Source organism: Treponema sp. R6D11, from assembly GCF_054786075.1.
On the sequence record NZ_BDHD01000004.1, the window covers coordinates 1 to 51,693 of the forward strand.

A 51,693-nucleotide genomic window follows, 5' to 3' on the forward strand; every position below is an offset into this window, starting at 1 on the left:
GACGCGCCGCCAGCGTTCGTTCTGAGCCAGGATCAAACTCTCCATGATATTGATTCTATCCGACCGAAGTCGGGTAGATAATTCCATTTTGAGTCCCTAGCAAAATTGCTCAGGGTAGAAGCTTTACTATTGTAAACAGTAAAACTTCCCAAGCTAAATCTCTAAGCCGTTTCCGGCTTTGGTTTAGCAATACGCTTGCTGCATAGATTCAGTTTATTGCAACAATCAACTGAATCTCCTTCTTTCTCCGACCACTTTTGGTGGTCGAACTCTCCCCTTCCCTAATGCCTGCTTTTTTTCAAAAGCAGACTTGTTGCCAAATAACATGGAACTTAAAGTTCCGAACAAAAGTTACATAACTTTAGTTCCAGCCCATAATTGGGCAATCTTGCGTAAACGCAAAAATGCAATTGCGCAAGTTTTTAGAAAATACTATTTTCGCAAGCACTTTGTCAAGTGCTTTTTGAAAAAAATTTTCTTTTTTTCGTTTGTACAGCGTTTGGAAACGCGTCTTCGTTTTACTTTGGCAATGCCTTGTAAAACTCCCAGACGCACGCTTTTTCAAAGAAAGACTCTTTGAAGAATCCGAACTAATCCCGGTTGGCGAACCCTAAAGTTCCACCCCTTTGATATCCTGTAAACAATAATAGCAAAATAATTTTTTTTTGTCAAGCGTTTTCGCCAAAAAAATCACTTTTTTTTACGAATTTTTTTGACGCTTTTTACAGCGTTATTGACGCAAATTGGACGACCAATCCAACGGTTATGGGGATTACGATATTGTCATAATCTTCCATAGGAAGGGCTTCCACAACCATTGCCGTTAAAGCCGCCACAAAGGCGATTTGGGTATTGCCGCAAACCGCATAGGCACTGATCAAAACTGCGGCGAAACAGGCTAATGAGCCTTCTACGCTTTTCCCACAAAGGAACGCAGGTCGCCATTTTCCAGTGAATTTGCCCACCAAACTGGCTATTCCGTCTCCAAAAGCAAGGGCATAAATCCCGATTGCCGCCGCATTTGAAGGATACAAAAGCAGGGCAAGGAGAGCACCTAATCCCAAGGTAACGGGTCCCATTACAAAATGCCCAATATCACGCTGTCTGGAAGCCATGCTTGTTATAGAAGAAACAACAGGGATTTTTACGCCTGAAAGACGCAAATATTCCATCAACGTATAGCCCAAAGTTCCAACTATTAAAATAGCCACTGTTGCCGTCTTGTTTATAGCCGCCAAGCTTGGAGTAAGGGCGATAAGAAAATGGATAGCTTTTCTGATGATTTCTGTTCTTAACTCGCCTGAATCTTTCCAAATTGTAACTTTGGGTGTAAGATTGGAGAAAATCGGCTGTAATAATGTTCTTGCTCTATCCATACCATATACATAGCAATAATCGTGCCAAGTTCGATATTTAGACATCGATATTATGTAAGTCCTTATCCTGTATAGAATTACGCAAATGTAAAAATATCGATTTTATACAATTATCTTAAAAATAAGCCCAAAAACGTATAAAAAATTATACATCGTGTATATAAAATTACTATTGTCGTGGTATTTATTATAGTTTTTACCACGAATTTTTTATCCCAAAAATTTTACGGAACCTATTTGAAGTGCGATAACTGCGAAAACACGACAGGCTGTTCTTGATATGGGCTTATGCTGATTTGTTAAGTATCTTCATAACAAATTCTTGAATGCTTTTTGCGTGATTTAAGGCAGTTCTCATATCATCATTTGTAATGTTAAGTTCGTTTGGATAACGTGGTAATACGGCATATCCGGTTAAAATAAAGGCTTTAGATCTTAATTCATCTTTTCCTTTATCAAGCCATTGTTGTAATATATCCTCTTTATTATCCATAAAGTTTTATACCATCCATGGCTATTTTACGTTCCAGTGTAGCATATTGTTTCCGAACATGAAAACGATTATGTTTTAAACCTAATAAATCGACAGATTTATTTTTTACAGAATCAATGGCTATGCGAATAGCTGTAAGTGCTTCTATTTCCCTCATGGGCAGATCATCTTTAAAAACGATATATAAATCCAAATCTGAATCTTTGTCCGGCGTTCCGTATGCATAGGAGCCGAATAGATAAATTGATTCTACAGGTACTGTTTGGGCAATTATTTGTGAAATTTCGTTTAAATTTTGTTTTATATCTGATATATTATTCTGCATTTATATAACCTCATTTATATTATACTATAGAATATTCTTTATTTGTCAATAATAATATTGGACCGTTTTAAGTTGTTATATCAATAAATCTTTCATTATCTCCACGTTATAGCAAAGTGAAATCTTCAATTTTTATTGGTTGCTTCTGTCAATATTTATTGCTAATATATACCTATGAAAACTACAACAGGACATTGGGCGGACGAAGCCGCTGCGAAAATTATTTTTGATAAGGGCGAAAAGGAACTCTATACTTGTGCGTCGGGGATTACTCCGTCGGGGACTGTGCATATTGGAAACTTTAGGGAAATTATTTCTGTCGATTTGGTGGCACAGGCTTTGCGTGATATGGGGAAAAAGGTGCGGTTTATTTATTCTTGGGACGATTATGATGTGTTCCGTAAAGTGCCTAAAAATATGCCTAAGCAGGATGAGCTTGAAAGTTATCTGCGTTTTCCCATAACTATGGTTCCTGATCCGTGGGAGCGTGATTCAAGTTATGCTCGTCATCATGAAGTCGATGTTGAAAGTATTCTGCCTAAAGTTGGGATTTTTCCCGAATATATTTATCAGGCGGAACGTTATCGATCTTCTCTTTACGCTCAAGGTATACGAAAAGCACTTGAGAAGCGTGGCGTGCTCAAAGAAATTTTGGACAAGTTCCGTGATGACGACCACAAGATTCAGGGCGAATGGTGGCCTGTGAGCGTTTTTTGCGAAAAATGCAATAAGGACGAAACCGAGATTGTAGGTTGGGACGGCGATTGGGGTTTGAGTTACAAATGTAACAAGTGCGGCAATAAGGAGACGTTGGATATACGAAAAGCAAAGGGTATCAAGTTGTCGTGGCGTATCGACTGGCCTATGCGTTGGGAATACGAAAAAGTTGATTTTGAGCCGGCGGGTAAGGATCATCATAGTCAGGGGGGAAGTTTTGACACGGCTCGTCATGTGTGCAAGGACGTGTACGATTGGGACGCTCCGATTACTTTCCGCTACGATTTTATCGGCACTAAGGGGCTTCCGGGAAAGATGTCGTCATCGTCGGGTAACGTAATTACTCTTGATGACGTGCTTAATGTTTACACGCCGGAAGTAGCCCGTTATCTGTTTGCAGGAACAAGACCTAATACCGAATTTACAATTTCTTTTGATCTTGACGTGATAAAAATTTACGAGGACTACGACAAGACCGAGCGTATCGCTTGGAAGATTGAGGCTGCAAAAGATGATACAACGTATCAAAAAGAATTGCGTATTTATGAGCTTTCACAAGTTAGCGAGGACGGAAAAACAAAGCGGTTGGAAGACAGGGTTAAGCCGTATCAAGTTCCATTCCGCCACTTATGCAGTTTGATTCAGATAGCGGACGGCGACATTGAAAAAACACTTGCCGATATTTCAGCTAACGACGGCAATCTAAAAAAAGAACAGCTTCCTGCATTAAAAACACGTTCTGAACGGGCGAAGTACTGGGTGGAAAATTGCGCTCCTGAAGAATTCCGTTTTAAGTTACTGTCTGAAGGGAGTGCTGTAAATTCTTCTTTCTCTGAAACTGAAAAAAACGCTGTGCGTATTCTTCGTGACGATGTTATCAGTAATATAGAATCATTCCCTGACGACAAAACTTGCTCCTCGGCGATTTATTCTGCGGCGGAAAAAGCGGGGGTTGACGGTAAGGCTCTTTTTACCGCAGCTTATCAGGCGTTGATTGGGAAAGATCAGGGTCCTCGGCTGGCTAGTTTTTTGAGAGCGATAGATAGGCAGAGGTTATTGGGGATACTGAAGAATTATTAATGGTGTATGCCTAAAGAATTTTCTCCTTTGTCAATTCCCTTTTTACTGATTAATATCTTTAGTGTGGTCTGGGGGTAACGCCTTCTGAGCCTCGGGAAGAAACTCGGCACATAAGGCGTTACCCCCAGACCACACTGACAATTTTTTTCAGTAATAATAGAAATTAGCACAAATGAGGCATTTGCCATGACTGTGTAATATTTATTGGGCATACATCTTTACCGCTAATTAAAATAAAAATCATGCTATAGATAGTGTCGCCTTTTTATCAGCGACACTACCGAAATTCGGTGTCTGACACTCTGCATTTAACTTTTCTGTGCTAGTGTCAGACACTGTTGCGTTTAACTTGCGTGTCCATATTTCCAACCCGTCGATTTGCAAAAAGATATAACATCATCTTTTTCAACATTCATACTATTTAAGTAAGTATCAGTAATTTCGAGTTGCCTCTTCGAAGGGTTATTAATACTAAAGCATTTTGAAAGCCAAAACTTTACAGCACTTTCCCATAATTCTTCATCCATTTTCTTTCCTCCTATCATATTTGCGGTCTCATACGAGACCGCTTTGTTACTGCTTCAATTAAAAACTCCACTTACCCTTATAGCCCAATTCCTGAAGTCTCTGGCGCGTCTTGATGGGTAGCTTGCCACAACCCCCGAAAGCATTGTTGCTGTCAGAATCATCACCTGTAAATTTCAAACTGGTAAGCGATTCTGGGATAGTAAGTTCCGTTAGATTACCGCAATTCCAAAAAGCTGTGCCACCTATTTCCTTGAGGTTTTTGGGCAGGTTTACTTTATAGAGTGTTTTACTGTCCTTAAACATTTGATTTGGAATAACGGTGAGATTGTCTGAAAGTCGCACTTCCGTCAAATATATACAATTCCCGAATACGCCGCCCCAGTTATCACCTACTATTTTTGTTACGCTGTCGGGCATGTATATGCTCTTTAGATTAGTGCCGCTGAACGCAATACTCCCTATTTCAGTTACGCCATCGGGTATGTTCACGCTCTGAATAGAGGAGCCCATAAACGCACTGTCCCCGATTTTTGTAACTGTGCTAGGGATGGTAACAGAAGGAACGAATTTTTTATTACGAAAAGGCTCCTTCCCTATTTCAACTACCGGCATATCCTCGATTTTCGCCGAATAACTACTGGTAACGGATTATCCACAGTATAATCGGTTATCACGATGCCCTTGCCGTCCTTCGACAGGTCGTATTTAAAGAATTTCACATCGGTTTCCTGAACCTTTGTTTTTGCTGAACCGCTACTTTTTGAACAGCCTGCAAAGGCAACCACTAATACCAATGCCAATACTGCAATACTATTCCTTTTCATGTTTTACTCCTTGCAGTTTTAAGTCCTGCCGACTTGATATAAAAAAGCAGGTGTTTCCGCATACACGGAAATCCTGCGTTTTTCCAAAGAGAAAATAAATTTTAACTATTTTCAAAAAAAGCGTTGTTAAGCGGTTGTTTAGAGAACGAAAATCACGGGGGGGGGGATATTGTTATCCGTTCATTGTTTTTTCGCAAAAACAGATTATTTGGAAATGTTTTACTTAACATAGCGGTTTTTTCGCTCATGGTAATATTTTAACTTTTTCAGAGAGTTTGTCAAGCAAAAATTATCCATTGCCTCATAGTTAAATCATTCGCTAATTAATGAATAAATTACACAAGCGTGTGAAGGAAACAAAGTAGATAGTGGTTTCACAAAGCCGTGAAAAATGGTATAATAACCTATGGAACCGGAATTCATCTTTCGTGATACAGCTTTTATACACGGTCTTACTGAGAAAAACCATGACAGATATTGAAAAACGAACAGGAATGACCGATGCCGAATGTGAGTATTGGGACAAACACATTATTGATAACACTGTTGAGCCAGGACCAAATCTATTAAAACTAGGTTTAAAACCCGGGTTTATCAATAAATCCCTGCAATTAAGCGAACTGGATAAAGATGTGTTTTCATATTTGTGCGTACAGGCGGAGAAATTTCATAAAAGCCACACACAGGTAATCAGCGATCTAGTCCATGAAAAACTAGCTGTCGGTGCATAGTTTATGAAGATGTGTTCATCTATTTGTGTTCTAGTTTCTTCTTTGTGTCCTTCTCTTCCTTCGTGTCCTTTGTGAGAGTCTTCTTTGAGAACTACTCATCTCTCTCTTTATACATAATTGGCGGCTGCCCTTCAAATTGCCGCCATTTAATCTGCTCTTCTACTGACGGCACTTTGTAAACTTTTACGTTGTTTTTTTGTAAATCGGCTTCGGCGGCTTTGGGAATGCCGTCATCGGTGAAAATGCCTGTCAGTTTGTCGAGCGTAATTAAATTGTACGCTCCTTGGCGTTTAAATTTTTCGGCTTCTGTCAGTATGTAAATCTTTTTTGCTCGTTGCGAAAGTTTTAACGCTGTTTCAACACGAAGATGATCCCCTCCGGTGAACCCCTGCCCTGCTACAAATCCGTCAGCGCCTAAAAAGAATTTGTCTATAAAAAATGATTCGGCGCAATTTGTCGTTATTGTTCCGACCAAAACTTGAGATTCAGGCTGAAAATATCCGCCAAGAATGATGATTTTTATATTTTGCATTTTACAAACATAATTGGCAATGAAAATAGAATTCGTAATTATCGTAACATTTTTTTTGGCAATGGCAAGTTCTTCGGCGAATAACGCGCAACATGAACCAGATTCAAGCATAATTGTTTCGCCCTCATCAACTAATTGTGCCGCAGCTTTGGCGATTCTTCGCTTGATTGAATGGTTAAACGCCATTCGTTTGCCTGTATCATCAGCACCGTCAAGACTTGCGTAGCCGTGCTTTTTGCGAATGATACCACGTTTTTCAAGGTTATCCAAATCTTTACGCAACGTAACATTTGAGACATCAAGTATTTCGGCAAGAAGGGAAATTTTTACAGTTTTGTTAGTTGATAAAAAATTTAATATCTTAACAAGCCTGTCCATTACTGTCTTTTCACAACTCCAAAGATTTGCTTTCTATTTTTCCATGAACGTATTTGGCAAAATCTTCTATTTTCATCGCTTCCAGTTGTTTTCCGTCACGCAGGCGGATTGATACTGTTCCTTCATCGGCTTCACGCTGACCTACAACAAGCATATAGGGAATTTTTCGAGTTTGGCAATCACGGATTTTTGCGTTCATGCGTTCATCGCCTAACTCAGCCGTTACACGCAAATCATGCGATTTAAGGGCGGCGGCGGCTTTTTGAGCGTATTCGTTAAACACTTCCGATACGGGAATAACAGCCGCCTGTTCGGGGGCAATCCAAACGGGAAACGCTCCGCCAAAGTGTTCGATAAGTACGCCGAAAAATCTTTCGATACTGCCGAAAAGCGCTCGGTGTATCATGTATGGGCGTTTGTGCTGTCCGTCGGTATCTACAAATGTCATGTCAAAGCGTTCAGGTTCGTTAAAATCAAATTGAATTGTGGACATTTGCCATTCTCTGCCGAGAGCGTCTTTAATTTTTATATCGATTTTTGGTCCGTAAAACGCTCCGCCGCCTTCGTCAATTTGGTAGGGAAGTCCTTCGGCGTTGATTGCGTTACGCAAACTTTCCAAAGCTGCGTCCCACTTGCTCTGCTCGCCGACTGATTCTTTGGGCTTTGTGGCAAGGTACGCCTTTATTTCCTTAAAGCCGAAAACATTCCAAATCATCAAACTGAAACGCAAAACTTCACGTATCTCGCTTTCCATTTGTTGCGGCGTACAGATGATGTGTGCGTCGTCTTGCGTGAAACCTCGCACACGAAGAAGTCCATGCAAAACGCCTGAACGTTCATAGCGGTAGACTGTTCCAAGTTCCGCCCAACGCAAGGGCAGGTCACGGTAAGAGTGTCCCTTATTATTGTAAATTAAAATATGGAACGGACAGTTCATCGGTTTTATAAAATAATCCTGATAGTCAATTTCCATGGGGCTGTACATGTTTCCCTTGTAAAAACCAAGATGCCCAGATTTTTCCCATAGCCAACTTTTGCCGATGTGCGGCGTGTAAAGTATTTCGTAACCGTTACGGTAATGTTCCTGCCGCCAAAAATCCTCAAGGGCGACTCTCATTCTGCCGCCGTGCGGATGCCAATAGATAAGTCCCGCTCCGGCTTCCTCATGTGTTGAGTAAAGATCCATCTCTTTGCCTATTCTGCGGTGATCCCTTTTTTCAACTTCTTCAAGGAACGCAAGATGTGCTTTTAAGTCTTTGGGATTTTCCCAAACCGTTCCGTAAATGCGTGTAAGCATGGGGCGTTTTTCATCGCCTCGCCAGTAAGCACCGGCTATATTCAACAGTTTGAATGCGGCGGAATTTATCTCTCTTGTGTTAGCGACATGGGGACCGCTACATAAATCGATCCATTGGACTTTGCCGTCCGCATCACGATTTTCGTAAATAGAAATTTCTTCGCCTTCCGACAATTCATTGATAAGCTCTGTTTTAAATTCTTCGGCGGCAAATTGGTCAAGTGCGTCTTTTCTGCTAACAATAACTTTAACAAAATCATGACGACTGTCGATAATTTTTTTCATCTCCGCTTCGATGGCGAGGAGATCTTCGGCGGTAATTTGCCGAGGCAGGAGGAAATCGTAATAAAAACCGTTTTCGATTGCAGGACCAATTGCGGTTTTTGTTCCGGGAAAAAGTTTTACCACAGCTTGAGCCATAACGTGGCTTACAGAGTGGCGGATAGTTGCTAATTTTTCATTTTGCTTGCTTTCTGACATGGGGATAGATTAGCATTTTTAAAAGATTGCGTCTATTGTAACAAACAGCTATTTCTTGAAAGTTTGCGTTAATTTTAGGATTGCTTTACATTGGTCTTGATTAAGGGTTCCGATAAGACGGATTAATTCTTGCGCTTCACGGCTATAATTTGATTTCTTTAACCCTAATGCGGTGTCTTCACCGGTAACAAGGTACTCAACCGAGACTTTTAATTCACGGGCAATTTTGACGGCGTTTTCTACGGAAGGGACAGTCGCTCGTGTCCCAAGATAACAATCAAGCGAAGCTATTGGAATACCTGTTCGGGAGCTTAATTCCTTTACAATTACCCCTTGATAATTGAGTTCATTTCTCAAATTTTCCCTGAAATTGTAGCCCATTTAATGTTGAATTATAGTGAAATATCACTGAGTTCTTATTGACAAACTATGATATTTCATGTATATATTACGATAATTATTGATATTTCAAAGATTGATAATATCAAAATAATGAAATTTGAGGAGGAAAAAATGGTACACAAAAAGAACTGGTTTGGAGTATTGGGATTTATTCTGGTAATCGGGTTGTTTCTTTCCGGATGCGCTACGAAAATATCAACGGCTAAAGCAACAGATTTTGATAAAAGACGTTTAAAATGGGAGCAAAACGGTACTCCAAAATATACCATTTTAGGTTCAATCGTTTTAGAAAAAAAATGGTTTGGAATACTTGGATTTAGTACACCTACAGTTCCATTTGTACCTAGTATAGATTTATACATCTATCAGTATGGCGGAGTAACATACGCTGACTTACTTAATGAAGCAAAGAAAAAATATCCGGAGGCTGACGCAGTAGTAGACATAAGGGTTGAATATACAGGAGATCTTTATTGGATATTTTATGCAAGTCGGAAAAATATATTTTCCGGTATTGCTATAAAATACTCACGAAGCGAGGTTGATTATCCCCCGGAAAAAGAAAAAAATGATCTCATTGATTTTTTAAAGAAATAAGGAAAAATGGAAGAGCTATTTTCACAAAAAATATGATAGGCTCTTTTATCCTTCGTAATATTTACGGATAAGGCAAGTGAAAATATCTCCGTACTATTCCAACTTTACGCTCCCTACCCCATTAACGTCAGCAAATTGAGCCATTGAGAGCGGCTTTTTGCGGCACATGTCCCGCAGGCTTGCGTCAGAAAAAACTATGTACGCCGGAACAGATTCCTTTGCGGCGATTTCTCTCCGTAACTTTTTCAATTTGTCCAGCAAGTCTTCATCAATATCCTCAGATATAATTTGCGTAACAACAAATTCTACGCCGCTTTGCCGCGGTGTTTTTTCATCTGACGTTTTTTGTATATCTAAAAGTTTTTCGCCTTTTTTCTTTGACTTTTTCTCATCAGTGGCTTTTTCACGCTCTTGCGGCAGCTTCATTAAAACTCGCTCTTCCCCATTAAGTAACCCTTCAGCATAACCGAGAGTTACAACGGGATACTCTCCTTCTTCTACAAATAAAAAATTTTTGTCTATTAGGTGATCTAGTATTTGCCGAATCCTGTGCGTTTTTATATCTGACATTATGGCGAAAGTGCTGAGGGTGTCAAAGCCGAAGCGGAGAACTTTTTCGTTTCTACTGCCTCGCAAAATGTCGATTATCATTGTCTTGCCAAAAGTTCTGCCACGTTGTTTCAGACGGAATACGCAAGAGACAATTTTTTTGGCTTCTACGGTAACATCGGTCTCCTCAAATTCCGTTAAACAGTTTGAACAGTTGCCGCAGTTAGCTGACATTTGTTCGCCAAAGTAGGCAAGTAAGCGTCTGCGTAGGCAGTCGTGTCCTGCGGCGTAAAATGTCATCTGTTTAAGCAATTCCAAGTTGTGGGCTTGCAACTCATAGTCTGCGGTTTCTTCATCTTCGTCATGGGTTATAAGGTACTGATTTATTCTCACGTCCTGACCATTGTACAAAAGAATGCAATCCGCAGGAGAACCGTCCCGTCCCGCCCTGCCAGCTTCCTGATAATAGCTTTCTATATTTTTTGGCATATTGTAATGAATAACATAGGACACATTTGACTTATCTATACCCATGCCGAAAGCGTTAGTTGCAACCATTATTGTTTTGCGGTCGTAAATAAAATCGTCCTGATTTTTTCTGCGTTCTTCATCGTTAAGACCTGCGTGATAACGAGTTGCGTTAAAACCGTGCTTAATTAAAAAATCACAAGTTTCTTCTACAGTTTTTCTGGTAGCGCAATAAATTATACCGCTTGCTTCTTTTCGTTTTTCAAGACATTCCAAAAGGGCGATTTTTTTGTCTTTCGGTTTTTGCACTTCAAAGTAAAGATTGGGTCTGTCAAAACCTGTGTTTACGGAGAGAGGTTTGCGTAACGCCAGTAATCTGCAAATATCCTCTCTTACATTAACTGTTGCGGTAGCGGTAAAAGCGGCTACTACAGGGCGAGGTTTAATATTTTTTATAAATTTCGCTATTTGCAGATAACTTGTTCTAAAATCATGTCCCCACTGTGACACGCAATGCGCCTCGTCAACTACAACAAGCGGAATATTGTCCATCGCAAATTCGGACATATCCGCTCTTTGCAGACGTTCAGGAGCGATGTAGAGCAATTTAATCATACCGTTTGTTATTTCGTCCATTGTATCAAAATATTCTCTGCCGCTTAAAGAACTGTTTAGAAATGCCGCACCGTATCCCGCTTCTTTTAATGCGCTGACTTGATCCTTCATTAAAGAAATAAGCGGCGAGATAACGATTGTCATGCCGTCAAGCATGAGGGCAGGTATTTGGTAGCACAGAGATTTTCCAGCTCCTGTGGGCATTACCGCAAGAGCATCCGTCCCTGCAAGAATGGCGTCTATCACTTCTTCCTGCCCGGGACGAAAAGATGAGTAGCCAAATTTTTCTCTGAGGATCGTCAGCTTGTCCATAAAATCTTGTTACCGCACCGGAATCATACGTTGAACTTGAAGAAAATAATGTCTCCGTCTTGGACGATATAATCTCTTCCTTCAACTCGGTATTTTCCGGCTTCCTTTATTTTTGCTTCTGTTCCGTAATTAAAAATATCATCGCATGTATAAACTTCCGCTTTTATAAAACCTTTTTCAAAATCCGTGTGAATAACGCCTGCCGCTTTTGGCGCGGAATCTCCTGCGTGAATTGTCCACGCTCTGCACTCATCTTCTCCAGCCGTAAAAAAAGTTCGCAGGTTAAGCAGTTGGTACGCCGAGCGGATAAGAGAAGAAAGACCCGGCTCTTTTAGCCCAAGCTCCTCAAGGAAGGCAAGTTTTTCTTCTATATTGGTTATGTCCGAAAGCTCCGCCTCGAACTTACCGCAAATACAAATTGCGGTAGAACCTTCCGCCGCCGCTCTTTTTTTCACGGCTTGCACATGAACGTTTCCATCGCCGCCTGCGGCAATGGAGCGGATTCCTTCTTCATCAACATTGCACACATAAAGTTGAGGTTTGGCGGTGATAAAATGGCAATCGTAAATCGCCGCTTTTTCATCATCGTTTAAGTTGGCTAATCGGATAGGCTTGCCGTCCTCAAGCATCGGGCTTATTTTATCCAGTACGGCAAGAACCGCCTCGGCGTTTTTTTTCTCGTTCTGCACTTTTAACATTTTTTCCGCACGTTCTCTGCGTTTGGCAACTCCCTGCAAATCGGCAAGGGCAAGCTCAATGTCGATGGTTTCCATATCGGAAACAGGATCAACTTTATTATTTACATGGATAACATCGGCGTTTTCAAAACAGCGGACAACGTGGGCGTAAACTGCAACCTCGCGGATATGCGAAAGAAACTGATTGCCTAGCCCTTCACCTTTTGACGCACCTTTAACAAGCCCTGCAATATCGACAAATTCCACAGTAGCCGGAATTGTTTTTTTGGGCTTAAAAAGAGCCGAGAGTTTATCAAGACGGGAATCGGGAACGCTTGCGATCCCGACATTGGGGTTAATTGTGCAGAAAGGATAATTAGCCGCCTCAGCCGGAGCGGAACTTAAAGCTGAAAAGATTGTAGACTTTCCCACATTGGGAAGCCCAACAATACCGCAGTTCAATGCCATGCGGAATTGTAACATAAGGAGGTGAAATGTTCAAGAAAAATGTAAATCAATAATTAAAATCTCTGTATTATTACAAACATAAAAAGCAGTTATAAAATTGTACCCTAAAGCATATTGATGCGGAAAAAGCGAAAGATTAACAGACTGTTTTAAAAAAGGAACAGATTTCCCTTTTACAGAAAGAAAAGAATCAGGAAGTCCTTTTTCAGGATGTTTTTCGATCATGTCTTTAAGTTTTTCAATAAACAACTTCATCTCAGGATATTTGGAAACTTGCTCAAGTTCCCATTGGGACACAGAACTGAGAAAGATCAATTTCGCCATTGGCTTCCGCTTCCTCCAGTATTTCTTTAGCTTTCTTTCTTTCTTCATCAGTCCAAGGATGGTCGGCAGAGGTTACTTCAATACGCTCTGTAAAATATTTTGACAGAGCTTCATAAGAAATAACGGTTGAAGTCTGGGTATCTTTCCACGGACCTTCTTCATGGGTAATTTTGCGAAGCCCCATAGCGGAATATTGACCATAAGTATCATATATCATTCTAATAAGTTGTTTTTCTTTATCATTCAGAGATATTTTATCAGGCTCGATAGAGGCTGTTATAGGCAATGAACCATAGCCTTTCAACATATGATAAAGTTTTGGGCAAACAGGTCCATGCATCCACGCCTCAATAGCGTCATTAAAAAGCGGTTTATTGAAAAACGCAAATGAATAACCTTGGCAAAAGTAAATCAATTTTTGAAGTTTCAAATTAGAAATAAGCTCACATTCTTCGTCTTCAGATTCTTCACGGGAAATTTCAAGAATATAATTAGCAACATCAATTACATTAGCCATATGTAACTCCTAATAAAAATATAACCTAAAACAGACATAAAAACTAGCCTTATATTCCAGCGATTATACCCCATATTCATCATTTTTCTTACTTTAAGTTAAGGCAAAAACAGCTTACTACGCCTTAAAATTTCCAGATCTGCCTGAATTTCCTTCGAAAATTAAGGTTTTCGACGCTTGACACGTTTTTTATCATTTGATATGGTAGAAAAAGCGCGGGAATAGCTCAGTGGTAGAGCGCGACCTTGCCAAGGTCGATGTCGCGGGTCCGACTCCCGTTTCCCGCTATAAAATCTTAAATAACTGATTAATTCATTATTTACGATTTGTTAGGGAATAGAGAGTAAACGTGGGAGGCGGATCATAAAATCCATTCCTTACGACAAGCGACCCAAAGGGGCGCATGGCGCGGGTCCGACTCCCGTTTCCCGCTAAAAATCCAACCGTGCTTTTATTTAGCGTTTTTTGGAGGTTACTCTATGCAGTATGAGGGGCAAGTGCGGATACCTTCCGGCTGTGCCATATCAGGCATTATTGACAGAACGGGGCGGCGTATGAGCGGCGAGGCGATTATTAAATCGATCAGCGTCATGCATGACCGATCTAATGGTCTGGGCGGCGGTTTTGCCGCGTATGGAATCTACCCTGAATATAAGGATTATTACGCCTTGCATTTATTCTACGAATCCTCGTCCGCAAAAAGAGAGTGCGAGGAATTTCTTGAGAGGCATTTTGATATTATCAACCTTTCAAAAATCCCGACCAGAAAAATAAAAGAAATTACCGATGAGCCGCTGATCTGGCGGTACTTTGTAACTCCATTGCCGACAAAACTTGCCGACAGTCAGCTTGACGAGTATGAATTTACCGCCAAATGCGTGTTCCGCGTCAATACAAAAATTGAGGGCGCTTATGTTTTCTCCAGCGGAAAAAATATGGGCGTGTTTAAGGCTGTCGGGTTTCCCGAAGATGTAGGGCGTTTTTACAAGCTGGAAGAATATGAAGGTTGGTGCTTTACGGCGCACGGGCGTTACCCGACAAATACTCCCGGCTGGTGGGGCGGCGCTCACCCTTTCGCCCTTCTTGATTATTCAGTTGTGCATAACGGCGAAATATCTTCCTACGATACTAACCGCCGCGCTATCGAAATGTACGGCTACAAATGTACGCTTCAAACCGATACCGAAGTTATTACCTACATTATTGATTATCTGCACAGAAAACAAAAACTTTCTTTTGAAGAAATCGCCTCGGTAATTGCCGCTTCATTTTGGCAGACCATTGAAAAACAACCCGCGAAGGAGCGTGAAATACATGAGTATTTACGCGTAATGTTCAGCGCGCAGCTTATAACGGGTCCGTTCTCTATCCTTGTGGGCTTTGACGGCGGATTGATGGCGTTAAACGACAGACTTAAATTGCGCAGTATGGTCGTTGGTGAAAAAGATGATGTTACCTACATCGCCAGCGAAGAAGCGGCTATCCGTATCATTGAGCCGAACCTTGACAGCGTATGGGCTCCAAGAGGCGGTCAGCCGGTAATCGTCAACATAAACAGAGGTAAAGCATAATGGCATTAAATTTAATATATCCCGAATATGAAATGATAAGGAATTACGACAGATGCATAGTCTGCCGCGCCTGTGAACGTCAGTGCGCCAACGAAGCGCACGAGTTTCTTGAAGATGAAAACAAAATGATATGCGATGATTCAAAATGCGTTAACTGTCATCGTTGTGTTTCACTCTGCCCTACCCGCGCCCTTAAAGTTATAAAAAGCGGCAACACCTACAAACAGAACATGAATTGGAACGGCAAAACGATAGACGAAATCTACAAACAGGCAAATTCAGGCGGCGTATTGTTGTCAAGCATGGGTAACCCGGAAGATTATCCTGTTTACTTTGATAAAATACTTTTAAACGCATCACAGGTTACAAACCCATCTATCGACCCGTTACGCGAACCTATGGAGACAAGAATATCTTTGGGCGCGAAGCCTGAAAAAATAGAACGAGACAACAAGGGCAGAATTATCAACAACCTGCCGCCACAGTTGCACTTGTCTATGCCTATTATGTTCTCCGCTATGAGTTACGGCTCCATAAGTTACAACGCGCATGAAAGTTTGGCGCGCGCCGCCGAAGAACTTGGCATTCTTTACAACACCGGCGAAGGCGGTCTGCATGAAGATTTTTATAAATATGGAAAAAATACAATCGTACAAGTAGCATCGGGACGTTTCGGCGTTCATCACGAATATTTAAATTCAGGCGCGGCGGTTGAAATTAAAATGGGTCAGGGAGCAAAGCCCGGTATCGGCGGACATCTGCCGGGAACAAAAATAGTAGGCGACATTTCCCGTACCAGAATGATTCCCGAAGGAACCGACGCAATTTCTCCCGCGCCGCATCACGACATCTACTCTATCGAAGATTTGCGTCAGCTTGTTTTCTCTTTAAAAGAAGCTACCGATTATCAAAAACCGATAATCGTAAAAATTGCCGCAGTGCATAACGTTACCGCTATCGCAAGCGGCATCGCAAGAAGCGGCGCGGACATAATCGCCATTGACGGCTTCCGAGGCGGAACAGGAGCCGCGCCTACTCGCATACGCGACCATGTCGGCATTCCCATAGAGCTTGCCCTTGCCGGCGTAGACAAAAGGTTACGCGATGAGGGAATCCGCGATAACGTGTCAATTGTCGTAGGCGGAAGTATTCGCTCAAGCGCCGACATTGTAAAAGCGCTCGCTCTTGGCGCGGATTGCGTATACATCGCGTCATCAGCGTTAATCGCTCTTGGCTGCCACCTTTGCAGAAGTTGTCACGGCGGCAAATGCAATTGGGGTATAGCTACGCAGGTTCCAGAGCTTGTTAAACGCCTTAACCCTGACATCGGATACAAGCGCCTTATCAACTTATTGACGGCGTGGCAGCATGAAATAAAAGAAATGATGGGCGGCATGGGAATTAACTCGATTGACGGACTTAAAGGAAACAGGCTTATGCTTCGCGGAGTCGGGTTAAACGAAAAAGAGTTGGAAATTTTAGGAATTAAACACGCCGGAGAATAGGAGCGTAAAAATGAAAAAATTAATTAGCGGAAAAGTAAGGGAAGTATACGACATTTCTGACGAAAAACCATCAGGCGTTTCGGACGACAGACTTGTCATTGTTACAACGGACAGAATTTCAGCATTTGACGTTATCTTGTCAAAGCCTGTGCTCAACAAAGGAAAAGTTTTAAACGCCGTTTCTTTGTTTTGGTTTGATTATACAAAAAACATTATTCCCAATCATATTATTTCAAGTGACTTAAAAGATATGCCCGAATTTTTTCAGAAAAGCGAATTTGAGGGACGCACGGTTTTAGTTAAAAAACTTAAAATATTGCCGTTTGAATTTATCGTTAGGGGATATGTGTTTGGGAATATGTGGGAAGCGTATTCCAAAGGAAAAGAATTTTGCGGTCAAAAGATTGAAGGCAATTATAAACTTGCCGAAAAACTTGCCACTCCTCTTTTTACCCCCTCAACAAAAGCACACGTAGGGCATGACGAATATATTTCCGTTAAGCATGTAGCGGATTCTATCGGAGCCGACTTAGCGAAAAAAATAGAAAAAATCTGTTTTGATATTTACAACATTTGTTATGAGCACGCTTACAAAAAAAACATTATTATTGCCGATACTAAATTTGAATTCGGTCTTGATGAAAACAACAACCTTTTTATTGCCGATGAAGTGCTTACTCCCGACTCAAGCAGATTCTGGAGTCTTTCCGATTACCAAGTGGGAACTTCGCCGAAAAGTTACGACAAACAATTTGTACGCGACTGGCTGCTTAACAACAAAAAAGACGGAGAAATGCAATTTGACAATGTGCCTGACGAGGTGTTAAGCAAAACATCGGAAATTTACGCCGAATGTCTGCGGAGGCTGGTTAATGCCTGACCGTTACGAGAACCCTCTCTGTAAAAGATACGCAAGCACGCAAATGCAGTATATATTCTCGGACGACAATAAATTCTCGACATGGCGAAAACTGTGGATCGCTCTTGCCGAAAGCCAAAAAGAGTTGGGGCTTGATATAAGTACGGATCAAATTGAAGAAATGAAAGCTCAACAAACAAACATCAATTACGAGACGGCTGCAAAAATTGAAGCGGAGACAAGGCACGATGTTATGGCACATATTCGAGCGTTCGGCGAACAATGCCCAAAGGCAAAACCGATTATCCACCTTGGAGCTACTTCATGCTATGTGGGCGACAATACCGACATCATTCAGCAACGAGCCGCTCTTTTGCAAATAAAAAAACTGCTTGTAAACACAATAGCCAAACTCTATGACTTTGCAGACAAATATAAAGCGTTGCCATGCCTTGCCTTTACGCATTTTCAGGCGGCACAGCCGACTACGACCGGAAAACGGGCAACGCTTTGGATACAAGATTTATTATCAGACCTTGAACAGCTTGACTTTACTCTTAACGGCTTAAAATTGCTCGGCTGTAAAGGCACAACCGGAACAGGTGCGAGCTTCCTTTCCCTTTTTGAAGGCGATCATGAAAAAGTAAAATCTCTTGAAAAAAAAATTGCCCAAAAAATGGGCTTTGACAAAGTATACTCCGTAAGCGGACAAACCTATTCAAGAAAAGTTGATTATTACACATTGTCGGTTCTTTCCGGTATCGCTCAAAGCGCGTATAAATTTTCTAACGATGTCCGCCTGCTTTCTCATCTTAAAGAAGTTGACGAGCCGTTTGAGGACTCTCAAGTAGGCTCTTCCGCAATGGCGTACAAAAGAAACCCAATGAGAAGCGAGCGAATCGCTTCCCTTGCCCGTTATGTGACAGTTGACGCTCTTAATCCCGCTCTTACCGCCAGTTCTCAATGGCTTGAACGCACTCTCGATGATTCCGCTAACAGGCGAATATCAATTCCTGAGGCGTTTCTTGCCACAGACGCTATACTTTCGCTTTACATCAATATAGTAAGCGGTCTTAATGTTTATCAAAAAGTAATAGAAAAACATTTAAACGAAGAATTGCCTTTTATGGCAACGGAAAATATTTTAATGCACTGCGTAAAAAAAGGCGGCGACAGGCAGGCTCTCCACGAAAGGATAAGGATTCACTCCGTGGAAGCGGCAAAAGAAATAAAATTGCACGGCAAAGACAACGATTTAATCGCCCGCATTTTAGCGGATTCAGCTTTTGGATTGACCGAAAAAGAAATGAATAATTTGCTGTCAGCGGAACAATTTACAGGCAGAGCGAAAGAGCAAACAGAAGAATTTTTATCTGAAGTAAAAAAAGTTCTTAATTTGAATAAAGAATATTTAGGCGTTGATGTTAAGATAACGGTATAAGGAGGAATGATATGCTTACTGCGATAGTCGGTATAAATTGGGGAGATGAGGGCAAGGGACGCATGGTCGATTTGCTTTCGGAAAAGTACGAAATAATCTGCCGTTATCAGGGCGGCAATAATGCAGGACATACTGTCATAAATGATAAGGGGAAATTTATTCTTAACCTTTTGCCGTCCGGTATTTTACGGGACGGAACCGTAAATGTTATGGGAAACGGCATGGTTATCGACATAGAACATTTGTGCGGTGAAATTGACAAGCTAAAAGAAAAAGGCATTAAGGTTACTCCCGACAGCTTAAAAATCAGCGACAAGGCTTTTATCTGCCTGCCGTACCACAAAGAACAGGACATACTCGAAGAAAATCGTTTAGGCGATAAAAAATACGGCTCTACACGCCGAGGCATAGCCCCCGTGTACGGCGACAAATACATGAAAAAAGGCGTAAGGATAGGCGACCTTCTTGACGGCGGAACCTTAAAACAAAAACTTGTAGATATTATCGAATGGAAAAATATGATTTTTAAGGCTTACGGATCAGGGGTAAAGTTAGACGAAATCATGGCTTGGCTGACTGATTTTGGAGCGAAAATAAAACCCTACATCACCGATACGACTGATTTTTTATCCGCTTCCATAAAAGCAGGAAAAGACATTTTGTTTGAGGCGCAGTTGGGTGCGTTACGTGACATTGATTACGGTATTTACCCGTACACCACATCGTCCCAGACGCTTGCAGCTTACGCTCCCATTGGAGCGGGAATACCCGGCGTTAAACTTGATTGCGTTATCGGCATTATGAAAGCCTTTTCCAGTTGCGTAGGCGAAGGACCCTTTGCCGTTGAAATGTCAGGCGATGAAGCCAACGCCCTGCGTGAAGCGGGAGCCGAATACGGAGCCGCAACCGGCAGACCTCGCAGAGTCGGCGCATTTGACGTACCTGCAAGCCGTTACGGAGTACAAGCACAGGGAGCGAATGAGCTTGCACTGACAAAACTTGACGTTCTTTCTTACCTTGACAAGATTCCAATTTGCACGGAATATGAAGTTGACGGAGTAAAGACCACTCGTTTCCCGTCAGGCACTGCCCTTGAAAAAGCGAAACCTGTATTTCAATATTTGGAAGGCTTCAAAACAGACGTATCAAAATGCCGAAAACCGGAAGACTTACCGGATGCGGCAATTAAATACATTCGTTTTATCGAAAAAGTCGTAGACTGCCCGATAAAATATGTGTCCGTCGGAGCCGGACGCGATGATTACTTGGTGTTGAGGTAAAATCGTGAAAAGAGTATATGTAAACGAAAAATGGTGTTTGGGATGCCACTTGTGCGAATATTATTGCGCTTTCGCCGGAACAAACGAGAGCGATATGGCTCGCGCATTGAAAGGCATAAAAATTAACCCGAAAATTCGCATAGAGGAAAAAGACGGTATTAGTTTTGCCGTCTCTTGCCGTCATTGCAAGGAGCCGTTATGTGTTAAGGGGTGCATTACAGGCGCTTTAACAATTAAGGACGGAGTAATTACGATTGACAGCGACAGATGCGTTAGCTGTTTTACATGTATATTGAGTTGTCCTTACGGAGCGGTGTCTCCTTCGGACGAGGGTGCGGTGCAAAAATGCGAACTGTGCGTTAAAACAGCTTCGGGTACTCCGGCTTGCGTAAAGGGCTGCCCGAATAACGCTATTGTTTTTGAGGAAAGAGGGTGATCATGAAATATGTTATTATCGGGAATTCCGCCGCAGGGATTGGTGCGGTTGAGGGAATCCGGCAAGTCGATAAATCAGGCGAAATTACAATTATCACAAATGAGCCGTACCATACCTATTCACGTCCGTTAATTTCCTATCTTCTGCTTGGTAAGACTACCGAGGAGAAAATGAAGTATCGCGGCGGAAGTTTTTACACTGACAATAAATGCTCTTTGCTCTCCAATGTCTCAGTAACAAAAATTGACTCGGCGGCAAAAAATGTTGTTTTATCAAATAACAAAAAAATTGATTATGACAAACTGCTTGTAGCGACTGGTTCCTCGGCGTTTGTGCCGCCTTTTGACGGGCTAGATTCCGTAAAAGACAAATGCACTTTTATGAGTCTTGACGACGCTAAAAAATTGGAAACCATGCTTGGAAAAGACAAACGAGTACTGATTATAGGAGCGGGTCTTATCGGGTTAAAGTGCGCCGAAGGTATTCACGAGCGTGTAAAGCACATAACGGTAGTTGATCTTGCGTCCCGCATTTTGTCCAGTATCCTTGACGATGACGGCGCGAAAATTATTCAAAATCATCTTGAAAGCAAGGGCGTTGAATTTAAATTGTCCTCAAGCGTAAAAAAGTTTGAAAATAAAAAAGCTGTTTTTGAAAACGGTGGAACTGCGGAATTTGACGTTTTGGTTCTCGCAGTCGGCGTACGCCCCAATACCGCTCTACTGGACGGAATTGCGAAAATTGAACGCGGTATCGTTATAAATGAAAAATCTGAAACTTCGGCTAAAGACATTTATGCCGCAGGCGATTGTACTCAGACAAATGACATATCAAGCGGACAAAATAAAATTATGGCGCTTTTGCCTAACGCTTATATGCAGGGCGAATGCGCTGGGTTAAATATGGCGGGTAAAACCGACGGCGCGAGTTTTGATAAGGCAATCCCCATGAATGCAATCGGGTTTTTCGGACTGCATGTTATCACGGCGGGCAATTACACAGGTGATGTATATACGCAAAACAGCAAGGGCGATTTTAAACGTCTGTTCTACAGCGATAATAAATTAAACGGCTATATATTAATCGGCAATGTGGAAAAAGCGGGTATCTATACTTCTCTTATCCGCGAACGCACACCGCTTGATAAAATCGACTTCAAACTTGTCTGTGAAAAGCCGGGGCTTATGGCGTTTACAAAAGAAGACCGAATGGCAAAATTAGGAGGAATGGCATCATGATTTCAGCGCAAAATTTTCACTTTAGAGAATTAAACAGACGGATAAAAACCGCCAAAGAAACTATCTACTACATAGAAGATTGTTACGGGCAAAGGTATATCGGCAGCGGCATGAGCGGTAAACACATAACGATAAAAGGAACTCCGGGCAACGCTCTTGGAGCGTATCTTGACGGCGGAGTTATCGAGGTTCACGGCAACGCTCAAGACGCCGTAGGCGACACAATGAACGACGGAAAAATTATCGTCCACGGAAACGCTGGAGACGCTCTTGGTTACGCCATGCGAGGCGGCTGTATTTTTATTAAGGGCGATACAGGATACAGAACTGGTATCCACATGAAAGAATACAAAGAAAAAAAACCTGTAATCGTCATCGGCGGAAAAGCAGGAAGTTTTTTAGGCGAATATCTTGCGGGCGGATTGATTATCGTTCTTGGCATCGGCTGTCAGGACATTCCAGTGTGGTATTTTACAGGAACAGGCATGCACGGCGGAAAAATCTTCGTCAGAACAGACCATGAACTTTCCGGGTTACCGGCGCAGGTTACCGAAAAAGTCGCGGACAGCGACGAGTTAAAAGAGATTGCCCCATATGTTACCGAATTTGCGGGACATTTTAACATGGACGCTAAAAAGATTTTAAAAGATCGTTTTTATGTGTTAAAACCTAACGCTAAAAATCCGTATAAACAGCTTTATACCGCAAATTAGTACTAAATTAACAAAAAATATACTAAATTTAAAAAACAAAATTTAGTATAAAAATGTATAATTTTCTCTTGACACTATATAAAAAAGTGTTAAAATCGAAATTGGCGTTTTATTCAAATTTTGTATGAAACGCCCTGCCCTTTGGACAGAACTGTCAAATCTTTTCAACAAAATTGGAGGAAAAAATGAAAAAAATTACTTTCATCGCGTTGGGTCTTGCGCTATGCGCAACGACATTCTTTGTAGCAGGGTGCAAAAAGGGAGCTTCCGGCGACGGTAATGGAATTACCGTAATAAGCAACAAAATTGAAATTGACGAAGCCTTAAAAGGCTACGCCGCCGTATATCAAAAACAAACAGGCGTAAAAGTTACTATAAAAAGCTTTGGCGGCGAGACTCCTTACGCTCCCAATCTTGCGGCAATGTTTAATTCAGGCACGGAGCCTGAAATATTTGTTATCGAAGGTAAAGCCGGATACGAAGATGCAAAAAGATCGGGCAGGCTTAGCGATCTTTCAGGCGAACCTTGGGTAAAAGACACAGATGTCGCTTATATCGATCCCGCTGACGGCAAAGTAATCGGCTTCCCTGTCGCCGTTGAGGGCTGGGGGCTTGGTTACAACAAGGCGCTTCTTGCCAAAGCGGGAATAGACCCCAAAACTTTGACAAATGTCGCCGCCATTAAAGCCGCTTTTGAAAAAATCGAATCACAGAAAAGTCAGCTTGGCATTGAAGCCGTTGTTTCAATGGTTGCCGGTCCCGGTATGACTTGGGTAACGGGGCTTCACGGCTTTAACGCCTACCTTACACTCGGGCTTCCCTACAATCAATCAAGCAAATATATTGATATGCTTCTGAATGGTCAGGTTGACAGCGCCCGTCTTACAAAATTCGCCGAATACTATAATTTGTTATTTAAATACGCTAACAGAAACACCCTTCTTACAGGCGGCTATGATCAGCAGTTAGGTGATTACGCCGTAGGAAAAACAGTGTTTATTCATCAGGGTAACTGGACTGACCCAACATTTAAAGACTTGGGCATCAATTTTGAGATGGGCTATGTTCCGCACGCGTTTCTCGATGAAAATACAGACGGCATTTTTGTCGGCGCTCCATCATGGTATCTTGTAAACCCAAAATCAAAAAATCCTGAAGCGGCTAAAAAATTCCTTATCGCAATGGCAAGCACTCAGGAAGGTCAAGATTACATGGTCAACAAGGCGGGAATGGTTCCGGCGTTTAAGTCATGTAAACTAAGTCCGGCGGGACAGCTTTCCAAGGCTGTTCAGGAGTGGTCAAATCAGGGCAAGATTTACGCGTGGCAGCAGAATGAAATGCCCGACGGCTTTGGCATGAACACACTTGGTCCGATTTTCCACCAGATGGCATCAGGACAAATTGATCCGCAGGGGTTTGTAAAATTAGCTACAGACGCTATTAAAACAATAAAGCAATAGACTGGAGGCTTTATGATTAAAGCAAAATCCAGAGACATAAGCACTAGAAACAGCGCTTTGTTCTTTTTGTTTTTGCTGCCGGCTGTTTTCGCTTTCTGTATGGTCATTGTCGTTCCCTTCATCATGGGGATTTATTATTCATTCACAAATTGGAACGCGATAACAGGCACGGCGGTGGAATGGGTGGGGCTTGATAATTACTTTGCGATAAAATCAGACATTACATTCCTTCACGCGTTCATTATCACTGTAGTTTACGCGGTTATGAATATTATTGTGCTTAACGTTTGTTCATTCTTCATGGCTCTTTTGGTAACAAATAATTTAAAATTTAAAGGAGTTTATCGGGCGGGATTTTTTCTTCCTAATCTGATAGGCGGACTTATTTTAGGTTATATCTGGCAATTCATCTTTAACAACGCCATACCCTCTTTGGGTAAGTCTATCGGCTTTACATGGCTGAATGATCATCTGTTCTTGGCGGATCAGAATACGGCGTTATTGGCGATTGTAATTGTCGGCACATGGCAGTATGCCGGTTATATCATGATGATATATGTGGCGTCGATTCAGGGAATTCCCGATTCATTGTTGGAAGCGGCGGAAATTGACGGCGCGAATTATTTTCAAAAATTAAGAGCGATAATATTTCCGCTTGTGGCTCCGGCGTTTACGGTTTCAATGTTCCTGACTCTTATCAATTCTTTTAAACAGTTCGATGTAAACTATTCGCTTACATTCGGAGGACCTTCGGGTATGTTTATGGGCAAGGCAATCATGACCAACGAGTTCCTTGCGCTGAACATTTACCAGACGGCGTTTGCCTACAATCAGCTTGCGCAAGGGCAGGCAAAGGCGATTATTTTCTTTATTGTAATTGCCGCAATTTCTATGATTCAGGTGCGCGCCAACAAAAAGAGGGAGATAGAGATGTGAAAAAGCTAAATAATATTCTTGAATCTGCCGTGGCTCTACTGAAAAAACCAAAAAAGATTTATATTCTTGAAGCCGTCGCTATTATTGTATTTATAATTTATATGCTTCCGTTCTTATTGGTAATTATAAATTCATCAAAGCCGTCTCTTAAAATCATTATGGATCCGCTTGCGTTTCCGGATAATCCGTCCCAGCTTATAACAAATATTAAAACAGTTCTTGAAAGCCCCAATGTCCGTTATGTGTCATCGTTCTTTTCCACGCTGATTATTACGGTGGTTTCCGTCAGTCTTCTTGTGCTGATTTCTTCAATGGCGGCATGGGTGCTTGTCCGCACCAAAACAAAATTGTCCAGCGCGATTTTTATGGTGTTTGTGGCGGCTATGGTAATTCCGTTTCAGGTTGTAATGTTCCCGCTTATCAGTTGGTTTCATTTTCTGGAAGTAAACCTGGGGCTGTTTGAAACTCCATTCAGGCTTCTGCAAAATTATCCGGGTATTATTTTCGCATACCTTGGATTCGGTTCATCGCTTTCCATATTCCTATTTCACGGGTTTATAAAATCCGTACCCCTTGAGCTTGAAGAAGCGGCTACCATTGACGGCTGTACAAAACCGGAAACTTTTTTCAAAATTGTCTTTCCGATACTTACACCAATTGCCGTTACTGTGATAATATTAAACGGTATGTGGATTTGGAATGATTATCTTTTACCCTTGCTTATACTCGGTTCGGGAAACGAGGTGCGTACTCTGCCATTGGCTGTGGCAGGCTTTGTCGGCTCATTTGTAAAAAAATGGGATTTAATCCTTACCGCGACATTAATGACAATGTTGCCAATCGTTATCGTTTTCCTTATATTACAAAAACACATCATCAAAGGAATGGTAGACGGATCGGTTAAAGGATAACCGTCAATGAGGTCGCAGTGGTGGAAGAAATCGGTTGTATATCAAATTTACCCGCGCAGTTTTTGCGACTCCAACGGAGACGGCATTGGCGATATAAACGGCATTATTTTTAAACTTGACTACATAAAAAAATTGGGGGCTGATGTAATTTGGATTTCTCCGATTTACAAAAGCCCCATGTTCGACAACGGCTACGACATAAGCGATTACACCGCCATCAATCCAGAATTCGGGACGATGGCGGATTTTGATCGCCTTTTAAAAGAAGCGCACGATCTTGGTTTAAAAATTGTAATGGACTTGGTTGTTAACCACACTTCCAATCAGCACCCGTGGTTTCTGGAAAGCCGCAGCAGCAAAGAAAACCCCAAACGAGATTATTATATTTGGCGGGACGGCAGAGACGGCAGACCGCCCAATAACTGGCAGGCATGGTTCGGCGGTTCAGCGTGGACATTAGATGAAACAACAGGGCAATATTTTCTTAACACTTTTTCTCCATATCAGCCCGACTTAAACTGGGAAAACCCGGCTTTGCGAGCCGCCATTTACGACATGATGCGCTGGTGGTTGGACAAGGGCATTGACGGCTTTCGCATGGACGCAATCAGTCTTATTTCCAAACCCAAAGAATTTATTGACGGCGATATAAGAAAAATTATTCCCAATGGTCCGCGCGTACATGAATTTTTGCAGGAGATGAGGCGGGAAGTATTATCAAAATATGACATTATGACCGTAGGCGAAACAGGCGGAGTAACCATTGACGAGGCGATAAAATACGCTAACGCCGACGGCACTGAACTTGACATGGTGATTCAATTTGAACAAATAGAATTGGACGGAGGAGAAACTTTTAAATGGAATGATCGCAAAATCAATCTGGTAGAATTAAAAGCATTGTTTTCCCAATGGCAGACAAGGTTGTATGACCGCGCATGGAACAGCCTGTACTGGAGCAACCACGACCAGCCACGAGTTGTTTCGCGGCTTGGAAACGACAAAAAGTACCGCGAAAAATCCGCAAAAATGATCGCTACATATCTGCACTTTTTACAAGGTACTCCGTATGTTTATCAGGGCGAAGAAATCGGCATGACCAACGCACCCTTTGCCGACATAAGCGACTACCGCGACCTTGAAAGTATCAATGCATACAACGAACTTGTGGAGCAAAAAAAACTTATTCCAAAAGAGGATATGCTTCGCTTTTTGCGAAACAGAAGCAGGGACAATTCCCGCACGCCGATGCAATGGAACACAAGCGCCAACGCCGGGTTTTCATCTGGGAAACCGTGGATTATGGTAAACCCCAACTATATCGAAATAAATGTCGAAAAACAGATGCGGCGCAAAGATTCTGTTTTCGCATATTATCAAAATCTTATTCAATTGCGCAAACAACTCGATATTATCACTTTTGGCAATTATGAGTTGTTACTGCCCGATGACCCCGATTTGTATGTTTATACCAGAAATTACCAAAATGAGGCATTGCTAGTAGTTTGTAATTTTTCACCAAAAGGGAAAATATTCCCCCTACCACAGCGATTTATCGGCTCAAAACTGCTTATATCAAACGAGAAAACATTGGATTTTAAGTTTTCAGCGATTTTAGGACCCTTTGGAACTGCCGTTTTTTACACTTGACAAAAATTTGTATACTTATTACAGTTAATATAATTATATATAATATAGAAAAGAATAAAAAAATGGAACAAAAACAAAGTACAGTTCTTTCTCCTGCCGAAGAGGTAGACGCGCTGGTTGCCAAAGCTCAAACAGCTCTGGCGCAGTACATGGAAATGAACCAAGAACAAATTGATGAAATTGTCCATGCCATGACGTTGGCAGGGCTTGCCAACCACATGCCATTAGCCAAACTTGCCGTGGAAGAAACCAAACGCGGTATTGTCGAAGACAAGGTAATAAAAAATATTTTTGCCACTGAATATATTTGGCATAGTATAAAAAACCTTAAAACTGTCGGCGTAGTCGAAGAAAACGATCTTGAAGGCTATATCGAAGTAGCAGAGCCTGTAGGCATTGTTGCAGGCGTAACTCCCGTAACAAACCCGACTTCCACTACCCTCTTTAAATCGTTAATTTGCACTAAAACCCGCAACCCTGTAATTTTTGCGTTTCACCCGTCCGCGCAAAAATCTTCTATACAAGCGGCGCGGATTGTTCTGGACGCAGCCATTGACCACGGAGCGCCTGAGCATTGCATACAGTGGATAGAAAATCCTTCTATGGAAGCGACTACTTATCTTATGAACCACCAAGGCGTTTCGCTGATTCTTGCGACAGGCGGCGCGGGCATGGTAAAGTCCGCTTACAGCGCCGGAAAACCGGCGTTGGGCGTAGGACCGGGTAACGTACCCTGTTATATCAACAAAAATGTTAATGTTATTCGCGCTTGCACAGATCTGATGATTTCAAAAACTTTTGATCACGGAATGATATGCGCTTCAGAGCAAGCGGTAATTGTTGATGCTGAGATTTCTCAAGAGTTTGAACGCATTATGACCGAAAATAATTGTTACTTCCTTAATGAGAATGAAATAAAAAAAGTTACGGATTTTGTAATTAAAAAAGGAGAAAGACCGAGTTCCAATCCCGCCGCCGTAGGACAGAGTGCCGATTGGATAGCGGAACAATCAGGGGTGAAGGTTCCGCCGCAAACAAAAATTCTGCTTGCTAAATTGCCTGAGCCTTCGTTTAATTATCCGTTGTCGATAGAGACATTAATGCCCGTTTTGGCATACTTCGTTGTTAAGGACGAAGAACAGGGTTTTACTTACGCGAAAAAAATGCTTGAGCTTGGCGGTTTGGGACATTCGGCGGTAATTCACTGCGACAATAAAGAGCTATGCGTACGTTACGGGCAGGAAATGAAAGTTGGGCGCGTAATCATTAATTCTCCGTCTTCTCAAGGAGCTATCGGAGATATTTACAATACTAATACTCCTTCTTTGACATTGGGTTGCGGTTCATTCGGACGCAACTCTACAACATCAAATGTATCCAGCGTAAATTTATTTAATAAAAAACGAATCGCCCAAAGGAGGAATAATATGCAATGGTTTAAAATACCGCCTCGTATTTATTTTGAAAAAGGGTCGATTCAATATTTGGAAAAAATGCCGAACATTAAACGCGCGTTTATAGTTACCGATCCCGTCATGGTTAAATTGGGTTATGTAGACAAAGCTCTTTACTTTTTGCGAAAACGAAGCGACAGAGTGCATTGCGAAGTATTTGCCGATGTAGAACCGGATCCGTCAGTTGAAACAATTCACAGAGGCGTAAGAGCCATGAACTCATTCGCTCCTGACGTGATTATCGGTATTGGCGGCGGCTCCGCTATTGACGCTGCAAAAGGTATGTGGCTATTCTACGAAAATCCCGATACGGACTTTGACGGTCTTCGTTTAAGATTTCTTGACATTCGCAAACGCGCGTTTCATTTTCCAAATCTGGGTAAAAAAGCGCAGATGGTCGCCGTCCCGACAACTTCCGGCACTGGCAGTGAAGTAACATCTTTCTCGGTTATCACAGACAAAGAACATGGCAACATTAAATACCCGCTCGCCGATTATGAGTTGACTCCCGATGTAGCAATAATCGACCCGCAGTTTGTTTCAACCATGCCGAAATCCATTGTAGCTGATACGGGCATGGACGTACTTACCCACGGCATAGAGGCGTATGTATCTGTGCTTGCCTCCGATTTTACAAGCGGGCTTGCGTTAAAAGCCTGCGCATTGGTTTTTAAATACCTTCCGCGCAGTTATGCCGATGAAAAGGACGAAGTAGCAAGGGAAAAAATGCATAACGCTTCTTGTATCGCTGGCATGGCGTTTACCAATGCTTTCTTGGGCATTAACCATTCGCTTGCGCACAAACTTGGCGGCGAGTTCCATATTCCGCACGGAAGGGCAAATGCCGTGTTACTGCCCCATGTAATCGCCTACAACGCGCAAAAGCCTGAAAAATTCCCAATCTTCCCAAAATACAGCGAGTATAAAGCCGATTATCGTTATGCGCAAATAGCAAATCAACTGCGTTTAGGTGGCGGTTCACAAGAAGAGGAAATTGCCGCTTTGATCAATTCAATTTGGAAGTTAATGGAAACATTGAATGTTCCCACAAGTATAAAAGACTGCGGCATTGATGAAAAAGAATTTTTCAGTAAGCTTCCGGTATTAGCTGAAAACGCGTTTGAAGATCAATGTACCACGGCTAATCCCAGATACCCGTTAATAAAAGATTTAGAGGAAATTTACCGAAAGGCATATTATGGAGAAAGGAGTTAATTTTGTATGAAAAATGAATTCGGAACAAAATTTGAGATGGTCTGCGACATTCTGGATCGCCACGAACGCAATCCAAGCAACCTAATCGCGATCTTACAGGAAATTCAGGATGCGTATTCCTATCTGCCGGAAGACATAATGACTTATGTCGCCACGGCTTTGGGAATTTCACCCGGCACTGTATTCGGCGTCGCAACCTTTTATTCGCACTTCACGCTGGATCCAAAAGGCAAATACATTATCAGGGTGTGCGACGGAACTGCCTGCCATGTTAAAAAATCGTCGGAAATTATTGATTATCTGGAAAAAGAGCTTGGACTGAACAAGATTAAAAAAACTACACCTGACATGCTTTTTACTCTGGAAACAGTGGCATGCCTTGGAGCGTGCGGTATCGCGCCGGTAGTCGTAATCAACGAAGAAGTACACGGCTCGATGAATAAGGACAAAACAAAAGAGCTTATTGACAAAATTAAAAAGGAGGAAACCGTAAATGCCTGAAAATATAACATTAGAACAAAGAAAAGAACGGTTCGAAAAATCCGTAGCGTTTAAAAAACCGCGTATTGTTATTTGTGCGGGAACAGGCTGCGTAGCCGGCGGCTCATTGAAAATTTACGAGCATTTCTGCGAAGAGTTGGCAAAGCGGAATTTGAAAATCCCCGTGGAGTTGGAATCAGAGCAGGGAGATTATTCAATCGCGCAAAGCGGTTGTCAGGGTTTCTGCCAGATGGGACCGCTTGTAACGCTAAAACCAAAAGGCATTCTTTATGTTAAGGTTTCCCCGGACGATGTGGCTGAAATCGTAGAAAAAACTTTAATAAACGGCGAGTATATCGACCGCCTGCTCTACACCAGCCCCGACCACGGCGCGCCTGTAAGAGACATGAATAAAATTCCCTTTTACTCGCGTCAACACAGGTTAACGCTTGGATTGTGCGGAAATATCGATGTAAAGAATTTGGACGAATATATTTATCACGGCGGTTATTTTGTGGCGCGGAAAACGGAAAAGCAAATGGGGGACAAAGAAAATTTTGGTATGATTTTAGCTTCCGGTCTTTGAGGACGCGGCGGCGCGGGGGTCCCCACAGGACGCAAATGGGATTTAACCCGTGTACATGAAAGTGATATAAAATACGTTATCTGTAACGGCGACGAAGGAGACCCTGGCGCATTTATGGATCGCTGTGTAATGGAAGGAAACCCTCATTCGGTTCTTGAAGGAATGATGATAGCGGCACACGCGATACATGCCACATTCGGATACATTTATGTCCGCATGGAATACCCACTAGCCGTAAAAAGATTAAGAGAGGCTATTCAGCAGGCGCAGGAAGCCGGTATTTTAGGTGAAAATATTTTCGGCACAGGCAAGAGTTTTAATATCGCCATAAAAGAAGGAGCCGGCGCGTTTGTCTGCGGCGAAGAGTCCGCTCTTATCGCTTCTATAGAAGGACATCGCGGTATGCCGACAATAAAGCCGCCCTTCCCCGCCGAAAAAGGTTTATTCGGCAAACCTACCGCCGTCAATAACGTAGAAACATTGGCGACAATTCCGCTCATTCTTCAAATGGGAGCGGATACTTATGCCAAACTTGGCACGGAGACGGCAAAAGGAACAAAAACTTTCGCGCTCACAGGTCAAGTGGCAAATACGGGATTAATCGAAGTGCCGTTTGGCGCTACACTGCGGGAAATTATCGGTGAAATTGGCGGCGGCGTAACAAACGACGACGGCTCGCTCTGCGGCTGTGATTTTAAAGCGGTGCAGATTGGCGGACCGTCCGGCGGTTGTCTTACGCAAGAACATCTTGATATGCCTTTGGATTATGACAATCTTAAAAGAGTCGGAGCAATGGTAGGATCAGGCGGTCTTGTAGTAATGAATCAAAGCAACTGTATGGTAAAGATAGCAAGATACTTTATGCAGTTTACGCAGAACGAATCCTGCGGAAAATGCGTAGTATGCCGCGAAGGTACGCGCCAGATGCTATTGCTGTTAGACGACATTATCGAAGGCAAAGCCACAGCGGATACTCTTACCCTGCTTGAAGAATTATCTCAGGTGGTTCAAACCGGTTCTTTGTGCGCGCTTGGTAAATCGGCTCCTAACCCGGTATTGTCAACTTTAAAATATTTCAGGGACGAGTATAACGCCCATGTGTTTGACAAACGCTGTCCGACAGGAAACTGCGAAGCTCTTGCGGACTATAAAATTCTTCCCGACAAATGTAAAGGTTGTTCTCTTTGCGCGAAAAAGTGTCCGGTGCAGGCAATTACCGGAGAATTAAAGAAGCCGTTTACCATTGACCCCAAAAAATGTATCAAATGCGGCGTATGCAAGCAGAACTGCAAATTCGAAGCCATTGTAAAAGGATAGGTGAGTTATGAAAAATCAAACTGTAGTAATTGATAGCGCGACCGTTCCCATAGAAGGGGAACGCAATTTGCTGGAACTTTGCCGCAAGGCGGGTATTGAACTTCCTACTTTCTGTTATCATTCGGAAATAAGCGTCTATGGCGCGTGCCGTATGTGTATGGTAGAAGTAGAAGGAAAGGGAATACTTCCCGCCTGCTCCACAAAAGCAGACGACGGCATGGTGATACATACCAACACAAAACAAGTCAGAAACTTGCGCAAGATGATCATTGAATTGATGCTCGCAAGCCATGATCAAGATTGTACCACCTGCCCAAAAAGCGGTGATTGCAGGCTTCAAGCCATCGCAAAGCAATTGGACATAAACCATGTGCGGTTCAAAAAAATGCCCCATGAGGATCCGATAGATTATTCTTCGCTTGCTATATTGCGCGATCCCGGCAAATGTATACTCTGCGGCGACTGCGTGCGCGTGTGCGAGGAAATTCAATCTGTAGGCGCGTTAGGTTTCGCATACCGCGGAGCAAGAGCGCACGTAGTAACCTGTTTTAACAAAGGACTCGGCGAAATTGAATGTGTAGGCTGCGGTCAGTGCGCGAAGGTTTGTCCCGTAGGCGCTCTTACCCCTAAACACCAAATCAGCGGAGTTTGGGACGCTATCAACGATAAAACCAAAACTGTAGTGGTGCAGGTTGCCCCGGCGGTACGCGTCGCTTTAGGCGAATACTTCGGTAAAGACCCGGGATCTCTGCACATGGGAAGAATCATCACCTCTCTTCGCCGCATGGGTTTTGATCGCGTTTATGACACTTGTTTCGGCGCGGATTTCACCGTAACGGAAGAAGGAAAAGAATTCCTAGAACGCAAGAAAAGCGGCGAAAACTTGCCGATGTTCACCTCATGCTGTCCCGCGTGGGTTAAATTCGCGGAGCAGTATTATCCCGATTTCTTAAACAATTTGTCTACCTGCCGCTCCCCTCAGCAGATGTTCGGCTCTCTTTGCAAAGAATATCTGTGCAAAGAATTAAACATTACCCGCGAAAACTTGGTGGTAGTGTCAGTAATGCCATGTACAGCGAAAAAATTCGAGGCAAACCGCGATGAATTTAAAAAGAACGGAAACCCCGACGTGGATTTTGTAATTACCAGCAATGAACTTGCGCAGATGATGAAAGAAAACGGCGTCGATTTTGACAAAATGGAACTTGGCTCTTTTGATCTGCCGTTTGGTTATTCCACAGGCGGAGCCGTTATTTTCGGCTCGTCAGGCGGAGTAAGCGAAGCTGTGCTTAGATTCGCGGGCGAAACTCTGGAAAAAGGCTCAGCAAAAGAATTTAAACAGTTACGCGGCGAGGAAGGAATTAAAACGTCAGAAATCGCTGTAGGCGGGCAAAAACTGCAACTGGCTGTTGTAAGCGGTCTTTCAAACGCGCGAAAGTTAATCGACCGTATCCGCAAAGGCGAAGTCCACTACGATTTAGTGGAAGTCATGGCTTGTTGCGGCGGATGCGTTAACGGCGGAGGTCAGCCGATTACGGACGACAGGACTGCTGTTCCAAAACGCGCAAAAGGGCTTTTTGACAACGATAAAATGCTTCAGTTCCATGTTTCGTCGGAAAACCCATACTTACAGCAAATTTACGCCGAAAGTTTAAACCACGAAAAAGCGCACGAGTTATTGCATACAACGTTTGAAAACCGCAAGAGAATCACGCAGGAAGATTTTATGCTTGGAAGTTCCACCGGCAAAAAAGATGTTACTTTGGAAATCTGCTTCGGAACCAGTTGTTTCTTGCGCGGCGCTCAGGATCTTTACAAAGAGCTGATGAATTACATCAGGGAAAATAAACTTGAGGACTCGATTGAATTCAAGGCTACCTTCTGCGGGAAACAATGCAAAAAGGGACCTGTGCTCAACGTGAATGGAAAAACTCTGGAACGCTGTACTTTTGATAACGCAAAGGCTGAAATAAATACTGTACTGAAAAGGTAAGGGTTGTTATGCAACAGCAGACAATTTACACCATTACGGCTAATTGTCAGGATTGTTATCGCTGTGTGCGTGAATGTCCGGTAAAAGCAATAAGCATCAACAATGGACAGGCGCAGGTTGAAGACGATCTGTGCATTAAATGCGGTACTTGCGTGAGGGAATGTCCTCAACACGCTAAAACAGTCCGTTCTGATTTAGAAGAAGCAAAGGCGTTGCTTGACAGCGACAGAATTATAGCCGCCAGCGTTGCGCCTTCGTTTGCCGCCATGTTTCCAGGTGCGCTCAGCAGACGTATTCCTTCAGCTTTACGGCAGTTGGGTTTTAAATATGTAAGCGAAACAGCCGAAGGCGCAAAGTATGTTACGGAACAATCATTTATAACGCCGCAAAAAGGCAGTATCTGCACCGCCTGTCCCGCCGTTGTTAATTTTATCGAAAAGTACCACAGTAATTATTTAGACACATTGATTCCTGTAGTTTCCCCCATGATAGCCCACAGCAGAATGCTCAAAGAGCAACATGCGGACTGCGCTGTAATTTTTATAGGCCCATGCGCCGCAAAAAAGCAAGAGATTTTAAGACCGGAAAACATTAACACTGTGGACGTTGTTTTAACATTTACAGAACTTTTAGAATGGCTTTCTTCCGAAAATATTCAATTAGAAAATTGTTCCGAAAGCAGCTTTGATCAATTTTATGAAACAGGCGACGCGCGGCTTTTCCCCATTCAGGGCGGAATGTTAAAAACCGGCAATATTCAAAATGACGGAACGCAGGCGAACATACTGCACTTAAGCGGCGCGGAAGATATTTTAGAGTTGTTTTCGGACAATCCCGATTTTGACGGCAAACTTATTGAGCCGTTGTTTTGCAAAGGCGGCTGTATCGGAGGACCTTGTTACGGAAAAGAAAAAAAAGAAGAAGCCGGTCAGAATCTGTTTTCAAGACGGGAAAGCGTAATATGTTACGCCGAAGCTGCTGGTAAAAATGACAAGAAATTTCCACCGCGAAAAATTAATCATCTGCCTAAGTTTGTATTAGACGATCAAAAACAAGCAGATGTAACAGAAAATCAAATCCACAAAGTCTTGGAACTTACCGGAAAAATAGACCCTGAGCTTCAACTTAACTGCGGCGCTTGCGGCTATAAAACTTGTCTGGAAAACGCCGCCGCCGTTGTGCGCGGCATGGCTGAACCGGAAATGTGTATTCCCTATATGCGCCGCCTAGCACAACAGCGCACTGACAGAGTTATAGACACAACGCCCAACGGAGTTGTGGTTTTAGACAGCGAATTGTGCATAGTTAAGATGAATCCGGCTTTTCAAAAAATGTTTACATGTAACAACGGTATTTTAGGAAGACGCATTTCTTACCTTGTAAACGCCGACGGTTTTGAAACCTTACATTCCGGCGCTGCTGAAAAAAGCGAATCCATTCAAACAAAGTACGGCATAAAGTACCATGAAATTCTTTATGCGTTACGTGAAGAGAACCAGTATGTAGGAATTTATTCCGATATTTCCAAACTTAAATATGATTCTGGACAATTGGATACAATAAAAACACAAACTTTAATGCATGCAAGAGAGTTCTTAGATCATCAAGTGCGCTTTGCGCAGGAAATGGCGCATTACTTGGGTAAAAGCACCGCCCAAAGTGAAGAAATAGCAAATCGTCTGATTGGGCTGTATAAAGAAGACAGCGGTGAAACAACATGAAATTCTTTGATGATTTTCTTTGTCAAAAAAATAAAAAAAATCATCACGTATGCGGAGATTATTGTCTTTACGAGCGTTCCGCGTCCGGTATGGTTTATGTTGTATGCGACGGAGTTGGATCAGGAATTTACGCCAATATATCCGCCATCACATGCGCCAACCGTATTTTGGAATTAATACGGGGAGGAATGTCTATACGGCTAACCAGCGAAACAGTAGCGGCGTCCATGCATCGAGCCCGCAAAGAAGATATTCCTTTTGCCGCTTTCTCGGTAGTTTCAATTTCACCTGACGGTCAATATACAGTTTATTCTTATGAATCGCCAAACCCGATCTTAATACAAAACAACCATGCGACAGTCCTTACTCCTCGTTTTTATACGACCGGCTTTGAAGTAATAGGCGAATCTACCGGCGCTTTTAATTTGGGAGATTCTCTTTTAATGTTTTCCGACGGTGTAAGCCAGGCGGGTCTGGGACATGGATACGGCATGGGTATCGGATCAGACGGAGTTTCTTCTTATATAAACCTTAATTACAAACCAAATGATATTATCGGCAATCTTCCGTGGCGAATTGTTGAGATGTGCAGAACTGTATCAGGCGGAAATTGCGAGGACGATACTACCCTTGTTCTTCTTCATTGCAGAGAGGCAAAAGAATTAACGCTACTTACGGGACCGCCTTCCAATCGTTCTATGAATCATAATTATGCTCTTAATTTTAAAAATATGCCGGGGAAAAAAATCATCTGCGGCTCCACAACTACGGATATTATATCTGAGGAATTAGGCTTAAAAGTAGAAACAATATCTATGGGTAAATCTTACGGGCAGTTACCGGAATATCGAATTGAAGGAATTGATTTAGTAACAGAAGGTGCAATTACGTTGAATCAGGTTAATAATATTTTGGACGAGCCGGTAGAGCGGTTGTCAGATGATTCCGTAGCAGAACGCCTTTGCTTTATGTTGCACACTGCGGATATTGTTTATTTGATGATTGGAAACGCGGCAAATTCTGCGCATGATGATTTGATATTTAAACAGACGGGCATCCAAATCCGCAAAAATGTAATACGCCAAATTGCGGAAAGATTAAGAAAATTGGGCAAATTGGTCGTTGAACAGTATTATTAAAATATACCTCTTTTTTATTGCCTTGACATTCAAGTTAATTTTTAATAAATTAAATTAAAGGCATTTACCGGAGGGTGATACCATTTGCGGAATTATCGGTTATGTAGGGAATGAGGACGCTGTCCCAATTATTGTTGAAGGGCTTAAAAAACTTGAATACCGTGGATACGACTCCGCCGGTATAGCGGTTTACGCGAAGAACGGTTTTGACGTGATAAAACAAAAAGGTCGCCTTACCGCTTTGGAATCGCGGCTGTCTGAGCGTCCGCTTTCTGGACATCTGGGAATTGGTCATACGCGGTGGGCGACGCACGGAGAGCCGTCGGATATAAACTCCCACCCGCACATCGGGAGTAAAAATAAAATTGCCGTTGTTCATAACGGCATAATAGAAAATTATAAACTTATAAAAGAACGCCTTGAACACAGCGGAGTAAAATTCGCATCGCAAACGGACAGCGAAGTAATCGCGCAATAAGAGGAACATCATTACAACGGCCATTTGCATGAAACGGTAATCCATACCGCAAATGCCATGGAAGGTTCTTACGCTCTTGGTATCATGTGCGTTGACGAGCCGGATATCTTAATCGCTATAAAAAAAGACAATCCGCTTATTATAGGAGTGTCAGATAACGGAAACTTTATCGCGTCAGATGTGCCTGCCGTGTTAAAACACACAAACAAAGTTTACTACCTTAACGATAAAGAAATCGCGGTACTTAAAAAAAACAGCATACAATTTTTTAATATTGATAAAGAGCCGATTGAAAAAAAAGTGGAAACCATAACATGGAATCTTGACAGCGCGGAAAAAGGCGGCTATCCGCATTTTATGCTTAAAGAAATTATGGAACAGCCTAAAGTTTTGCGCGATACAATCAACTCGGCGTTAAATAATTATAAAAGCGTTATTGATAAACTTGACGTTTCAAAATTTACAAAAATTATAATAACAGCCTGCGGCTCCGCGTACAATGCCGGAGTTACTGGTAAATATGTGTTTGAGCGCTTGTGCAGATTCCCCTCCGTAGAAACCGAGCTTGCTAGCGAATTCCGTTACAGGGACGCGGTAATTAACGATAAAACGCTTGTCATTTTGATAAGCCAGTCGGGTGAAACGGCGGATACTATTGCTGCTTTGCGCGAGGCAAAATCAAAGGGAGCGGTAACGCTTTCAATCGTCAATGTTGTCGGCAGTACAATCGCCAAAGAAGCGGATTACTGTATGTTTACCTCCGCTGGTCCAGAAATTGCCGTGGCGACTACAAAAGCGTTTTCCGCGCAACTTGTTTTGTTATATGTTTTGGCTATTTGGTTTGCCGTTAAATTGGAAAAATTATCAAAGGAAGAAGAACAAAAATTAATGGCTGAAATAAACGCCCTGCCTGAAAAAACAGAACATATACTAAAACAGATTGATTCAATTCAAAAGTACGCTTCTGAGGCTGTAGTTTACAAAAGTATTTTCTTTATCGGAAGAAACATTGATTACGCAATCTCGCTTGAAGGCTCTCTTAAACTTAAAGAAATTTCCTACATTCACTCGGAAGCATATGCGGGCGGCGAATTAAAGCACGGCACTATCTCGCTCATAGAGGAGGATACGCTGGTTGTCGCGCTCTCAAATTGCGATTCGCTCTACGGAAAAATTATGAGCAATGTGGAACAGGTTATCAGCCGAGGCGCAAAGGTACTGGTTATAGGCAGTTGTCCGGCAGACAATTTAAAAGCGGACAAAAATTTTGAGGATAAACTCTATATTATCGATCTTCCAAAATGTTCAGAGCTATTCTCCCCTTCCCTGTCGGTTATTGTTTTACAGCTTTTCGCGTATTATGTCGCCGCGAATAAAGGGCTTGATATCGACAAGCCGCGCAACCTAGCAAAAAGCGTCACTGTCGAATAACAAAGGGCGGCTGAAAAATGGGAAGCGCTTTAATAGTATCAAGTTCAGAAAAAGATACATCTATTTTTTCCACATTGTTAAGCGAAGCTGAAATTTCTTTAATTAAATGCGTACAGTCTTGCGAGAGCGCAAACAAACTTGTTTTAAAACAAAATTTCGATTTAGTAATTATCGATCCTCCTCTTTCAGATGAATCGGGAGAAAGTTTTGCGCGCTATATTGCCGGCAAAGGAGTATCTCAGGTTATCCTTATTGTAAAGGAAGAATCTTTGGATTATGTTTTCGCGGAATATGAGAAAGACGGCATTTTGACAATTTCCAAACCTATTGATAAAATTGGTTTTAGGGCGGCGTTGTCTATCATAAAAGCCGTTCAAAGCAGGGTAAGGCGTGTACAAGAAGAAAACGCGCAGTTAAAGCAAAAGATTGAGGACATTCGTATAATTGACCGCGCAAAGTGTTTGTTAATTTCCTGCATGAAAATGAGTGAGCAGGAATCTCACAGGTATATTGAAAAACAGGCTATGGATATGCGATCATCAAAAAGAAGCGTCGCGGAGGGGATACTAAAAAGATATGAGAACTTTTAGAAAGCTAAATGAAGAATGTGCCATTTTTGGCGTAAGTTTAAACACTGACGAAGCCGCCGGTATTACATATAACGGATTGCTTTCGCTTCAACACCGAGGGCAGGAAGGAGCCGGCATTGCCGTTGCTTTTAACCGCAGTATTGTATGCCATAAAGACGTAGGTTTGGTTAACGAAGTTTTTTCAGGCGAAGAATTTAAAAAATTACCCAGAGGAAATGTTGCCGTAGGGCATACGCGTTATTCGACAACCGGACATAACACAAAAGAAAACGTAGGACCATTTGTTACGGAATATTTAACTGGCAGAATAGCGACGGCGCATAACGGAAATGTTACAAACGCTTCCGAGATTCGCAAAGAACTGACAAGCCTTGGACTTCATTTTGGAGCGACTAGCGATAGCGAGGTTGTTTCCTCGTTAATCGCGTATTTTATAACAAAAGAAAAAAGTTCTATTGCGGGAGTTACCGCCGCCGCAGGTTATCTAAAAGGCGCGTTTTCCCTAATCATAGCGACAAGTAAAAATAAATTGATAGCTGTCCGCGACCCAAACGGTTTCCGTCCTCTTTGCATCGGGAAAAATTCTACGGGTTGCGTTGTCGCCTCCGAGTCCTGCGCTCTTGACGCCTGCGGCTTTGAATTTGTACGCGATGTTCTGCCCGGCGAAGTTGTAATGATGGAAAGGGGCGAGATAACGCAGGAAGGCGTCAAACTTGAAAAAAAAGAAACAGATCACGGGCTTTGTATTTTTGAGTATGTGTATTTCGCGCGCCCCGATTCCGTAATTGACGGATTAAGCGTTTACAACGCACGCTATAACATGGGGCTTGTTCTTGCGCAGGAATATCCCGTGCAAGCCGATGTTGTCTGCGGCGTACCAGACTCAGGACTTGAAGCCGCTTACGGTTACAGTGCCGCAAGTGGTATTCCGCTAGTTTCAGGTTTTGTAAAAAACAGGTACATTGGACGCAGTTTTATTTACCCGACTCAGACCCAACGCGACAGCGCGGTAAGGTTAAAACTCAATCCATTATCCGCCATTATTCGCGGAAAAAGAATCGTTCTTGTAGACGATTCAATTGTGCGCGGCACAACAAGCGAAAAAATTGTAAAGAGTCTTAAAAACGCCGGAGCAAAGGAGGTACATGTGCGTATTTCATCTCCGCCTTTCCGCCATACCTGCCACTACGGAACCGACATTGACAGCGAGGAAAATTTAATCGCAAATAAAATCAGTCTTGATGAAATATGCCAAAAGATAGGCGCAGACAGCCTTGGATACATCAGCATAGAGGGACTTAAAAAAGCGTGTGATAAATGTACTTTGCCGTTCTGTACATCTTGTTTTACGGGGAATGGAGATTTTGTCCGCTCTAAAAAAGATGTGTTTGAGTGATCATAGCACGCGAAAAAATCCGCACTTTAGATACAATGACTCATTGTAACCCGTAAGCACCGGATGATCCTGCGACTGAAAGCGGAAATCTATCTGTACAAGGCGGCGTTCCGCATCTGCGGCGGCATCGGTAATCATCTGCTTAAAAATAATTTCGTCTACTGCCTGACTGCATGAACAAGTAATAAAGATGCCGCCGGGACGGACAAGCCGTATCGCCCGCAGATTTATTTCTTTGTAGCCCCGTAACGCTTCTTCAAGAGAACTGCGTGATTTAGCAAACGCCGGCGGATCGAGTATCACCATGTCAAATTGTTCTTTGCGTTTTACCAAATTACGCAATTCGTCAAAAACATTGGCTTCTACCGCTGTTACACGATCCGCAACTCCGCAAAGAGCGGCGTTTTTTTTGGCTGTTTCAAGAGCAGATGCAGATGAGTCAAGCAGAGTAAGTTTCACCTGTGAACCAATTGCGTTAAGACCAAAACCGCCAGTATATGAGCAAGCGTCAAGAATATGCAGTTCTTTCCCCGATTCTTTTTGCAGCAGAGACGCATATTTGCCGCAAAGAATATGATTGTCTCTTTGATCCAGAAAAAAACCTGTTTTTTGCCCCTGCGGTAAATCTACAATAAAAGGTAAGCCCCCTTCAAAAATTACAATTCCGCCTTCGGGAAAGGAGCCTTGCAGTACTCCCTCACGCAGGGGAAGCCCCTCCAATTCACGGACATGAGCGGCGGATTTCTCGATAATGCCGCAAAGAGCGCCGTCTGGAATAAATGCCGCAGGATATGTTACGCCTTCTTGCGTATCCGCCGTTTTAGCAATTGTTATCACTTCTTGAAGCGCCTCAATTATCATTTCTTTGCGGCTGTCCATTCCCCAGACAAGAAATTGAACAGAGAGCCAAAAGCGAGGAGTGCCAAGTGCGGATTGTACAAGTTCAAAAGTCAGCGGACGTTGCGTTACGGCGGATTCAATTTCAGCTAACGACCAGCCTGCAAAACAGTCGATTATAAGACCGGGTAAAAAATCAGCTTCCGCAAAAACAAGCCGCGCAGGTTCAACGGAAAGGTTACGGAAAAATTTGCGTTTAAGGACAGCTTCGCGGATACGGCGTTTAAAAAAACCTTTATCAATTCCTTCTTTGGAAGGACTGTACAGGCGCGCGGTGATTTTAGAATTTGGGTTTACTATCGCCCTGCCAAGATATTTTTTGCGAGCGCTTTCCACGTCGGCGCATTCGCCGGGAACAAGTTGCGCTTTTTCCTTGCCCTCCAACACGCTGTCAATTTCGTTGCCGTAGACCCAAGGATGTCCGAGCAGAATACGATCTTCCTCGCCCTGTTTTAAAATTATCCGTTTCAATATACATACAGATTACCACTATTGACGCTGTTATGCCATAGCGTTGACTAAAAATTGTAATTTAAATAGTATAAAATTAAATAATGAAACCTGTTACCGGACGCAGTTTTATTCCTTCTTATGCGCTAACCTTCACAGTTTTTGCTGTTGTTACGCCATACCTTGCCATTATGGTGCGGAATTTAGGTTACAGTCCGTTTTGGGTCGGGATACTGCTCGGTATTTTTGAAGGCTCCGCAATAGTCGGTCCTTTTTTATTCGGCTATTGGGCTGACAAAGCCGGCAATTACCGCGCCCCAATATTCGTTTCCTGCGTACTTCCAATTTTAGCCGCAATTCCGCTTGTGCGATTTATTCACCCTATCATTAGCGCGTTTTTACTTGCTGTTCTGGCATTCGGTTTCCGTTCAACGGCGTCTTTGTTGGACTCGATAACTACCATCAGAATAGGAAAAAGCGGCGATTACGGAAAAATACGCGCGTATGGATCTATCAGTTTTATCATTTTTGTGCTTTTTCTTCAGTGGACTCCGTTTTTAAAACCAGATAACGCAAAAAATATCTCTTTTTGGATTGTTGTAACTTCATTTGCGGTTATCATCTATCTGCTTATTCTTCCACGCACTCTTTTTCTTTCCGTTGAACATGAACACGATAAAAATAACGGAAATGAAAAAGGTATACCTCTTCTTTCGATTTATTTTCTTGGCGGTTTTGCGATTATTTTTCTGTGCCGTTTTGCAATGTCGTCGGTCTACACATATTTTCCGTTGTACTTAACCGAGTCTTTGCATTGGGATGCGGTGGGGATAATGTTTGCTTTGTCTTCAGCGTCGGAAGTTCCATTTATGTTTATTTCCGTAAAATTGCTTCGTCGTTTTAGCGCATTGTCGCTTCTTGCCGTTTCCGCCGCCGGAATCGCCCTGCGGCTTTTGCTGTGGGCGCTTTTTCCTAACAAACCAGTCATCATTGCGGCGCAACTTCTTCACGCTTTGTGTTTTGGAACATATCACCCTGCGGCTGTGCAATTTATATCATCGGTCTTTCCCGCCAAAAAACGCGGTATAGGAATGCCCATGTATCTTGCCCTTGGCTCCGGGCTTCCCGCTCTTTTGGGCAACATGACAGGCGGAGTTTTAGTGGAATCTATCGGGTATCGTTTGCTTTTTGCTGTTTACGCGGGTGTCGCGGCGATAGCCGTGGTGATTTTTTTGTTTACCAAGAAGAGATCACACAAAGAACACGAAGGGTGAATTGTTTGCGGTCTGTCCCTTGTAAAATATCTCTTAAAATGGCATATTTAAAGTAAATAAGGGACAAAGAATGACCGCGTATTTAGCGTTGGAAAACGGAACGGTATTAAAAGGCGAATATTTTGGCGCTCAGGGCGAAGTTATAGGGGAAGTCGTCTTTGCTACCGGTATGACCGGCTATTTGGAAACCCTTACCGACCAAAGCTACTATGGGCAAATCGTTCTGCAAACTTTTCCGTTAATCGGTAATTACGGAGTCATTCCCTCCGACTTTGAAAGCGCCAATGTAGGGGCAAGAGCATACATCGTAAAACACCCATGTAAAAACCCGTCCAATTTCCGCAGCGAAGGAACTCTTGACGCTTTTTTAAAAGAACGAGGTATTATCGGTTTATACGGAATCGATACAAGAGCGCTTACAAGAATCATAAGAGAAAACGGAGTAATGAACGGAAAAATTATGGCAACCCCGCCTACGCCGACAGACATTGAACAAATAAAAGCGTATTCAATTGTTAACGCAGTCGCCGCCGTGTCATCGCGTACTATTACAAAAACACTGCCTAAAAATTCGCAGGTAAAAAAGCGCGTAGCATTAATGGACTTTGGCGCAAAACGCGGCATAGCAAACGCACTCGCGGCGCGCGGGTGTGAGGTGTGGACATTTCCGCACGACACAAACGCTCAGGAAATTTTAAAAATGAAACCTGACGGGATAATGTTAAGTAACGGTCCCGGAGACCCGTCGGAAAAAGCCAACGACGGAATTATCAAGACTCTAGGCTCTTTGCAAAAAAGCGGCGTAACAATATTCGGTATATGCCTTGGACACCAACTGCTTGCCCTTGCAAACGGCTATTCAACAAAAAAATTAAAGTTCGGTCATCGGGGGGCGAATCAGCCTGTTAAAGAAACATCGACAGGGCGAGTGTACATCACAAGTCAAAACCACGGATACGCCGTTGTTGCAGATAACGGTTCTTTTATCAACGTAAACGACGGCACTTGCGAAGGGCTTGATTACGGAAAATCGTTCTCTGTGCAATTTCACCCCGAAGCGTGCGGCGGTCCGTTGGATACTTCCTTTTTGTTTGATAGATTTATCGAAAGGATGGGCAAATGAATTTTTCGGAAGATAATGTTATAGCTTACTTTCAACCGATTCTTTCCGCAGACTCAAATGATGTATACGCTTTTGAAGTTCTTGGGCGCTATATTGATGAAAACGGAAAAGTTAATTCTTTAGGTCCTTTTTTTAACAACCCTGATACCTCGCCCGAAGAAGCTTTAAAAGTGGACAGAATAGTAAGAAGATACGCCATGAAAAAATACGCGGAAGAAAAAAGAACCGAGTATCTTTTTATCAATATAAGGTTGGCGTGGCTTTTGCCGTATGTGGAAAATCCGGAAGACATGAAAACTTTAAAGTTGGCAAAAGAATTCGGCATTCCCAATGAAAAACTGGTTATAGAAATTACGGAAGAAGACTTTAACGCAAGCGAAGAATATCTTCGTGCTATAGTCCACTACAAAAAAGCCGGATGCAGAATAGCGTTAGACGATTACGGAAAAGAAGCCAGCAATATTGACAGGTTGGCAAAACTTCAGCCTGACATTATTAAAATAAATATTGATTATATTCATAACAGCGAAACCTCTTATCATTACCGTGAGTATTTACATGCTATTGCCGCCTTTGCCGATTCCGTAGGCATCGAAGTTCTGCATGAAGGCGTGGAGACGGAACGTCAGCTTGATATTTGTATTTCATCTAAGGGAAGATTTTATCAAGGATTTTTACTTGCGCTTCCTCAACCTTCTATGATCGATCCAGATGTTAACAAGTTTGTTTTTTCCGCGTTAATAGCAACCGCTTATTCGGCGATTCAAACTAAGGTAACCGAAGCGGAAACCTTAAAAAATTCCATTGATGTTATGGTTGAGCGTTTCTTTAAAGAAAACCCTTTTAGTTATGAAAAGATAATCAATAACGAATACCTTACTAAACTTTTCCGCGCGTTACCGGAAGTGATACGCATTTATTTGTGCAACAGAAAAGGCGTACAACTTTCCAATAATATCGAGAAACAAGAAGAAAAAGTTGTATGCAGAGAATTTAAAAATAAAAATTGGGCATGGCGCGGATATTTTCATGAAATAATAAAGGCTTTTATCCGAGGCAGAAGAAGCTGTCTAACAAACCCGTACCGCGATTTTACCACAAAAGAAAAGATATGCACCTATTGTTATGCAATAAACGACGATGTGTTTTTATTGGCGGATATTATAAAAGAACCGGATAGGATAACCTATAATGTCTCTGGATAGGAGAGTAAGCACCGGAATGCCCGGTCTTGACCAAGCCATCGACCTTCTGCGGTTAGGTGACAATGTAGTGTGGCAGGTGCAGTCTATTGATGATTACCTTAAAGTTTTGCGTCCGTATATTCAGCAAGCAAAAAAAGACGAGCGCAGGCTTGTCTACTTCCGGTTCGGCAACCATGCGCCGTTAATGGCGGATAAAGAGCCTTCTATTACATACAATTTTGACACTTCCGAAGGTTTTGAGTTATTCGCGCTTAAAGTCCACGACATTATCGCCAAAGAGGGATTAAAAGCATTCTATGTGTTTGATTGCCTAAGCGACTTGCTTGAAAGCTGGTGTTCCGACATGATGGTAGGCAATTTCTTTCGCATAACTTGTCCTTTCCTGTTCGTACTTGATACTATCGCCTACTTCGCCCTTATTCGCGGCGCTCACACCCACGACACAATCGCGCGTATACGCGAAACTACCCAGCTTTTGCTTGATGTATACAATGTTGACGATAAATTTTATATTCACCCGCTAAAAGTATGGGAACGCTACTCTCCCACTATGTTTTTTCCGCATCTTATTGACGGCGATAAAGCTATTTCAATTACCTCAAGCGCGGACGCCGCAACTTTGTTTTCGCGCGTCAGCCGAGGCGGACAGCCAAGGGATCACTGGCATATTACTTTTGATCATGCGCATTCATACTTAACACGCGATGAAAAATCTCAGGAAGAGATAAAAAAACTTCTTGCCGGCTGGATTATCGGTAAAGAATTGCGCATAACAAATCTTATTATGAAGTATCTTACGCTAAGAGATATTCTTGACATCGCAGAAAGGGAAATAGGAACCGGTTTTATCGGCGGAAAAAGCGTAGGCATGCTTCTTGCAAGAAAGATTTTGGAAAAAGACGCCGGAGAAATAATTAAAAACCACTGGGAACCGCATGATTCATATTATCTTGGCTCTGATATTTTTTATACTTTCATTGTACATAACGGATTGTGGGATTTACGAATTAAACAAAAAACTACAGAAGGATATTTTACAGTAGCAAAAGAATTGCAGGAAAAAATGCTGCAAGGTAAATTCCCAGTTAATATTATGGAGCAGTTTATACAGATGCTGGAACATTACGGGCAAGCGCCCATAATTGTCCGCTCAAGCTCTTTGCGCGAAGATAACTTTGGCAACGCCTTTGCCGGAAAATACGAAAGCGTCTTCTGCGCCAACCAAGGAACTCCCGAGGAGCGTTATGCGGCATTTGAACAAGCGGTGCGCACAGTCTATGCCAGCACCATGAATGACGACGCTCTTGCTTACCGCCAACGACGCGGGCTTACCAATCAGGACGAGCAGATGGCGATTCTTGTTCAGCGCGTTTCCGGCAATCATTACGATGAGCTGTTTTTTCCGCACATTGCCGGCGTAGGAAATTCCACCAATTTGTATGTGTGGGACAAGTCAATGAACCCGGAAGCCGGTATGCTTAGGATTGTATTCGGTCTTGGAACACGCGCTGTGGATCGCGTCTCCGGCGATTACGCGAAAATAGTCCCGCTGGATTGCCCAAACAAAGGACCGCCTGTAAGCTACGGCGATGAAAAAAAGTTTTCCCAGCATAAAGCCGATGTACTTGATTTATCCAACAACAAACTAACGGAAGTCCCTCTTGAAAAACTGGCAGACGGAGATTTAAAAACCGACAAAGAAATATTTTTTACGACAGATACCGCGGCAATAAATCGAATGCGCGAGCTAAGAATTAATTCCGCATCAACTCCCAGAATCCCCGATTTTAAAAAGTTGTTAAACGAAACAGGGTTTCCCGAATTTGTCCGCACCACGCTTTCAACATTGAGTACGGCTTACAACTACCCTGTTGATATTGAGTTTACAGCTAATTTTACACCTGACGGCGAATTTAGATTTAATCTTTTGCAGTGCCGCCCCCTGCAAACAAAGGGAATTGGAAGAGTCATGGAAGCCCCGCAACCAAGACAGGAGCAGATATTTTTCTCATCAACGGGCGACTTTATGGGCGGCAATGTCAGACTTCATTTTGATTATGTAGTTTTTGTTAAAGCGACAGAATATCTTGAGTTAGTAGATCAGGACAAATATCAGGCGGCAAGAATAATCGGTTTTATTAATCAAAAACTAAAAGACAAAACAGTTTTATTAATGGGACCGGGACGGTGGGGAACTACCACGCCGTCTTTGGGCGTACCGGTTAATTTCAGCGAGTTATGCAACATGGCGGCGTTGTGCGAAGTATCGTACTTAAAAGCCGGTATAGTGCCGGAATTGTCTTTTGGCAGCCACTTTTTTCAGGACATTGTGGAATCCAATATCTTCTACGCCGCAGTTTTTGACGGAGAGCCGGGCATTGTATTCTGTCCGGATCAAATCTTATCAAAAAATAACTTGTTTGCGGAAATTTTACCGGAAGAAAAAAAATGGGAATCCGTAATACATATAGCTAAAACGCCTGGTTTGATACTACATTCGGATATTACAAACCAAAAACTACTTATTTATTGGGATAAAGATGCAGTATAATGGACTTATAAACAAGTCCTGTGATTTTATAAGGAAGGATAAGGCTGATGCCGCTTGATAAAAACATAAAAAAGACGATGGTTATAGGCTCAGGTCCGATTGTAATTGGACAGGCGGCGGAATTTGACTATGCCGGAACGCAGGCTTGCCGTGTTTTAAGGCAGGACGGCATTGAAATAGTCCTTGTCAACTCCAACCCCGCCACAATAATGACAGATAACAACATCGCCGACAAAATATACATTGAGCCGCTTACGCTTACCACAGTTAAGCGCATTATCGAAAAAGAACGCCCGGACAGCATATTATCCGGTCTTGGCGGGCAGACGGGACTTACTCTCTGCATGCAATTAGCCCGCGATGGTTTCCTAAAAAAAATGAATGTACGCTTATTAGGTTCTTCGCCTGAAACGATTGACAAAGCGGAAGACAGGAAACTTTTTAAGGAAACCATGCAAAACAACGGTCAGCCTGTAATTCCTTCGGTAATTGCCACCGATGTGCAGACGGCTGTTAAATTTGCCAATGAGCTTGGCTACCCTGTGATTGTTCGCCCCGCCTTTACGTTGGGCGGTTCAGGCGGAGGTATTGCGTCTAACGAAACTCAACTTAAAGAAATTTCCGCAAACGGACTTTCTCTGTCGCCGATAAATCAAATTTTAGTGGAAAAATCCATCGCAGGTTGGAAGGAAATCGAATTTGAAGTAATGCGCGACCGCGCAGGAAACGTAATTACTGTTTGTTCAATGGAAAACTTCGATCCTGTCGGTATACACACAGGCGACAGCATAGTTATCGCTCCTTGCGTTACGTTAGCTGACAAAGAATACCAAATGCTCCGCTCCGCCGCGTTAAATATCATTTGCGCGCTCGGCGTTGAGGGCGGTTGTAACGTACAATTCGCACTCCACCCCGACAGCTTTGAATATGCTGTTATCGAAGTAAACCCGCGCGTTTCGCGTTCTTCCGCGCTTGCAAGCAAGGCGACAGGCTACCCTATCGCAAAAGTCGCGACAAAAATCGCCATTGGCTACACCCTGGACGAAATTATAAATGCCGTTACAGGCAACACCTTCGCCGCCTTTGAGCCGACTCTTGACTATGTTGCGGTAAAGTTCCCAAAATGGCCCTTTGACAAATTCGTATACGCGCAAAAAGAACTTGGCACGCAAATGAAAGCCACAGGCGAAGTAATGGCGATTGCCGACACTTTTGAAGAAGCTCTTGTAAAAGCCGTACGCGGCGCGGAAATAGGGCTTAACAGCCTTAACTTGCCCCGCCTTTCCGCAAAATCAGACGAAGAAATCCGCGCCCTTTTAAACACTGTAACCGATGAGCGATTGTTTGTACTGTACGAGGCAATCAAGCGCGGTATCAGCGTGGACGAGCTTTACAATATTACAAAAGTAGACCGCTGGTTCTTGTATGGGTTGGTTAATATCGCAAATTCGGTATCCGTGCGCTAAATACTGTTATGCGCTAATCCATCAGCGTATTTTTTCCCTCTGATAGTTTATATACTTAATCTAATCGTGTAAAATCTCACATAGAAATAAAAAGTAGTTTTGCTCCATCAGCGATCACGATTACTGCCAATAAATGGGCTGACGGCAATATTACCGAAGCAGGTGGCGAGCAGTGGTTCAAATTCACTGCAACATACTTTATACAGACTATACATGTTAGTTTTGATACGCTGATTAATATGAATATTCAACTGTATGATAGTAATGGCAATAAATTTGAAGACGAGGTTCATTTCTACGGCAGTACGAAAGCAGTTAACAATATTTCTTTTAAATCAGGGCAGGTGTATTATATAAAAGTATGGCCATATAATTATTCTGACAGCGGCACATACCATATAACATTCGGTTTATCCTCTACACCGCCTGCATTATTACCATCAAACGCAACCCAGCTTACCGAAAATATATGGGCTGACGGTAATATTTCTGAAATAAACGGCGAGTGGTGGTTCAAATTCACCGCAACCGCTAATACACAATATTATATACACGCAAATTTTGGCACGACGAATAGTCTGAATGTTCAGTTATATGACAGCAATACTAATACGGTTATAGATCAAACACGTTTATATAGTAGTACTAAATACGTATCTGGAACTTTAACTGCCAATAAATTGTACTATATAAAAGTGTTACCATACTATTATAACACTGGAACATACCAGATAACGTTCAATACGTCCAATACAGCGCCTACTATAACGTTGCCTTCTAACGCAGCTAACGCAATCCAGCTTACTGCCAATAAATGGACTAATGGTAATTTTATCGCATCGGATAGCGAACAATGGTTCAAGTTCACAGCAACCGCCGATACGCATTACATACATACCAGTTTTGACTCATCACTGTTTTCTGGTCTGAGGCTTCAGTTGTTTACCTCAAACGGCAATACAATTGGGAGTAATACAACAATAGGATATTATAGTGCTAACAAATATACTTCATGGACATCATTAACTGCCGGACAGGAGTACTATATAATGATGTCACCAACCAGCAGCGGCGGTCCTTACAAGATAGCGTTAAATACGTCTACGTCATTGCCTCCTGTAGAGTTGCCACTCGATGCAACTACGCTTACTGCTAATATTTTGGCTGACGGAGATTTTACCACATCACCAGACAATGAGGAGTGCCAAAATTTGCGTGTATATAATATTGTGTATTA

At 42.6% G+C, this 51,693-nt stretch carries 44 protein-coding genes, 1 tRNA gene and 2 pseudogenes; 33 read left to right on the forward strand and 14 right to left on the reverse strand.

Annotation, left to right across the window (positions count from 1 at the left end):
• Nucleotides 1–722: 722 nt before the first annotated feature.
• From ACYVTD_RS01115 to ACYVTD_RS01125, 3 genes are all read right to left on the reverse strand, one after another.
• Nucleotides 723–1,376 carry a diacylglycerol/polyprenol kinase family protein gene (locus tag ACYVTD_RS01115; protein WP_461245936.1) on the reverse strand — a complete coding sequence of 218 codons (654 nt, stop codon included), beginning with the start codon at nt 1,374–1,376 and terminating at the stop codon, nt 723–725.
• A gap of 286 nt (nt 1,377–1,662) precedes the next feature.
• Nucleotides 1,663–1,869, reverse strand: a complete 207-nt coding sequence (locus ACYVTD_RS01120; RefSeq protein ID WP_461245937.1) for a HEPN domain-containing protein — start codon at nt 1,867–1,869, stop codon at nt 1,663–1,665.
• On the reverse strand, nt 1,862–2,194 hold the full coding sequence (locus tag ACYVTD_RS01125) for a nucleotidyltransferase family protein (RefSeq protein WP_461245938.1): 333 nt from the start codon (nt 2,192–2,194) through the stop codon (nt 1,862–1,864). Before ACYVTD_RS01125 ends, ACYVTD_RS01120 begins: the two co-directional genes overlap by 8 nt.
• 174 nt (nt 2,195–2,368) lie before the next feature.
• Between ACYVTD_RS01125 and lysS the strand changes: the two genes are divergently transcribed.
• Nucleotides 2,369–3,991, forward strand: a complete 1,623-nt coding sequence (lysS, locus tag ACYVTD_RS01130; protein WP_461245939.1) for a lysine--tRNA ligase — start codon at nt 2,369–2,371, stop codon at nt 3,989–3,991.
• Nucleotides 3,992–4,335: 344 nt separating this feature from the next.
• Here the strand turns inward: lysS and ACYVTD_RS01135 are convergent, their stop codons facing one another.
• The 3 genes from ACYVTD_RS01135 to ACYVTD_RS01145 are packed head-to-tail and all read right to left on the reverse strand — an operon-like array spanning nt 4,336 to nt 5,343.
• Nucleotides 4,336–4,518: a hypothetical protein gene (locus tag ACYVTD_RS01135; RefSeq protein ID WP_461245940.1), complete on the reverse strand. Its 183-nt coding sequence runs from the start codon at nt 4,516–4,518 to the stop codon at nt 4,336–4,338.
• A gap of 58 nt (nt 4,519–4,576) precedes the next feature.
• Complete coding sequence (locus tag ACYVTD_RS01140; RefSeq protein ID WP_461245941.1) at nt 4,577–5,131, reverse strand: leucine-rich repeat domain-containing protein; 555 nt, start codon at nt 5,129–5,131, stop codon at nt 4,577–4,579.
• Entirely contained in the window at nt 5,122–5,343 is a 222-nt protein-coding gene (locus ACYVTD_RS01145; protein ID WP_461245942.1) for a hypothetical protein, read from the reverse strand. The genes ACYVTD_RS01140 and ACYVTD_RS01145 overlap by 10 nt, the downstream gene beginning before the upstream one ends.
• A gap of 467 nt (nt 5,344–5,810) precedes the next feature.
• On the opposite strand from ACYVTD_RS01145, the gene ACYVTD_RS01150 reads away from it, so the two are divergent.
• Nucleotides 5,811–6,074, forward strand: coding sequence for a hypothetical protein (locus ACYVTD_RS01150; RefSeq protein WP_461245943.1), 264 nt, complete (start codon nt 5,811–5,813; stop codon nt 6,072–6,074).
• Between the two features lie 91 nt (nt 6,075–6,165).
• Here the strand turns inward: ACYVTD_RS01150 and ACYVTD_RS01155 are convergent, their stop codons facing one another.
• From ACYVTD_RS01155 to ACYVTD_RS01165, 3 genes are read right to left on the reverse strand one after another with little or no spacing between them, the layout of a single operon-like run.
• The gene (locus ACYVTD_RS01155) at nt 6,166–6,984 is read right to left on the reverse strand and encodes a DeoR/GlpR family DNA-binding transcription regulator (RefSeq protein WP_461245944.1); all 819 of its coding nucleotides are present in this window, start codon (nt 6,982–6,984) and stop codon (nt 6,166–6,168) included.
• A 10-nt stretch (nt 6,985–6,994) separates the two neighbouring features.
• Nucleotides 6,995–8,761 (reverse strand): threonine--tRNA ligase, encoded by a 1,767-nt coding sequence (thrS, locus tag ACYVTD_RS01160; protein WP_461245945.1) that lies wholly within the window; start codon nt 8,759–8,761, stop codon nt 6,995–6,997.
• Nucleotides 8,762–8,809: 48 nt separating this feature from the next.
• Nucleotides 8,810–9,118, reverse strand: coding sequence for a helix-turn-helix domain-containing protein (locus ACYVTD_RS01165; RefSeq protein WP_461245946.1), 309 nt, complete (start codon nt 9,116–9,118; stop codon nt 8,810–8,812).
• Nucleotides 9,119–9,253: 135 nt separating this feature from the next.
• Between ACYVTD_RS01165 and ACYVTD_RS01170 the strand changes: the two genes are divergently transcribed.
• Nucleotides 9,254–9,760 carry a hypothetical protein gene (locus ACYVTD_RS01170; RefSeq protein WP_461245947.1) on the forward strand — a complete coding sequence of 169 codons (507 nt, stop codon included), beginning with the start codon at nt 9,254–9,256 and terminating at the stop codon, nt 9,758–9,760.
• 93 nt (nt 9,761–9,853) lie between these two features.
• Here ACYVTD_RS01170 and recQ read toward each other — a convergent pair whose 3' ends face one another.
• Genes recQ through ACYVTD_RS01190 form a run of 4 tightly spaced genes read right to left on the reverse strand, consistent with a single transcriptional unit; the run spans nt 9,854 to nt 13,690 of the window.
• Nucleotides 9,854–11,704, reverse strand: coding sequence for a DNA helicase RecQ (recQ, locus tag ACYVTD_RS01175; protein WP_461245948.1), 1,851 nt, complete (start codon nt 11,702–11,704; stop codon nt 9,854–9,856).
• A gap of 23 nt (nt 11,705–11,727) precedes the next feature.
• Nucleotides 11,728–12,849, reverse strand: a complete 1,122-nt coding sequence (ychF, locus tag ACYVTD_RS01180; RefSeq protein ID WP_461245978.1) for a redox-regulated ATPase YchF — start codon at nt 12,847–12,849, stop codon at nt 11,728–11,730.
• A gap of 30 nt (nt 12,850–12,879) precedes the next feature.
• The gene (locus tag ACYVTD_RS01185) at nt 12,880–13,146 is read right to left on the reverse strand and encodes a hypothetical protein (protein WP_461245949.1); all 267 of its coding nucleotides are present in this window, start codon (nt 13,144–13,146) and stop codon (nt 12,880–12,882) included.
• Nucleotides 13,127–13,690 (reverse strand): Panacea domain-containing protein, encoded by a 564-nt coding sequence (locus tag ACYVTD_RS01190; protein ID WP_461245950.1) that lies wholly within the window; start codon nt 13,688–13,690, stop codon nt 13,127–13,129. Before ACYVTD_RS01190 ends, ACYVTD_RS01185 begins: the two co-directional genes overlap by 20 nt.
• 215 nt (nt 13,691–13,905) lie before the next feature.
• Between ACYVTD_RS01190 and ACYVTD_RS01195 the strand changes: the two genes are divergently transcribed.
• The 24 genes and pseudogenes from ACYVTD_RS01195 to purF all read left to right on the forward strand — a co-directional run bounded on the left by ACYVTD_RS01195 (nt 13,906) and on the right by purF (nt 41,490).
• Nucleotides 13,906–13,977, forward strand: a tRNA-Gly gene (locus ACYVTD_RS01195).
• A 192-nt stretch (nt 13,978–14,169) separates the two neighbouring features.
• A complete protein-coding gene (locus tag ACYVTD_RS01200; protein WP_461245951.1) occupies nt 14,170–15,261 on the forward strand; it encodes a class II glutamine amidotransferase in 1,092 nt (363 codons plus the stop codon).
• Complete coding sequence (locus ACYVTD_RS01205; protein WP_461245952.1) at nt 15,261–16,766, forward strand: glutamate synthase-related protein; 1,506 nt, start codon at nt 15,261–15,263, stop codon at nt 16,764–16,766. Before ACYVTD_RS01200 ends, ACYVTD_RS01205 begins: the two co-directional genes overlap by 1 nt.
• A gap of 10 nt (nt 16,767–16,776) precedes the next feature.
• Nucleotides 16,777–17,646 (forward strand): phosphoribosylaminoimidazolesuccinocarboxamide synthase, encoded by an 870-nt coding sequence (locus ACYVTD_RS01210; RefSeq protein ID WP_461245953.1) that lies wholly within the window; start codon nt 16,777–16,779, stop codon nt 17,644–17,646.
• Complete coding sequence (purB, locus tag ACYVTD_RS01215; protein ID WP_461245954.1) at nt 17,639–19,066, forward strand: adenylosuccinate lyase; 1,428 nt, start codon at nt 17,639–17,641, stop codon at nt 19,064–19,066. The genes ACYVTD_RS01210 and purB overlap by 8 nt, the downstream gene beginning before the upstream one ends.
• Nucleotides 19,067–19,077: 11 nt before the next feature.
• Nucleotides 19,078–20,346 (forward strand): adenylosuccinate synthase, encoded by a 1,269-nt coding sequence (locus ACYVTD_RS01220; protein ID WP_461245955.1) that lies wholly within the window; start codon nt 19,078–19,080, stop codon nt 20,344–20,346.
• A gap of 4 nt (nt 20,347–20,350) precedes the next feature.
• Nucleotides 20,351–20,782 carry a 4Fe-4S dicluster domain-containing protein gene (locus ACYVTD_RS01225; RefSeq protein WP_461245956.1) on the forward strand — a complete coding sequence of 144 codons (432 nt, stop codon included), beginning with the start codon at nt 20,351–20,353 and terminating at the stop codon, nt 20,780–20,782.
• Nucleotides 20,783–20,784: 2 nt separating this feature from the next.
• A complete protein-coding gene (locus tag ACYVTD_RS01230) occupies nt 20,785–22,020 on the forward strand; it encodes an NAD(P)/FAD-dependent oxidoreductase (protein ID WP_461245957.1) in 1,236 nt (411 codons plus the stop codon).
• Nucleotides 22,017–22,733 (forward strand): GltB/FmdC/FwdC-like GXGXG domain-containing protein, encoded by a 717-nt coding sequence (locus tag ACYVTD_RS01235; RefSeq protein WP_461245958.1) that lies wholly within the window; start codon nt 22,017–22,019, stop codon nt 22,731–22,733. Before ACYVTD_RS01230 ends, ACYVTD_RS01235 begins: the two co-directional genes overlap by 4 nt.
• A 185-nt stretch (nt 22,734–22,918) precedes the next feature.
• Complete coding sequence (locus ACYVTD_RS01240; protein ID WP_461245959.1) at nt 22,919–24,193, forward strand: ABC transporter substrate-binding protein; 1,275 nt, start codon at nt 22,919–22,921, stop codon at nt 24,191–24,193.
• 12 nt (nt 24,194–24,205) lie between these two features.
• Entirely contained in the window at nt 24,206–25,129 is a 924-nt protein-coding gene (locus ACYVTD_RS01245) for a carbohydrate ABC transporter permease (protein WP_461245960.1), read from the forward strand.
• Entirely contained in the window at nt 25,126–26,040 is a 915-nt protein-coding gene (locus tag ACYVTD_RS01250) for a carbohydrate ABC transporter permease (RefSeq protein WP_461245961.1), read from the forward strand. Before ACYVTD_RS01245 ends, ACYVTD_RS01250 begins: the two co-directional genes overlap by 4 nt.
• A gap of 6 nt (nt 26,041–26,046) precedes the next feature.
• Entirely contained in the window at nt 26,047–27,690 is a 1,644-nt protein-coding gene (locus ACYVTD_RS01255; RefSeq protein WP_461245962.1) for a glycoside hydrolase family 13 protein, read from the forward strand.
• 62 nt (nt 27,691–27,752) lie between these two features.
• Entirely contained in the window at nt 27,753–30,359 is a 2,607-nt protein-coding gene (gene adhE / locus ACYVTD_RS01260; protein WP_461245963.1) for a bifunctional acetaldehyde-CoA/alcohol dehydrogenase, read from the forward strand.
• Nucleotides 30,360–30,365: 6 nt separating this feature from the next.
• On the forward strand, nt 30,366–30,860 hold the full coding sequence (locus tag ACYVTD_RS01265; RefSeq protein ID WP_461245964.1) for an NADH-quinone oxidoreductase subunit NuoE family protein: 495 nt from the start codon (nt 30,366–30,368) through the stop codon (nt 30,858–30,860).
• Nucleotides 30,853–31,425: a (2Fe-2S) ferredoxin domain-containing protein gene (locus ACYVTD_RS01270; protein WP_461245965.1), complete on the forward strand. Its 573-nt coding sequence runs from the start codon at nt 30,853–30,855 to the stop codon at nt 31,423–31,425. Before ACYVTD_RS01265 ends, ACYVTD_RS01270 begins: the two co-directional genes overlap by 8 nt.
• A gap of 12 nt (nt 31,426–31,437) precedes the next feature.
• A pseudogene (locus ACYVTD_RS01275) lies at nt 31,438–31,908 on the forward strand (NADH-quinone oxidoreductase subunit F); the annotation flags it as partial.
• A gap of 354 nt (nt 31,909–32,262) precedes the next feature.
• On the forward strand, nt 32,263–32,742 hold the full coding sequence (locus ACYVTD_RS01280) for an indolepyruvate ferredoxin oxidoreductase subunit alpha (RefSeq protein WP_461245979.1): 480 nt from the start codon (nt 32,263–32,265) through the stop codon (nt 32,740–32,742).
• A gap of 7 nt (nt 32,743–32,749) precedes the next feature.
• Nucleotides 32,750–34,735 carry a [FeFe] hydrogenase, group A gene (locus ACYVTD_RS01285; protein ID WP_461245966.1) on the forward strand — a complete coding sequence of 662 codons (1,986 nt, stop codon included), beginning with the start codon at nt 32,750–32,752 and terminating at the stop codon, nt 34,733–34,735.
• An 8-nt stretch (nt 34,736–34,743) separates the two neighbouring features.
• Nucleotides 34,744–36,456, forward strand: a complete 1,713-nt coding sequence (locus ACYVTD_RS01290) for a [Fe-Fe] hydrogenase large subunit C-terminal domain-containing protein (protein WP_461245967.1) — start codon at nt 34,744–34,746, stop codon at nt 36,454–36,456.
• Nucleotides 36,453–37,595: a SpoIIE family protein phosphatase gene (locus tag ACYVTD_RS01295; RefSeq protein WP_461245968.1), complete on the forward strand. Its 1,143-nt coding sequence runs from the start codon at nt 36,453–36,455 to the stop codon at nt 37,593–37,595. The genes ACYVTD_RS01290 and ACYVTD_RS01295 overlap by 4 nt, the downstream gene beginning before the upstream one ends.
• Before the next feature lie 82 nt (nt 37,596–37,677).
• Nucleotides 37,678–39,504 (forward strand): annotated as a pseudogene (gene glmS / locus ACYVTD_RS01300) (glutamine--fructose-6-phosphate transaminase (isomerizing)).
• Between the two features lie 17 nt (nt 39,505–39,521).
• A complete protein-coding gene (locus ACYVTD_RS01305) occupies nt 39,522–40,094 on the forward strand; it encodes an ANTAR domain-containing response regulator (RefSeq protein WP_461245969.1) in 573 nt (190 codons plus the stop codon).
• Nucleotides 40,081–41,490 carry an amidophosphoribosyltransferase gene (purF, locus tag ACYVTD_RS01310; RefSeq protein WP_461245970.1) on the forward strand — a complete coding sequence of 470 codons (1,410 nt, stop codon included), beginning with the start codon at nt 40,081–40,083 and terminating at the stop codon, nt 41,488–41,490. Before ACYVTD_RS01305 ends, purF begins: the two co-directional genes overlap by 14 nt.
• On the opposite strand, the gene ACYVTD_RS01315 is transcribed toward purF, so the two are convergent.
• Entirely contained in the window at nt 41,491–42,858 is a 1,368-nt protein-coding gene (locus ACYVTD_RS01315; protein WP_461245971.1) for a class I SAM-dependent rRNA methyltransferase, read from the reverse strand.
• 83 nt (nt 42,859–42,941) lie between these two features.
• On the opposite strand from ACYVTD_RS01315, the gene ACYVTD_RS01320 reads away from it, so the two are divergent.
• The 6 genes from ACYVTD_RS01320 to ACYVTD_RS01345 form a co-directional block, all read left to right on the forward strand.
• Nucleotides 42,942–44,111, forward strand: coding sequence for an MFS transporter (locus tag ACYVTD_RS01320; protein WP_461245972.1), 1,170 nt, complete (start codon nt 42,942–42,944; stop codon nt 44,109–44,111).
• Nucleotides 44,112–44,181: 70 nt separating this feature from the next.
• Nucleotides 44,182–45,234: a carbamoyl phosphate synthase small subunit gene (locus tag ACYVTD_RS01325; protein WP_461245973.1), complete on the forward strand. Its 1,053-nt coding sequence runs from the start codon at nt 44,182–44,184 to the stop codon at nt 45,232–45,234.
• Nucleotides 45,231–46,439: an EAL domain-containing protein gene (locus tag ACYVTD_RS01330; protein WP_461245974.1), complete on the forward strand. Its 1,209-nt coding sequence runs from the start codon at nt 45,231–45,233 to the stop codon at nt 46,437–46,439. Before ACYVTD_RS01325 ends, ACYVTD_RS01330 begins: the two co-directional genes overlap by 4 nt.
• Complete coding sequence (locus tag ACYVTD_RS01335) at nt 46,426–48,990, forward strand: PEP/pyruvate-binding domain-containing protein (RefSeq protein ID WP_461245975.1); 2,565 nt, start codon at nt 46,426–46,428, stop codon at nt 48,988–48,990. Before ACYVTD_RS01330 ends, ACYVTD_RS01335 begins: the two co-directional genes overlap by 14 nt.
• 47 nt (nt 48,991–49,037) lie before the next feature.
• On the forward strand, nt 49,038–50,456 hold the full coding sequence (gene carB, locus ACYVTD_RS01340; RefSeq protein ID WP_461245976.1) for a carbamoyl-phosphate synthase large subunit: 1,419 nt from the start codon (nt 49,038–49,040) through the stop codon (nt 50,454–50,456).
• A 239-nt stretch (nt 50,457–50,695) separates the two neighbouring features.
• The coding region (locus ACYVTD_RS01345; protein ID WP_461245977.1) for a hypothetical protein at nt 50,696–51,693 on the forward strand (998 nt) is incomplete at its 3' end.

Excerpts from the sequence above, each read along its gene's own strand:
- ACYVTD_RS01270 (WP_461245965.1), top strand. The coding sequence starts at position 30,853 with ATGCCTGAAAATATAACATTAGAACAAAGAAAAGAACGGTTCGAAAAA.
- ACYVTD_RS01210 (WP_461245953.1), top strand. The coding sequence starts at position 16,777 with ATGAAAAAATTAATTAGCGGAAAAGTAAGGGAAGTATACGACATTTCT.
- ACYVTD_RS01145 (WP_461245942.1), bottom strand. The coding sequence starts at position 5,343 with ATGAAAAGGAATAGTATTGCAGTATTGGCATTGGTATTAGTGGTTGCC.
- purF (WP_461245970.1), top strand. The coding sequence starts at position 40,081 with ATGAGAACTTTTAGAAAGCTAAATGAAGAATGTGCCATTTTTGGCGTA.
- ACYVTD_RS01325 (WP_461245973.1), top strand. The coding sequence starts at position 44,182 with ATGACCGCGTATTTAGCGTTGGAAAACGGAACGGTATTAAAAGGCGAA.
- ACYVTD_RS01320 (WP_461245972.1), top strand. The coding sequence starts at position 42,942 with ATGAAACCTGTTACCGGACGCAGTTTTATTCCTTCTTATGCGCTAACC.
- purB (WP_461245954.1), top strand. The coding sequence starts at position 17,639 with ATGCCTGACCGTTACGAGAACCCTCTCTGTAAAAGATACGCAAGCACG.
- ACYVTD_RS01265 (WP_461245964.1), top strand. The coding sequence starts at position 30,366 with ATGAAAAATGAATTCGGAACAAAATTTGAGATGGTCTGCGACATTCTG.
- ACYVTD_RS01280 (WP_461245979.1), top strand. The coding sequence starts at position 32,263 with ATGGTAAAGATAGCAAGATACTTTATGCAGTTTACGCAGAACGAATCC.
- ACYVTD_RS01235 (WP_461245958.1), top strand. The coding sequence starts at position 22,017 with ATGATTTCAGCGCAAAATTTTCACTTTAGAGAATTAAACAGACGGATA.
- ACYVTD_RS01255 (WP_461245962.1), top strand. The coding sequence starts at position 26,047 with ATGAGGTCGCAGTGGTGGAAGAAATCGGTTGTATATCAAATTTACCCG.
- ACYVTD_RS01135 (WP_461245940.1), bottom strand. The coding sequence starts at position 4,518 with ATGGATGAAGAATTATGGGAAAGTGCTGTAAAGTTTTGGCTTTCAAAA.
- adhE (WP_461245963.1), top strand. The coding sequence starts at position 27,753 with ATGGAACAAAAACAAAGTACAGTTCTTTCTCCTGCCGAAGAGGTAGAC.
- recQ (WP_461245948.1), bottom strand. The coding sequence starts at position 11,704 with ATGGACAAGCTGACGATCCTCAGAGAAAAATTTGGCTACTCATCTTTT.
- ACYVTD_RS01125 (WP_461245938.1), bottom strand. The coding sequence starts at position 2,194 with ATGCAGAATAATATATCAGATATAAAACAAAATTTAAACGAAATTTCA.
- ACYVTD_RS01230 (WP_461245957.1), top strand. The coding sequence starts at position 20,785 with ATGAAATATGTTATTATCGGGAATTCCGCCGCAGGGATTGGTGCGGTT.
- ACYVTD_RS01150 (WP_461245943.1), top strand. The coding sequence starts at position 5,811 with ATGACAGATATTGAAAAACGAACAGGAATGACCGATGCCGAATGTGAG.
- ACYVTD_RS01190 (WP_461245950.1), bottom strand. The coding sequence starts at position 13,690 with ATGGCTAATGTAATTGATGTTGCTAATTATATTCTTGAAATTTCCCGT.
- ACYVTD_RS01305 (WP_461245969.1), top strand. The coding sequence starts at position 39,522 with ATGGGAAGCGCTTTAATAGTATCAAGTTCAGAAAAAGATACATCTATT.
- ACYVTD_RS01295 (WP_461245968.1), top strand. The coding sequence starts at position 36,453 with ATGAAATTCTTTGATGATTTTCTTTGTCAAAAAAATAAAAAAAATCAT.
- lysS (WP_461245939.1), top strand. The coding sequence starts at position 2,369 with ATGAAAACTACAACAGGACATTGGGCGGACGAAGCCGCTGCGAAAATT.
- ACYVTD_RS01290 (WP_461245967.1), top strand. The coding sequence starts at position 34,744 with ATGCAACAGCAGACAATTTACACCATTACGGCTAATTGTCAGGATTGT.
- ACYVTD_RS01170 (WP_461245947.1), top strand. The coding sequence starts at position 9,254 with ATGAAATTTGAGGAGGAAAAAATGGTACACAAAAAGAACTGGTTTGGA.
- ACYVTD_RS01330 (WP_461245974.1), top strand. The coding sequence starts at position 45,231 with ATGAATTTTTCGGAAGATAATGTTATAGCTTACTTTCAACCGATTCTT.
- ychF (WP_461245978.1), bottom strand. The coding sequence starts at position 12,849 with ATGGCATTGAACTGCGGTATTGTTGGGCTTCCCAATGTGGGAAAGTCT.
- thrS (WP_461245945.1), bottom strand. The coding sequence starts at position 8,761 with ATGTCAGAAAGCAAGCAAAATGAAAAATTAGCAACTATCCGCCACTCT.
- ACYVTD_RS01220 (WP_461245955.1), top strand. The coding sequence starts at position 19,078 with ATGCTTACTGCGATAGTCGGTATAAATTGGGGAGATGAGGGCAAGGGA.
- ACYVTD_RS01200 (WP_461245951.1), top strand. The coding sequence starts at position 14,170 with ATGCAGTATGAGGGGCAAGTGCGGATACCTTCCGGCTGTGCCATATCA.
- ACYVTD_RS01140 (WP_461245941.1), bottom strand. The coding sequence starts at position 5,131 with ATGCCGGTAGTTGAAATAGGGAAGGAGCCTTTTCGTAATAAAAAATTC.
- ACYVTD_RS01120 (WP_461245937.1), bottom strand. The coding sequence starts at position 1,869 with ATGGATAATAAAGAGGATATATTACAACAATGGCTTGATAAAGGAAAA.
- ACYVTD_RS01335 (WP_461245975.1), top strand. The coding sequence starts at position 46,426 with ATGTCTCTGGATAGGAGAGTAAGCACCGGAATGCCCGGTCTTGACCAA.
- ACYVTD_RS01205 (WP_461245952.1), top strand. The coding sequence starts at position 15,261 with ATGGCATTAAATTTAATATATCCCGAATATGAAATGATAAGGAATTAC.
- ACYVTD_RS01155 (WP_461245944.1), bottom strand. The coding sequence starts at position 6,984 with ATGGACAGGCTTGTTAAGATATTAAATTTTTTATCAACTAACAAAACT.
- ACYVTD_RS01245 (WP_461245960.1), top strand. The coding sequence starts at position 24,206 with ATGATTAAAGCAAAATCCAGAGACATAAGCACTAGAAACAGCGCTTTG.
- ACYVTD_RS01285 (WP_461245966.1), top strand. The coding sequence starts at position 32,750 with ATGAAAAATCAAACTGTAGTAATTGATAGCGCGACCGTTCCCATAGAA.
- carB (WP_461245976.1), top strand. The coding sequence starts at position 49,038 with ATGCCGCTTGATAAAAACATAAAAAAGACGATGGTTATAGGCTCAGGT.
- ACYVTD_RS01115 (WP_461245936.1), bottom strand. The coding sequence starts at position 1,376 with ATGGATAGAGCAAGAACATTATTACAGCCGATTTTCTCCAATCTTACA.
- ACYVTD_RS01240 (WP_461245959.1), top strand. The coding sequence starts at position 22,919 with ATGAAAAAAATTACTTTCATCGCGTTGGGTCTTGCGCTATGCGCAACG.